Annotated in this window: 42 protein-coding genes and 2 pseudogenes; 36 read left to right on the plus strand and 8 right to left on the minus strand. The window is 65.7% G+C overall.

All coding sequences use genetic code 11. The features are described from left to right. The 10 genes and pseudogenes from Q8W71_RS24710 to Q8W71_RS24755 form a co-directional block, all read left to right on the plus strand. Nucleotides 1-689 (plus strand): annotated as a pseudogene (locus tag Q8W71_RS24710) (polysaccharide biosynthesis/export family protein); the annotation flags it as partial. 172 nt (nucleotides 690-861) lie between these two features. After that, entirely contained in the window at nucleotides 862-1,215 is a 354-nt protein-coding gene (locus Q8W71_RS24715) for a hypothetical protein (RefSeq protein WP_305528071.1), read from the plus strand. A 168-nt stretch (nucleotides 1,216-1,383) separates the two neighbouring features. Further along, nucleotides 1,384-4,902 (plus strand): glycosyltransferase family 2 protein, encoded by a 3,519-nt coding sequence (locus Q8W71_RS24720; RefSeq protein ID WP_305528072.1) that lies wholly within the window; start codon nucleotides 1,384-1,386, stop codon nucleotides 4,900-4,902. A 148-nt stretch (nucleotides 4,903-5,050) separates the two neighbouring features. After that, nucleotides 5,051-8,989 carry a glycosyltransferase gene (locus tag Q8W71_RS24725; protein WP_305528073.1) on the plus strand — a complete coding sequence of 1,313 codons (3,939 nt, stop codon included), beginning with the start codon at nucleotides 5,051-5,053 and terminating at the stop codon, nucleotides 8,987-8,989. Further along, a complete protein-coding gene (locus Q8W71_RS24730) occupies nucleotides 8,986-9,753 on the plus strand; it encodes a glycosyltransferase family 2 protein (protein ID WP_305528074.1) in 768 nt (255 codons plus the stop codon). The genes Q8W71_RS24725 and Q8W71_RS24730 overlap by 4 nt, the downstream gene beginning before the upstream one ends. Further along, nucleotides 9,750-10,358 (plus strand): PI-PLC domain-containing protein, encoded by a 609-nt coding sequence (locus Q8W71_RS24735; RefSeq protein WP_305528075.1) that lies wholly within the window; start codon nucleotides 9,750-9,752, stop codon nucleotides 10,356-10,358. Before Q8W71_RS24730 ends, Q8W71_RS24735 begins: the two co-directional genes overlap by 4 nt. Beyond that, nucleotides 10,355-10,978 (plus strand): HAD family hydrolase, encoded by a 624-nt coding sequence (locus Q8W71_RS24740; RefSeq protein ID WP_305528076.1) that lies wholly within the window; start codon nucleotides 10,355-10,357, stop codon nucleotides 10,976-10,978. The genes Q8W71_RS24735 and Q8W71_RS24740 overlap by 4 nt, the downstream gene beginning before the upstream one ends. Further along, entirely contained in the window at nucleotides 10,975-11,706 is a 732-nt protein-coding gene (locus Q8W71_RS24745; RefSeq protein ID WP_305528077.1) for a glycosyltransferase family protein, read from the plus strand. The genes Q8W71_RS24740 and Q8W71_RS24745 overlap by 4 nt, the downstream gene beginning before the upstream one ends. Further along, a complete protein-coding gene (locus Q8W71_RS24750) occupies nucleotides 11,703-12,038 on the plus strand; it encodes a cupin domain-containing protein (RefSeq protein WP_305528078.1) in 336 nt (111 codons plus the stop codon). Before Q8W71_RS24745 ends, Q8W71_RS24750 begins: the two co-directional genes overlap by 4 nt. 128 nt (nucleotides 12,039-12,166) lie before the next feature. Further along, on the plus strand, nucleotides 12,167-14,173 hold the full coding sequence (locus Q8W71_RS24755) for a hypothetical protein (protein ID WP_305528079.1): 2,007 nt from the start codon (nucleotides 12,167-12,169) through the stop codon (nucleotides 14,171-14,173). On the opposite strand, the gene Q8W71_RS24760 is transcribed toward Q8W71_RS24755, so the two are convergent. Together Q8W71_RS24760 and Q8W71_RS24765 are read right to left on the minus strand one after the other, a co-directional pair. Beyond that, the gene (locus Q8W71_RS24760; protein WP_305528080.1) at nucleotides 14,139-14,768 is read right to left on the minus strand and encodes an NUDIX domain-containing protein; all 630 of its coding nucleotides are present in this window, start codon (nucleotides 14,766-14,768) and stop codon (nucleotides 14,139-14,141) included. The two genes, Q8W71_RS24755 and Q8W71_RS24760, sit on opposite strands and share 35 nt — an antisense overlap. Nucleotides 14,769-14,912: 144 nt before the next feature. Next, entirely contained in the window at nucleotides 14,913-15,086 is a 174-nt protein-coding gene (locus Q8W71_RS24765) for a hypothetical protein (protein ID WP_305528081.1), read from the minus strand. 383 nt (nucleotides 15,087-15,469) lie between these two features. Here Q8W71_RS24765 and Q8W71_RS24770 point away from each other — a divergent pair, with 383 nt between their 5' ends. After that, a complete protein-coding gene (locus Q8W71_RS24770) occupies nucleotides 15,470-16,195 on the plus strand; it encodes a CatB-related O-acetyltransferase (protein WP_305528082.1) in 726 nt (241 codons plus the stop codon). A 136-nt stretch (nucleotides 16,196-16,331) separates the two neighbouring features. On the opposite strand, the gene Q8W71_RS24775 is transcribed toward Q8W71_RS24770, so the two are convergent. The 3 genes from Q8W71_RS24775 to Q8W71_RS24785 form a co-directional block, all read right to left on the minus strand. After that, nucleotides 16,332-17,141 (minus strand): hypothetical protein, encoded by an 810-nt coding sequence (locus Q8W71_RS24775; RefSeq protein ID WP_305528083.1) that lies wholly within the window; start codon nucleotides 17,139-17,141, stop codon nucleotides 16,332-16,334. A gap of 247 nt (nucleotides 17,142-17,388) precedes the next feature. Next, entirely contained in the window at nucleotides 17,389-17,730 is a 342-nt protein-coding gene (locus Q8W71_RS24780) for a hypothetical protein (protein WP_305528084.1), read from the minus strand. 103 nt (nucleotides 17,731-17,833) lie between these two features. Next, nucleotides 17,834-19,285 (minus strand): discoidin domain-containing protein, encoded by a 1,452-nt coding sequence (locus Q8W71_RS24785; protein ID WP_305528085.1) that lies wholly within the window; start codon nucleotides 19,283-19,285, stop codon nucleotides 17,834-17,836. A 490-nt stretch (nucleotides 19,286-19,775) separates the two neighbouring features. On the opposite strand from Q8W71_RS24785, the gene Q8W71_RS24790 reads away from it, so the two are divergent. Then, nucleotides 19,776-20,882, plus strand: coding sequence for a coagulation factor 5 8 type domain-containing protein (locus Q8W71_RS24790; protein ID WP_370875525.1), 1,107 nt, complete (start codon nucleotides 19,776-19,778; stop codon nucleotides 20,880-20,882). A gap of 43 nt (nucleotides 20,883-20,925) precedes the next feature. Here the strand turns inward: Q8W71_RS24790 and fcl are convergent, their stop codons facing one another. Together fcl and Q8W71_RS24800 are read right to left on the minus strand one after the other, a co-directional pair. Next, a complete protein-coding gene (gene fcl / locus Q8W71_RS24795; RefSeq protein WP_305528087.1) occupies nucleotides 20,926-21,945 on the minus strand; it encodes a GDP-L-fucose synthase in 1,020 nt (339 codons plus the stop codon). Between the two features lie 178 nt (nucleotides 21,946-22,123). Further along, the gene (locus Q8W71_RS24800; protein ID WP_305528088.1) at nucleotides 22,124-23,458 is read right to left on the minus strand and encodes a class I SAM-dependent methyltransferase; all 1,335 of its coding nucleotides are present in this window, start codon (nucleotides 23,456-23,458) and stop codon (nucleotides 22,124-22,126) included. Between the two features lie 223 nt (nucleotides 23,459-23,681). Here Q8W71_RS24800 and Q8W71_RS24805 point away from each other — a divergent pair, with 223 nt between their 5' ends. From Q8W71_RS24805 to Q8W71_RS24830, 6 genes are all read left to right on the plus strand, one after another. Next, nucleotides 23,682-24,977: a galactose-binding domain-containing protein gene (locus Q8W71_RS24805; RefSeq protein ID WP_305528089.1), complete on the plus strand. Its 1,296-nt coding sequence runs from the start codon at nucleotides 23,682-23,684 to the stop codon at nucleotides 24,975-24,977. A gap of 350 nt (nucleotides 24,978-25,327) precedes the next feature. Beyond that, nucleotides 25,328-26,095 carry a glucose-1-phosphate cytidylyltransferase gene (gene rfbF, locus Q8W71_RS24810; protein ID WP_305528090.1) on the plus strand — a complete coding sequence of 256 codons (768 nt, stop codon included), beginning with the start codon at nucleotides 25,328-25,330 and terminating at the stop codon, nucleotides 26,093-26,095. A gap of 50 nt (nucleotides 26,096-26,145) precedes the next feature. Next, complete coding sequence (gene rfbG, locus Q8W71_RS24815; RefSeq protein ID WP_305528112.1) at nucleotides 26,146-27,315, plus strand: CDP-glucose 4,6-dehydratase; 1,170 nt, start codon at nucleotides 26,146-26,148, stop codon at nucleotides 27,313-27,315. Continuing rightward, entirely contained in the window at nucleotides 27,312-28,565 is a 1,254-nt protein-coding gene (locus tag Q8W71_RS24820; RefSeq protein ID WP_305528091.1) for a class I SAM-dependent methyltransferase, read from the plus strand. Before rfbG ends, Q8W71_RS24820 begins: the two co-directional genes overlap by 4 nt. A gap of 33 nt (nucleotides 28,566-28,598) precedes the next feature. Beyond that, nucleotides 28,599-29,141: a dTDP-4-dehydrorhamnose 3,5-epimerase family protein gene (locus tag Q8W71_RS24825; RefSeq protein ID WP_305528092.1), complete on the plus strand. Its 543-nt coding sequence runs from the start codon at nucleotides 28,599-28,601 to the stop codon at nucleotides 29,139-29,141. Nucleotides 29,142-29,157: 16 nt separating this feature from the next. Continuing rightward, entirely contained in the window at nucleotides 29,158-30,048 is an 891-nt protein-coding gene (locus Q8W71_RS24830) for an NAD-dependent epimerase/dehydratase family protein (protein WP_305528093.1), read from the plus strand. Between the two features lie 230 nt (nucleotides 30,049-30,278). Here the strand turns inward: Q8W71_RS24830 and Q8W71_RS24835 are convergent, their stop codons facing one another. Next, complete coding sequence (locus Q8W71_RS24835; RefSeq protein ID WP_305528094.1) at nucleotides 30,279-30,425, minus strand: hypothetical protein; 147 nt, start codon at nucleotides 30,423-30,425, stop codon at nucleotides 30,279-30,281. 1,532 nt (nucleotides 30,426-31,957) lie between these two features. On the opposite strand from Q8W71_RS24835, the gene Q8W71_RS24840 reads away from it, so the two are divergent. From Q8W71_RS24840 to Q8W71_RS24925, 18 genes and pseudogenes are all read left to right on the plus strand, one after another. Next, nucleotides 31,958-32,542, plus strand: a complete 585-nt coding sequence (locus Q8W71_RS24840; protein ID WP_305528095.1) for an SIS domain-containing protein — start codon at nucleotides 31,958-31,960, stop codon at nucleotides 32,540-32,542. Then, nucleotides 32,542-33,111 carry a D-glycero-alpha-D-manno-heptose-1,7-bisphosphate 7-phosphatase gene (locus tag Q8W71_RS24845; RefSeq protein ID WP_305528096.1) on the plus strand — a complete coding sequence of 190 codons (570 nt, stop codon included), beginning with the start codon at nucleotides 32,542-32,544 and terminating at the stop codon, nucleotides 33,109-33,111. Before Q8W71_RS24840 ends, Q8W71_RS24845 begins: the two co-directional genes overlap by 1 nt. A 3-nt stretch (nucleotides 33,112-33,114) precedes the next feature. Then, nucleotides 33,115-33,831: a transaldolase gene (locus Q8W71_RS24850; protein ID WP_305528097.1), complete on the plus strand. Its 717-nt coding sequence runs from the start codon at nucleotides 33,115-33,117 to the stop codon at nucleotides 33,829-33,831. 98 nt (nucleotides 33,832-33,929) lie between these two features. Next, on the plus strand, nucleotides 33,930-34,943 hold the full coding sequence (locus Q8W71_RS24855; protein WP_305528098.1) for an NAD-dependent epimerase/dehydratase family protein: 1,014 nt from the start codon (nucleotides 33,930-33,932) through the stop codon (nucleotides 34,941-34,943). Beyond that, entirely contained in the window at nucleotides 34,940-35,953 is a 1,014-nt protein-coding gene (locus tag Q8W71_RS24860) for an NAD-dependent epimerase/dehydratase family protein (protein WP_305528099.1), read from the plus strand. Before Q8W71_RS24855 ends, Q8W71_RS24860 begins: the two co-directional genes overlap by 4 nt. Then, nucleotides 35,950-37,509: a PfkB family carbohydrate kinase gene (locus Q8W71_RS24865; RefSeq protein WP_305528100.1), complete on the plus strand. Its 1,560-nt coding sequence runs from the start codon at nucleotides 35,950-35,952 to the stop codon at nucleotides 37,507-37,509. Before Q8W71_RS24860 ends, Q8W71_RS24865 begins: the two co-directional genes overlap by 4 nt. 28 nt (nucleotides 37,510-37,537) lie before the next feature. Next, entirely contained in the window at nucleotides 37,538-38,476 is a 939-nt protein-coding gene (locus Q8W71_RS24870) for a Gfo/Idh/MocA family protein (protein WP_305528101.1), read from the plus strand. Further along, nucleotides 38,473-39,768 carry a UDP binding domain-containing protein gene (locus Q8W71_RS24875; protein WP_305528102.1) on the plus strand — a complete coding sequence of 432 codons (1,296 nt, stop codon included), beginning with the start codon at nucleotides 38,473-38,475 and terminating at the stop codon, nucleotides 39,766-39,768. Before Q8W71_RS24870 ends, Q8W71_RS24875 begins: the two co-directional genes overlap by 4 nt. Further along, nucleotides 39,768-40,664, plus strand: a complete 897-nt coding sequence (locus Q8W71_RS24880; protein ID WP_305528103.1) for an NAD-dependent epimerase/dehydratase family protein — start codon at nucleotides 39,768-39,770, stop codon at nucleotides 40,662-40,664. The genes Q8W71_RS24875 and Q8W71_RS24880 overlap by 1 nt, the downstream gene beginning before the upstream one ends. A gap of 7 nt (nucleotides 40,665-40,671) precedes the next feature. Then, the gene (locus tag Q8W71_RS24885) at nucleotides 40,672-41,328 is read left to right on the plus strand and encodes a class I SAM-dependent methyltransferase (protein WP_305528104.1); all 657 of its coding nucleotides are present in this window, start codon (nucleotides 40,672-40,674) and stop codon (nucleotides 41,326-41,328) included. Then, nucleotides 41,325-41,837, plus strand: coding sequence for an NUDIX domain-containing protein (locus Q8W71_RS24890; RefSeq protein WP_305528105.1), 513 nt, complete (start codon nucleotides 41,325-41,327; stop codon nucleotides 41,835-41,837). The genes Q8W71_RS24885 and Q8W71_RS24890 overlap by 4 nt, the downstream gene beginning before the upstream one ends. Beyond that, on the plus strand, nucleotides 41,834-42,823 hold the full coding sequence (locus Q8W71_RS24895) for a GDP-mannose 4,6-dehydratase (protein ID WP_305528106.1): 990 nt from the start codon (nucleotides 41,834-41,836) through the stop codon (nucleotides 42,821-42,823). The genes Q8W71_RS24890 and Q8W71_RS24895 overlap by 4 nt, the downstream gene beginning before the upstream one ends. Nucleotides 42,824-42,825: 2 nt before the next feature. Further along, a complete protein-coding gene (locus tag Q8W71_RS24900) occupies nucleotides 42,826-43,644 on the plus strand; it encodes a transketolase (protein ID WP_305528107.1) in 819 nt (272 codons plus the stop codon). Further along, nucleotides 43,641-44,567 (plus strand): transketolase family protein, encoded by a 927-nt coding sequence (locus Q8W71_RS24905; RefSeq protein ID WP_305528108.1) that lies wholly within the window; start codon nucleotides 43,641-43,643, stop codon nucleotides 44,565-44,567. Before Q8W71_RS24900 ends, Q8W71_RS24905 begins: the two co-directional genes overlap by 4 nt. 3 nt (nucleotides 44,568-44,570) lie before the next feature. Then, the gene (locus tag Q8W71_RS24910) at nucleotides 44,571-45,743 is read left to right on the plus strand and encodes a class I SAM-dependent methyltransferase (protein WP_305528109.1); all 1,173 of its coding nucleotides are present in this window, start codon (nucleotides 44,571-44,573) and stop codon (nucleotides 45,741-45,743) included. Then, the gene (locus Q8W71_RS24915) at nucleotides 45,727-46,644 is read left to right on the plus strand and encodes a sugar nucleotide-binding protein (protein ID WP_305528110.1); all 918 of its coding nucleotides are present in this window, start codon (nucleotides 45,727-45,729) and stop codon (nucleotides 46,642-46,644) included. Before Q8W71_RS24910 ends, Q8W71_RS24915 begins: the two co-directional genes overlap by 17 nt. Further along, on the plus strand, nucleotides 46,641-48,011 hold the full coding sequence (locus Q8W71_RS24920; RefSeq protein WP_305528111.1) for a hypothetical protein: 1,371 nt from the start codon (nucleotides 46,641-46,643) through the stop codon (nucleotides 48,009-48,011). Before Q8W71_RS24915 ends, Q8W71_RS24920 begins: the two co-directional genes overlap by 4 nt. Before the next feature lie 179 nt (nucleotides 48,012-48,190). After that, a pseudogene (locus tag Q8W71_RS24925) lies at nucleotides 48,191-48,550 on the plus strand (IS66 family transposase); the annotation flags it as partial. Nucleotides 48,551-48,663 lie beyond the last annotated feature (113 nt).

The following is a 48,663-nucleotide window of genomic DNA, read 5'->3' on the forward strand; positions in this document are numbered from 1 at the left end:
CCATCCAGCCCCAGGTGCTCGTCTCCGTCACCCGCCCGATCAGCCAGGCGGTCACCGTCACCGGCGAGGGCGCGGCCGGCGCCCGCCTGCCGCTGTCGGGCCACGGCGACCGCATCCTCGACGTGGTGGCCGCCGCCGGCGGCGTGCGCTCGCCGGTGTCGGAGACCTTCGTGCGGCTGTCGCGCGGCAAGGTCACGGCGACCGTGCCGATGACCACCGTGGTGTCCAACCCCAAAGAGAACATCTACCTGCGGCCCAACGACGTGCTGACCCTGGTGCGCGATCCGCAGACGTTCATCGCGGTCGGCGCGCTGGGCAACACCACCGAGCTGCCGTTCTCCGCCGACGGCATCACGCTGGCGCAGGCGCTGGCCAAGGCGCGCGGGCTGTCGGACTTCCAGGCCGACCCGGCGGGCACGTTCATCTTCCGGTTCGAGCCGGCCGCCGTGGTTCGGCGTCTGGCGCCGGACTCGAAGCTGCTGGGCACGCCTTTGGTGCCGGTGGTGTACCGGATCAACATGCGCGACCCCAACAGCCTGTTCACCAGCCAGGCGTTCCGGATGCGCAACCGGGATCTGGTCTACGTGTCGAACGCGCCGTTCACCGAGGTGCAGAAGGTCATCGGCGTCTTCTCCAGCGTCACGGGGCCCGTCGCGTCCGCCGCCACCGCCTACGCCTACGCGCGATAGGCGTCTCGAACGCCCGACTCGTCGCCGGCCCGATCCGGGCCTCGGGGCACATCGGGACGGAGGCCTTCGGGTCGGCCGAGGCGGTAGGCGTCCGATGCCCGCGAACCGCTCGGTCGGGCCTGGAGTCGCGGGCCCGCTTCGGCCATGGTCCGGCCGAACCGGATCGGACGGCATGACGCGCGACACCTACACCCCCGAGGACTACGCCTTCGCCCAGGCCGAGTTCTACACCTACCGCCGCACCCTGGCCGACTACGTCGCCCGGCTGTCGGAGGCGGCGACGCTGCTGCGCGCCCACACCGACCGGGTGACGGTCGCCGGCGTCGGCCTCGACGGGCGGGGCGGCGCGCCGGTGATCGACGGGCACGGGCTGCCCGCGGCCGCCGACATCCAGCGCACGCTGGTGCGCTACCGCGGAGCCTACGACCGGCTGCGCACGACCTGGGACGGCCTGCCCCCCGGCGAGCGCGACGGCCTGCGCGCCCCGCCTCCGGACCTGCCGACGCTGACCCCCGCGGCGGGCTGAGGATTCGCGCCACGGACGCTCGGCCCGCGACGCGGGGCGCACGGTGCGAGCCGGATCGGATCCTGGCCGGCCCCGGTAAAAACTCGCCGATCCGGCCGCGACCCGGGGGCGTTGCGGCGTGCGGGAGCCGCCGGTATCAGTTGCGCCCGTTCGAAGACCCGGGATGACATGGACGCCTCGCAGCAACCCGACACCCTCGCCCCGGTTCGCGCCGAGGCCGCGTCCGGGGATTCGGGGGGCGATACGGTGGCGCGAGCGATCCGCGACTCCGGCCTGTTCGACGCCGCGTGGTACGCCGCTCGCCATCCGGACGCGGCCGACGACCCGGTCGCCCACTTCGCCGCCCACCAGAACACGGCGGAGGTCGACCCCAACCCGCTGTTCGACACGGAATGGTACCTGCGCCGGACGCCCGAGGCCGCGGCGCCCGGAGAGAGCGCGTTCCTGCACTACCTCGCGCACGGGGTGCGGCCTGGGGTCGATCCGGGGCCGCTGTTCGACAGCGCGTGGTACGCCGCCCGCCATCCCGAGGTCGTGAACGAGGGCGAGACGCTGCTGCGGCACTTCCTGCGGGCGGGTGCGCGGCAGGGCTACGACCCGAACCGGCTGTTCGACACCGCATGGTACCGCGCGCAGGCGCCGGAGGCGGGCGAGAACGCGATCCTCCACTACATCGCGCGCGGGGCCGTCCGGGAGCTCGATCCGCACCCGGCCTTCGACACGTCGTGGTACTTCGTCTGCAACGACGACGTGGCCCAGGGCGGCAAGAACCCGCTCCACCACTTCCTGCGCGACGGCGGCTACGAGGGCCGCAAGGCGCACCCGCTGTTCGACACCGACTGGTACCACCGTCAGCGCCCCGACGTGACGGAGGCGCGCCTCAACCCGCTGCTGCACTTCCTCGCCGACGGCGGCCGCGAGGGGGTCGATCCGCACCCGTTCTTCGACAGCGCGTGGTACCTCGCCCGCCACCCGGAGGTGGCGGCCACCGGCGAGAACCCGCTGGTCCACTTCATCCGCCTCGGCGCCCGGCTCGGCTACGACCCACACCCGCTGTTCGACACGGCGTGGTACCGCGAGCGGTTCCCGGATGCCGGTGAGAACGCGCTGCTCGACTATCTCGGCCGCGAGCCCGAGGACGGCGCCGAGCCGCACCCGCTGTTCGATTCGCCCTGGTACCTCGAGCAGGTGCCGGACGTGGCCGAGTCCGGGATGAACCCGGCGCTCCACTACCTGACCGACGGGGCGCGGGCGGGCTTGAGCCCGCACCCGATGTTCGATCCCACACACTACCTGCGGCAGGTCCCCGACGCGCCCGACGCCCGGGTCGATCCCCTGCGGCACTACCTGAAGGATCGCGGCACGGCCGACCCGCACCCGCTGTTCGACGCCGCCTTCTACCTGTCCCGCAACCCGGGCGCGCGCGGGATGAACCCGCTGCTGCACTACCGGACGAAGGGGGCGGCGCTCGATCCCCACCCGCTGTTCGACGCCGCCTTCTACCTGTCCCGTAACCCGGATCTCGTCGAGACCGGCCGCAGCCCGCTCGCCCATTTCATCGAGGGCGGCGCGGCGGAGGGGCGCGACCCGTGCCGCCTGTTCGACACCTCGTGGTACCTGGAGCGCAACCCGGACGTGGCCGGCTCCGGCCAGAACCCGCTGGTCCACTTCCTCGGCGACGGCGGCCGCGAGGGGCGCAATCCCCACCCGCTGTTCGACATCGGCTGGTACCGCTCCCGCGTCCCGGGCCTCGGCGACACCAACCCGCTGGTGCACTACCTCGCCCACGGCGTCCGGGCCGCCGCCGATCCGAACCCACTGTTCGACGCCGCGTGGTACCGGGCGCGCCACCCCGAACTCGGACCCGACGAGGACCCGCTCGTCGACTACATCGAGCGCGGCGTCCATATCGGCTCGGAGCCGCACCCGCTGTTCGACGGCGGCTGGTACCTGCGGACCTATCCGGAGCTGATCGACGCGTTCGAGACGCCGCTCCACCATTACCTGCGCTTCGGCGTCGCCGAGGGCCGCGACCCGGGCCCCGACTTCTCGACCCGCTGGTACTTGGAACGCCACCCGGACGTGGCCCGGGCCGGCCTCAACCCGCTCGCCCACTTCGCCGTCGCCGGCCGGGCCGAGGGCCGGGCGCCGCTGCCGCTGGAGACGCTGCACGCCCGGCGCGTCGCCGCCGAGCGGATCGCGCTGGCCTCCGAGGTCCAGGACATCCACCGCCATATCGGCCTGATGGTCATCCGCCCGCTCTTCGTGGTGCTGGTCTCCGGCGCGGACGCCGAGGCGGCCTCGCGCACGCGGCTGTCGCTGGAGCGGCAGATCTACGCCGACGCGGTCGTCCACGGGACCGCGGCCGCGGCGGCCGAGGCCCTGCGCGGGCGGGAGGACGCCTACCTGCTGTGGCTCGCTGCCGGCGACGAGCTGCCCCCGCGCGCCCTCTACGACCTCGCCTGCGACATCAACCGCGCCCCCGACGCCGCCTTGATCTACGGCGACGAGGAGGTGCAGGGGCCCCACGGGATCCTGCCGTTCCACAAGCCAGCCTGGAGCCCGGACTATCTCGAGTGCTTCGACTATGTCGGCCGGGCGGCCTGTTACCGCGGCACGGCGGTGGTGGACTGGCTCGCGGAGGCGGCGAGCCCGTTCGAACTCACCCTGCGGCTCGGCGAGGCGGGCGTGCGGATCCGGCACCTGCGGCGGATCCTGCTGCGCTGCGCCGACCGCCGGACCGGCCAGGACGAGACCGAGCTTGCGGTGATCGGCGCGCATCTGGCGCGCACCGGCCGGCCGGAAGCTCGCGTCGAGGCCGCCCCCGGCGCGCGCCGCTACGCGGTGAACCCGGGACCGCGGGGGGAGACCGTCTCGGTGGTGGCGCTCCTGTCCCTCGGCCCGGTCGGCGAGGAGGCGCGCTCGGTCGCGGCGTTCCTGGAGCGGATCGCGGCGATCCGGGCGGGGTCGAGCCACGCCGCGCTCGAGATCGTGCCCGTGCTCGACCGGGACGCGGCGCCGGGCGATCTGGACCGGCTGCGGGCTGCGGGCTGCCGGCCGGTGATCGCCGCCGACGGGGCCGGGAGCGTTCCGGGCCGGCTCAACGACGGCGCCCGGGCGGCGACGGGTGCGGTCCTGCTGTTCCTCGACCCCGCCCTGGAGCCGGTCGAGCGCCCGTGGATCGAGCGCATGCTCGCCCAGTTCGACAAGCCGGCGGTCGGCGTGGTCGGGGCGCGCCTCGTCGGCGCGGACGGGCAGTTCCGCCACGCCGGCATCGTGGCCGGCGCCGGCGTGCCCGAGCCGGTGCGCGAGGGCAACGGCGGCCCGGACGGCTACTTCTTCAGCGCGGCCGCCGCGCGCGACGTCCTCGCCGTGAGCGGCGCGTGCCTGATGACGCGCGCGGCGGATTTCCGTGCGGCCGGCGGGTTCGACGCGGAGCTCGGCGCCGCCCTGTGGGACGCCGACTATAGCCTCGGGCGCCGCGCGGCCGGCCAGCGCGCGGTCTACGAGCCGGGCGCAATCCTCGCCGATACCGGGCCGTGGCAGCCGCCGCGGGCGCGGTCGGGCGAGAGTGCGCGCTTCACGCGTCGGTGGGGCGCACAAATCGCGCACGATCCCTACTACAACGAGGCCGTCCTGCGGGTCGGGCCGGCGAACTACGACGGGCGGCCCGTGCCGCGCGGGTAGGCCGGCGCGAGTTTACGGGACCGGCCGGTTCGATTAGTGCGCTCAACGCCATCACATCTGCGCGGCCGCCGCGCGCCCGCCAACGCCAAGCCGTCATGAGCCTGATCGAGCCGACCCTTTCGACTGCGCCCGAACCGGGGACGTCCTGATGGCCAAGGGCTTCACCAAGAGCTTGGCCGGGCTCGGTCGCGACGTCACCCGCAGCGGCGCCGCGCGCGCTCTGCGCGCGGGGTTGCGGCAGGGCGAGGGCGCGCTCGACGGGCTCGACGGGCTGTTCCACCGCTGGGCCGGGTCGCCGGGCACCCGCGCGAGCCGCAACCCGCTGGTCCGGCTGGCCGCCCGGGGCGGGCTGCCGCCCTGCACCGATCCGGCTTCCGAGGCCGAGCAGATCGCGGCCCTCACCCCGTACGTCGACACCGCCTTCTACGAGAGCTGGTACGGGATCGGCGGCGAGGCGGCGGTGCGCGACTACCTTCGGACCGGCTGGCGCCAGGGCCGCGACCCGCGCCCCGATTTCTCGACCGCCGACTACCTCGCCAAGCGCCCCTTCCTGAAGCGGGCCGGCATCAACCCGTTCCTGCACTACCTGCGCGCGCTGCTCGACCGCGGCGTCGCGACGGTGCCGCGGCCCGACGCGCGCCGCGCCGCCCGGCTCGCCCGGCGGCTCGTGGACGGCGCGTACTACCTCGACGGCAACCCGGATCTCCGCGCCGCCGGCGTCGATCCGGCCGGGCATTACATGAGTTCGGGCTGGCGTGAGGGCCGCGATCCCTCGCCCAGCTTCGACATCCCCTATTACTGCCTCACCCGCGGCATCGGCTACGCCACGCAGAACCCGCTGCTGCACTACGTGCTGCACGGCGGCAAGGCGCGCCCGCTCGGCGAGGACGAGGCGGTCGCCCACCGGATCGAGACGATCGCGCCCTACTTCGACGCCGCCTACTACCGCGGCCGGGCCGACGACCGGGCCGACGACAAGCTGCTGCGCGCCTACGCGGCCGGCGCGTGGCGGGACCTGCGCAGCCCGCGCCAGGAGTTCGACGCCGCCGGCTTCGTGCAGGCCCGCGCCGACAACCGCGCGGTGCGCGGCGACCCGTTCTACCGCTACGTGGCCGAGACGCTGCTTGCCGGCGAGACGCCGTTCGCGGGCGAGGGGCGGATCGCCTTCCCGGCGGTCGACGAGGAGTGGTACCGGGAGACCTACGCCGACGTGCGCGGCGGCGGGCTGCGGCCCTACGCGCACTTCGCGAGCGCCGGCTGGCGCGAGGGGCGGGATCCCGACCCGCGGCACGCCACGATCTACACGCTCCTGCGCGTCTGCGGCCTGCGCCCGGAGCGGCCCCCGGTGGAGGACACGGCGTGGGTCGCCGAGATCGGCCGCGAGCCGGTCGAGCCCGAGACCTACCTGCGCCTCCAGGCGGCGCTGGCCGCGCTGCACTTCGACCACGCCTTCTACCGGAGCCGCTACGGCGTACCGGACGACGTCGACGCCATCCGCGACTATTGCGAGCGCGGCTGGCGGACCGGCCGCAACCCCCGGGCCGACTTCAACGGCCTGGAGTACCTCGACCGGCACACCTACGTGCGGGAGACCGGGCTCGCCCCTTTCGTCCACCACCTCGCCACCGCGCTGATGCACGGCGTCGATGTCGGCGCCGGGTTCGATCCGCGCTACGGCGCGCCGCCCTCCGAGGAGGAGGACGCGCTGATGGACGAGGTGCTGCTGTTCGAGCCGCACTTCGACCCGGACTTCTACCGCAAGCGCTACCCGGACGTCGCCGACGCCCGCGGCGGCCCGCTGGCTCACTTCGTCGCCCACGGCCAGCACGAGGGGCGGCTGCCCAACAAGCACTTCTCCTACGAGTTCTACGGCAAGGCCTACGGGCACCTGCTCGCGGCGGGCGAATCGCCGTTCCTGCACTACGTCCGCACCGGCCACGCCGCCGGCCTGATGGCCTCGGCCGACGACCTCGGCCCCTGGCCGCCGATGCTGGCGCCGGAGCCGGAGGAATGGGACGCGCTCCCGCCCTGCTTGTCGATCACGGACGCCGACGTCGTCGTCATCGTGCCGGTCTACAAGGGCCGCGGCGAGACCCTGCGGGCGATCCACGCCTGCCTCGCGGCCCGGCAGCGGACCAAGATGACGCTGCTGGCGATCAACGACCGCTCCCCCGACCCGGAGCTGACCGGCGACCTCGCGGCCTTGGCCCGCCGCGGCCTGTTCCACCTCGTCGAGAACGAGCGGAACATGGGCTTCGTGCGCTCGGTCAATCGCGGCCTGTCGCTGCGCCAGGGCAAGGCGGTGGTGCTGCTGAATTCGGACGCGCAGGTGTTCGGCGACTGGCTCGACCGGCTGGTGACGCATGCCGAGGCCCGGCCCCGGGTCGGCAGCATCACGCCGTTGTCCAACAACGCCACGATCTGCAGTTACCCGAAGTTCAACGCCAACAACGGCATGCAACTCGAGATCGCACGCCCGGAACTCGACGCCGTGGTCGCCCGGATCAACCGCGGCCGCGCGGTCGAGGTGCCCACCGGCGTCGGGTTCTGCATGTACATGACGGCCGAGTCGCTCGCCGCCGTCGGCGGCCTCGACGAGGAGGCCTTCGGAAAGGGCTACGGCGAGGAGAACGACTGGTGCATGCGCGCCCGTAAGCTCGGCTTCTCGAACCTGCTCGCCGAGGACGTGTTCGTCTATCATGCCGGGCAGATCTCGTTCGGCCTCGACGAGGGCGGCGAGTATGACCAGGGCCAGGCGGCCCTGCTCGCCAAGCACCCGGACTACCCGGCGGTGGTGGGCCAGTTCGTCGCCGCCGATCCCGGACGCCGCACCCGGGCGCGGATCGACCTCTACCGGCTGGCACGCCACTTCCGCGAGCGCGCGGTGCTGTTCGTGACCCATTCCTGGGGTGGCGGCATCCAGCGCCACATCGAGGACGTGATCAACCGCCTGCTCGGGCAGGGCGCCCACGTCGTGCTGCTGTCGATCGACCGCAAGCGCAACATCCAGATCAACGTCTCGAACCGCAGCGGCGACTACCTCTACCTGCCGACCCTGGAGAGCCTGTACCTGCCCCGCGACGAGGCGGAGATCGCCGAGTTCCTGGGCTGGCTGGCGCCGCAACTGATCCACGTGCACTCGCTCGCCGGCCTGCGCTGGTCGGCGGCCAGGACGATGATGCGGCTGGTGTCCGAGTCGGGGCGTCCCTACGCCTGGACGCTGCACGACTTCTCGCCCGTCTGCCACCGCAACCACTTGGTCCAGCCCGACGGCACCTATTGCGGGCTCGCCCCCGTGCCGGTCTGCCGCGGCTGCCTGACCGCCGACGGCGCGGCGATCGAGGAGCCCGATCCCGAGGAGCGGCGCGCCGTGTTCGGGGCGTTCCTCGCCGGCGCCGCGCAGGTGTTCGCGCCCTCGGGCGATACCGCCGGGCGGCTCACCGGCGTGTTCCCGGACCTGTCGATCGCCGTGCGGCCGCATTTCGAGGCCGACCGCCGGATCCGGCCGGCGATCCGCAAGCGCGGGGGGCAGACCCGCCGGGTGGCGGTGCTCGGCGCGATCAACATGATGAAGGGCGCCCGCTTCCTCCAGGCGCTCGCCACGGACGCCCGCGATCGCGACCTGCCGATCTCCTACACGATCATCGGCTTCTCCGATCCCGCGCTGCAGCCGGCGCTGGAGGCCGTGGGCGTCACCGAGAGCGGCGAGTACATGAGCGACGACGAGGCGCTCGACCTCACCGCGAAGGCCTTCGCCGACATCGTGCTGCTGCCCGCCATCTGGCCGGAGACCTATTCCTACGCCCTGACGCTCGGCCTGCGCACGGGCCTGCCGGTGGTGGCCTTCGACCTCGGCGCCCAGGGAGAGCGGCTGCGCGCATATCCGCACGGGCACGTGCTGCCCTACGCGCTTCTGAACGATCCGTCCGCGTTTAACGACCGGTTGATGGCCGTCGACATCTCGCCGCGGGGCCGGATCCGCGGCGCGATCCAGGCGGCCGAGTACGGCGATATCCTGCGGGACTATTACGGGCTCGCCGCTCCCGCCGCGGCCCTGGAAGCCCCTCGGGCGGGCGAGGCGGCGTGAGGACCGATCCCGCCATGCTGACGATCGTGATCCCGATGGCCGGACAGGGCAGCCGCTTCGCGGTCGCCGGCTACAGCGACCCGAAGCCCCTGATCCCGATCCACGGGACGCCGATGATCCAGGTGGTCATCGACAACCTGCGCCCGAGGCGACCGCACCGCTTCGTGTTCATCTGCCGGCGCGAGCACGTCGCCGCCTACGGCCTCGAAGCCGCGCTCGCGCGCTGGGCACCGAGCTGCGCCGTCGTCCAGATCGACGCGGTCACCGAGGGCGCGGCCTGCACGGTGCTGTGCGCCCGCGACCACATCGGCGACGGCCCGCTGATGATCGCCAACAGCGACCAGTACATCGACACGCCGATCGACGATTACCTCTCGGCCGGCGACCGCGACGGCATCGACGGCCTGATCATGACCATGACCGCGCACGACCCGAAATGGTCGTTCGTCGCGCTTAACGACGAGGGGCTGGCCACGCGGGTGGTCGAGAAGCAGCCGATCTCCGACGAGGCGACGGTCGGCATCTACAACTTCGCCCGCGGCACGGATTTCGTGCGCGGGGCCGAGCGCATGATCGCGGCCGACAAGCGCGTGAACGGCGAGTTCTACGTGGCGCCCGTCTACGAGGAGCTGATCGCCGACGGCGCCCGCATCGCCATCGCCAATGTCGGGCGCGAGGCGGCGGGCATGTACGGCCTCGGCGTGCCGGCCGACCTCGACCTGTTCCTGTCGCTGCCGGTCTCGCGGCGGGCGGCCCAGCGATGAAGATCATCAGCCATCGGGGGTGGTGGCGCGCGGCCTCCGAGAAGAACACGTCGGTCGCGTTCGGCCGGACTGTCGCGGGCGGCTACGGCACCGAGACGGACGTGCGTGATCTCATGGGTCGCCTCGTCGTATCCCACGACCCGGCCGGGGCCGATGCCCTGCCGTGGGAGGACCTGCTGGCCCTGTTCGACGGCACCGGCCTGCCGCTCGCCGTCAACGTCAAGGCCGACGGCCTCTCGGGACTGCTCGCAGCGGCGTTCGCCGAGCGTGCGATCCCGTGGTTCGCCTTCGACATGTCGGGGCCGGAGACGGTGCGCTACGCCGCCGCCGGCCTGCCGTTCTACACCCGCCACAGCGACGTCGAGCCCGAGCCGATCCTCTATGATCAGGCAGCGGGCGTGTGGCTCGATGCGTTCCGCGGCGACTGGTTCGACCGGGACGTCATCGCCCGCCATGGGGAGGCCGGCAAGGCGGTCTGCGTCGTCTCCCCCGAGCTGCACGGCCGCGATCCGCGTCCCGTCTGGGAGCGCCTGTCGGACCTGTCCGGCGACGTGACCCTCTGCACCGACCGTCCCGACGACGCGAGCCGGGCGTTCCGGCCATGATCCGGGCGGTCGTCTTCGACATGGACGGCGTCCTGATCGACGCCAAGGACTGGCACTACGAGGCGTTGAACCGGGCGCTTCAGCATTTCGGCATGGAGATCAGCCGGGCCGACCATCTCACGACCTTCGACGGCCTGCCTACGCGCCGCAAGCTCGAGATGCTGACCGTGACCGAGAACCTGCCGGTCGAGCTGCACGGGTTCCTGAACAAGCTCAAGCAGATCTACACCCTCGAGATCGTCAGCACGCGCTGCCGCCCGACCTTCGCGCACGAGTTCGCCCTGTCGCGCCTCAAGGCGCGAGGATTGCGCCTCGCGGTCGCCTCGAACTCGGTGCGCGAGTCGGTGGCGATCATGATGGAGCGCGCCAACCTCGCCGCCCACCTCGACCTGACGCTCTCCAACGAGGATGTGTCGAAGGCCAAGCCCGACCCGGAGATCTACACCACTGCCCTCGCGCGCCTCGGCGTGCGGGCCGACGAGACCCTGATCGTCGAAGACAACGAGCACGGCATCCGCGCCGCCCGCGCCTCTGGCTGCCACCTGCTCGTCGTCCGCTCGGTCGCCGACGTGACCCTGTCGAATATCGACCGGCGCATCGCGGAGATCGAGGCGGCATGAACATCTTGATCCTGGCCGCCGGCGAGCCGATCCAGTCCGAGACCGACCCCTACCCGATCTGGCTCGCGGAGGTGGATGGGCAGCTCATGCTCGAACGCCAGATCAACGCGCTGGCTCTGCTCGAGCCCAGCCGGATCGTGGTCTGCGTGCGCAAGGCCGACAACGAGGCCCACCACGTCGAGGGCATTCTGCGGATGATCGCCCCGCAGGCGGTCGTGGTCGAGGTCAATCGCCCGACGGCGGGGGCGGCCTGCACCGCCCTGCTCGCCATCGGTCGGCTGGCGCTCGACGAGGAACTGGTGATCGTCAGCGCCACCGACCACCACGACATCGACGTGGTGGACGTGATCGATCAGCTCCGGGCGAGCGGCGCCGACGGCGGCGTGCTGACCTTCGAATCGCTCCATCCCCGCTACTCGTACATCCGACGCGACGAGGAGGGTCAGGTGGTTGAGGTCGCCGAGAAGCGCCCGATCAGCCGTGAGGCGAGTTCGGGCTTCTACTGGCTGCGCCACGCCGGTGATTTCTTCACGGCGCTGCAGGAGATGATCCTGAAGGGCGTGCAGGTGAACGGCCGCTTCTACGTAGCGCCAGCGCTCAACGAGCTGATCCTGCGCCACAAGGTGATTCGCCCGATCCGGCTGCCGAAGGACGCCTACCGGCCGGTGAAATCCTTGAAGCAGCTCAACGCCTTCGAGCATGTCGCCGAGGAGGGGAGCGGGCGATGAAACACCACCGTCTGGACGAGATGACGAAGGGCTGGTTTGTCGGCGACTTCGCGCCGGCCGCCCTGCGGAGCCCCGACGTCGAGGTTGGGGTGAAGCACTACACCGCGGGGGACCGGGAGGGCGAGCACCTCCACCGGGTCGCGACCGAGCTGACTCTGATCGTCTCCGGGTCGGTGGTGATGTGCGGGCGGTCGTGGGGGCCCGGCGACATCGTCACGGTCGAGCCCGGCGAGGCGACCGCGTTCGAGGCCATCACCGATTGCGTGACCGTGGTCGTGAAGCTTCCCTCGGTGATGGGGGACAAGTATCCGACGGCGGCCGCGGCGGAGTAGCTCGCCTGCCGATGCACGGGCCGGCCGTGCGGCGTGCTCGCGTGCGGCACCCTGCGGCCTCGCCCGAGCCACGATCCGTACTCCGGCGGCGTCGCGTCCGGCATCCCAGCGCAGGAGAAACCGCCCCGATGGAGCAGCGATCGTCCGCACGGGGCTCCGGCCCCTTCCGGGATCGCCTGGACGCCGCGCTCGCGCAGGGTGCCTACCGTCTCATCCGGCGGACGGTGGGGCTCACCCGGTACGCCTGGGTGATTCGGCTCGTGCGATTCCTGGCGGGCCTGTCCGCGGCCGATCTGTCCGAGCCGCTGCTGAGGCGGATCGCCGAGGCCTACGAGACCGAGCACGGGATCGCGCAGTCCGCGGCCGCCCAGCGGGACCTCCTGAAGGTCAGCCGCATTTTCCCCGGCAGCAAGACCCTGTTCGCTCGCCTGCTGCGGCTCGGCGTGAACGCCGACCTCGACCCCGAGATCGAGCCCTTCATCCGCCGCATCGCGATCGAGGCCGTCCTGCGCGACCCGGAGATCGCTCTGCTGCTGCTGTTCCAGCGGATCAAGCACGAGCACTTCGCGGGTGCGGCCGACGACCTCCGCGCCATCCCGTTCACGGCGATCGACCGGGATCCCCTCCTGATCGACGTCTGGCGGATCGCCTCGATCCACCTGATCGTGCGCAGCGAGACGGAGTATTTCGCGACGTTCCAACCGGCCGCGTTCGTCCGCATCATCGAGCTCGAGCGCAATCCCGTCATCCTGCGTGAACTCCTGATGAAGCTGCTTTACAAGCCGATCGCGCCGCATTTGATCGCGGAGACGATCGAGCGCTTAGCGACGCGGGTCTTCGACGGGGCGCCCGAGAATTTCGCGGTCGTCTCCTTCTTCCTGATGACCTGCGGCTACCTCAGTGAGGCTGCCCAACTGGAGAGCGTCAACACCGAATTTACGCAGGGCCGGCTCCACCCGCTCTACCTCCGGGCCAAGCTGTTCCCGTTGGCCCTCGGCGACGCGCCGCGCCCCGTGGCGCGGGCCGATCTGGAGCGCGCGAGCCAGGATCCGGACCCGTGGTACTGGCCGAACGCCGACCTCCTGAGGGCCGAGATCGGTGCACGGTTAGCGACGTCCTCCGCGCCGGAGCCGACCGCGCCGGGGGTGGGCGCGGGACGCACGCATCTCCTCGTCGCCTTCTTCGGCCAGATGCGCTTCCCCGCCCGGACTCTGCCCGGAATCAAAGCGTGGATCGACGCGAATGTCTCCGGGCCGGAGCGCGGCGTCGACGTCAGCTACGGGGTCGCGACCTGGCGCGAGACGGGGTCGAAGGTCATCACGCCCGAGGACAGCTTCGACTACCTGCTGCCCTACTTCCCGCCCGGCTGTGAGGGCGCCTTGCGACGGCTGGGCTTGGCGCGGGTCGCGGACGCGCCGCGGGTCTTCCCGCGCTTCGCCGAGCGCGTGCTGGAGAGCCTGGCGGGGACCTCCGACGTCGTGAGCGAGGCCGAGATCGAGGGACTGCTAAAAACGGACGTTCATTTCGCGATCGGCCGCGACGCGCAGTTCATGGCCGACACAGGATCCCTGATCGCGGATTTCGCGCCCGGCGACCGCCATATGCTGAACCAGGGCCGGATGCTCGACCGGATCGGTGCGGTCGGCGACCTCGTCGAGCACCTGGATCATGCGGGCCGCCCCGTGACTCACCTCCTGTTCATCCGCCCGGACCTGCACCAACTTGCCGGGTCGCTCGCGGCCTGCCTCGACCGGATGAAGCCGGAACGGAATTGGGCCGTGCTCGATCAGGACCATCTGGCCGAGCTGATGGAGGGCGTCGGGGACCGCTACATCCTCGCCGACCGGACGGCGGCGGCGCACGTCATCGGCATGCGCGACAAGGTGCGCCGGCTGTTCCGGGCGGTGCCGCGCGACCCGCTCGCCTGCTCACGGCTCACGCCGCACCAGATGCTGGCCTCGGTGCTGTTCGAGGCGGCCGTTGATGTCCGCACGGTGTCGCGGTCCGAGATCCGATGGGATTTCCTGCGGGCGACCGTCACGTGGCAGGATTTCCTGCCGGCGCTGCGCGCGGACGTGGAGGGGATGGAGGAGGGACCCGTCAAGCGGGACCTGCTGGCGGCGGTCTCGGCCTGAGGCGGCTCGGACCGTGCGGGTCGGCCTGTCCGGCGAACAGGTCCGGGCGCCGGATCTGCAGGGCGAGGACGAGCAGCAGGGTCTTGACGTCGGTGAGTTCGCCGCGCGCGGCGCTGGCGGCCAAGGCGGCAAGCGGGATCTCGTGCACGCTGAGCGCCTCCTGCTCGCCGGCCACGCCGCCGCCCCGGGCGATGCGGTCGGCCGCGCCGTAGGGCGCAAGGTAGTGCCAGGGCCGCTCCGTCGAGAGCGAGGGCATGCTCCAGCCGCGCACGACGAGGTCGAGCGGACCGAGCCGGACGCCCGCCTCCTCCAGTGCCTCGCGCCGGACCGCCGCCTCCGGCCTCTCGCCGTCGAGACAGCCCGCCGGCGCTTCGAGGAGCGGCTCCGCGACCCCGGCGACGAGAGGGCCGACCCGCGGCTGCGCCACGAGCAGGGCGACGCGCCGCTCCGGATCGTAAGGCAGAACGACCGCGCAGGCGCCGTGATCCTCGACCTCGCGCCGGATCAATCCCGGGCCGTCCACCCGGTACGCCGCGATCCCGAAGCGGGTCCAGCCCCGGTGAATCCAAGTCAGGTCTTCGAGGATCGTGCTCATCCGATGGCGTGCGCCCGATCGGCGATGCGGGCCGCGAGCGGAGGGTGGCGGGTCGCGAGATGCCCGCGATCGGGGTTCAGCCTCCGCCCGACGCGGGGGTCGATCCGCGCGTGCATCGGATCGATCGCACCGGCGCGCTCGGGCTCAGGCGCCGGACCGATGGCCGCGCAGCTCGACATCTTCGGCCAGGATCTCGTAGCGCGTCGCCCGCCGCATCAGGGCGTCGGCTTCCGCGCCGCGGACGGTCGCGGCCGCTGCTCGACACTCGGCCGCCGCCTCCTTCAACCAGGCGCTGAGATCGGCATTGGCTCCGGTCATCCCCGCACTCCGTCTCCGCACACGGCAGGCCGCCGGTATCTCAACGCGCGCGCCGCACCGTAGTGCCCTGCACCAGCCCGATTTTCGACCTCCCGGATCGGCGCGGTGGAGGGGGTGGCGGCGGTGTGGCTTTCGCCCCGGCAACCGCCCGCGTTCAATGGCTCCGGAGCCACGGCCGCCGATCCCGGCGCCGTCCGGCTCGCGGCACCCATCCGGGCGCGTGTCCACACCGCGCCGGCGTCCCCTAGGCCCGGCAGGACGAGCGTTGCGGCCTCCCGAGGCGGCGGCTATCAGGTGCAACCCCCGGGCAGCGCTCGACGAATTGGCCGTCTCCGATCGCCGGCAGCGCCGGCACGGCCCCGACAGACCCTTGAGGACGCCGGATGATCACCATCACCGAGGCCATGAAGCAGGAACTGCTCCGGCGCGGGGTCTCGATGCTGCAGCCGACGCCGTTCGCGCTGCCGCCGGACACCCTCTTCGAACCGCCCTGCAGCATCAAGTGGATGGGCATCGACTACTGCCTGACGATCGGTGCGTTCTCGTACGCGGTGAGCGGGTACTATTTCGGCGCCGACATCGCCCGGTACGTGTCGATCGGCGAGAGCGTGCAGGTCGGGCGCGGCAGCCATCCGATCTGGGCCGGCAGCACCTCGCCGCTGTTCTACACCAATCACGCGGCGGTGCTCGACCGGCAGGAGCCGCGCGCGGCGGATTATGAGATCTGCGGCCCGTATCTCTGGCCCAAGCGCGTGCGCATCGGCAACGACGTCTATATCGGCCACGGCGCCTTCCTGATGCCCGACATCACCATCGGCGACGGGGCGATCGTCGGGGCGATGTCGGTGGTGACGAAGGACGTGCCTCCCTACGCGGTTGTGGCCGGCAGCCCGGCCCGGGTCGTCAAGATGCGTTTCTCGGATGCGCTGATCGAGCGCTTCCTGAAGGTGCGCTGGTGGCGCTACGCGTTTTGGGACCTGCGGCAGTGCTCGATCACCGACCCGGAGCAGTTTCTCGACGCGATCGAGGCGCGGATCGCGGAGGGCATTGAGGAGTACAATCCTGGACCGATCGATCTGCGGACCTTCGCCGCCAGCTTCGAAGCGTGAGCGCCGAGCGGAGCGGATCTCCGCGTCCCGTCTCCGACGGCCTCAGGGCCTGGACAAGCGCGTCGAAGAGCCAGATCGCGACCTTCGATGGGAGAGATTGGGCTACGTCTCCGAATTGCCGCTCAGCGCTCCAGCCTCAGCGTAGCGTATCGACCTCGACCACGCTGGGTGGGACGCTGCCTCCCCAGGAGGCGGCCGCGACGGTCAGCCTCTCGTCCGGAGTGAGCGTCAGAAACTCCCGGGTGTAGTTGTCGTGGACGAGGAGGTTCTCCTGAGATCCCAGGCGGTAAGTCCCGCTCTGCGGCCAGTGATCCGGAGCGTAACCGCGCCCATCCGCTCCCACGATCAGGCATGTCAGACCCAAGCTCAAGACGCGTTGCGTAAGGCTGTCGACACCGCTCTCAATGAAGAACGTATCGAGCTTGGTGCCGATCGCGTAATTCGCAAAAACTTCTTCGGCGTGGCGACGGCGGAGCGCCATAGCGTTGGTGCGCAGATGAGGGTTGGGAAAATCGGGAAATCCCCGGTTGAGCGTACGTAAGCTCTCATAGGTGCCCGTCGCACCGACGATGCCGACGCCGGGTGATCGCAGATTGTCGATCAGCTTCCTGAGCCAGGACCGCGAGGCGATCTCGGAATAGGTGTTCAGGAAGCAGACGATGTCCTCGGATACGGAGGGCAGGGCATCGGCGTAGGCGCCGATGTCGTACCGAAGATCCTCGGTCTCGATCGCCGAGTACGCGAGACCGGAGAAGATCTGCTCCGCCTCCTCGCGCGCCGAACGCGTTGGATAGCCTTTGAAGATGACGTACAACTGATGCGCGATGCCGGCGGGGTGCGCCTCGTAGGACTCCCGGAACCGCTCGAAGCTCTCGCGATAGCCGGCTCCTTGGCCGCGCGCCAAGTAGACCACGGCGACCGACTGCCCCTCATCGCGATCCGTCATCGTGTCTCGCATAGGCCTCGCGCTCGATCTGCTGAACCGGAAAAATCTGCGTCCGCGCGACCCGCGGACCGGTGCGCCTCGGCGGGCGAAGCGTCAGGCGCGGCCGCGGTGAGGCGTTATACCCGAACCGATCGGACCGCCAACACGGAACGGCGCGCCGAACCGAGCGACCGACGGGATCGATACGACGGCACCGATTCATCTGCGGCCGTCATCACGTCGCCGTGGAACTGAACATCTCGGCATCTCAACGGGACCACCAACTCCGGCGTCCGCGGTCCTGCACCGGTGCATCGGTCTTGGACAGGCTGTCCGGTAACGCCTCCGGCAGGGGCGAAGGCTCTGGGATGACGACGTCGCCCAGGGCCGATTCTGGCAGCATCGAGCCGACGAGCAGGATGGTACTGCACAGCGTAGCGGTGCCGCGGCTGGCAAATTGGCTAATCACCTGGTCGATCGGGAAATAGCGGCCCTCGAACCGGAACAGCTCGCCCCGACTGAACGTCCCCCACGGACGCTCGGCGGGTGGCAGACGCAGCAGGGTGCGCTGGCTGGCCCGCTCGATCACGATCAATTCGAAGACTTGCACGTCCGACCTCATTTGCATGCGTGCGTTCGGGGATGCGCGGCTCCACGCAGCTTTCAACGGAGGGGCGGCTTCGTCCTCCGGTGATGCGGCGCGCCCACAGGGATCAGATCGTCCCCTCGATGCGCAACTTCGACTCAGGGTACTCGAGCATCATCCGGCGCTGATCAGTGGAATTGTCCCAGCCGCCGGGCTTGATGTAGTCACCCGCGTCCAGCACCTCGACGACGTTCTTGACGGTCGGGATCTCCCGGAACTTGTGATCGTAGCCGTTGGGAAACGAGACCAACGTCTCGACCGAATCGGAGAGGTAGCAGATCGCCGGGCCGAGCGATCCGAACCCGAACGCGAGGTGGCGCCCGTCCACGAGGGCGCTCGTGTCCTCGACGATCGTCCCGCTCTGGACCGAGAACGGGATCTGGCGGGCGGTGAGATGTGCTTCCAGCGCGTCGATCACCGGGTTCATCCGGTTCTCGTAGACGAGCTTGACCCGGGTGATCCGGCCCGCCGCCAGGAAGCGATCGATGACGAGGGTGTAGAAGGAGAGAGGCGGCTGGATGTAGGCCGCGTTGATCCAGCTGCTGAACACGTCGCCCGAGCGGATGTGAAAGATCAGCTCGTCCTCGGGTTTGCGCTCGAAGACCGGGGGCAGCAGGTTGAACAACGGGTGGATGATCGTGCGGACGATCTCGCGCTTGTCGTGCGGGGTCAGCAGATCCCGGGCGAAGCGCGACTGCTCGTGCAGCTCCCAGAAATAGCCCTCGAGGAACCAGCCGCCCTCGGGCAGCGAATGGGTGCTCGGCACGAAGATGATGCCGCCGAGTTCGACCGGCTCGGTGCGGGCGATCACGCCGCTGATGTCGCGCTTGGCGAGTTGAAAGTAGCGCAGGCCCAACCGACGCGCGAGGGCGATCGCCATGGCGTGCTGGATCAGGCCGTTGCCGAGCGCCGGGTTGAGCACGAGCGACAGGCCGATGAGGGGCGCGTCGCGGGTGCCCGGCGCGCCCACGAGGCGATAGCTCATCTGCTCGACCGCGCCCGGTGCCTCGCCGAGCAGGGGGAGATCGAGGCCGAGCTCGGTGCGCAGGCGGATGTATTCCAGCGCAGGGCGCTCGACGAACACCTCGACCTGGGTCAACACTAGGGGCTGGCGCTCGTCGAGAGATACTTTGACGAAGCGGGCCCAGATTAAGCCGCCGAGCGGCAGCTGCAGCGGGCTCGCTTGCCCGCGCGCGCGAAAATGCGTGAGCCCGGCATGGATGAGGGTCCAGGCCTCCCCATCCTCCGAGACCTCGACCCGGAGGGAGCGGGCCGCCTCCCGGGCCAATTCGCGCCGGTTGTGGATGATGATCGCCGACAGCGGCAGGCGCTGACCAAGATCGACCTGCCACCACGCTGGGTCGTCGACCTCCGTGTGCGCGTTGTACTCCCGGGTGAACTCGCCATCGACGAGCCCGTCCGGTCCCACGGGGCACCACCACGGCCACGAGCTCTGCGTCGCCGGCTTGCCGAGGGCGACGTTGACGTAGAGCTCGGGGTCGTCGAAGGGCATGGTCATCGCGGGTGTCTGAACAGGCGAGGGGGCTCCGGTCAACCGCGCCGCGACCCGGGACGCGATGGGTCGCTCGCCGCGTTCATGCCGCTTCGGCTTGCCTCGCCCCGCGACATCCGGCTAGGCGGACGGGTGCGGCTCGGAGTTCGTGGTCCGGTCGCGCGGGGGAGATGTCAGGGGCGGCATGAGCGCAGGGGCCGATCAGGGGAGGGAGCTCGTCGATCTCGCGATCACCCGGGATGTGTCCCGGACGACGGGCTCGAACCCGTTGCTCGCCGGGGACGCGGAATCCCGGCACGGCGACACTCGGGGCTCGATCACGCTCCGCGTAGATCTGGGCGCGCGATTTCCGATCCACGCCGTCTCGGTGAGCTTGGCTGAGCCCGGCGTTCCGGATCTGGGGGAGGGAGGTGGCCTGCGGTTGGCGTTCTCGTCCGACGGGCAGGATTGGGCGGAGCCCGAGACGGCAGCCCCGCTCAGCGCGGCGGATCGGGAGATGCGCGTGCCCGTCGCGACGGGGGCGGGGGCGTGGGCGCGCCATGTCCGTGTCTCGCTTCCGGCGGCCGCCGGGCAGGCGGCGAGGCTGCACGTGTGGTGCGAGGCCGCGATCGTCGACCTGATGGTGTTTCGCCGCCAGCTCGGCGTCGATTTCAACATCCTCCACGAGCGGCCCGGCGCGGTGCTCCACACCTCCTACAGCTTCGTGAGCGCGGAACGCCCCCGCAAGAAGGCGCTGGTCGGCATCGCGCTTCTCGAAAATGGCGCCTTCGGCAATTGCCTGGTGCAGTACTACGTCGCCATCTCGGTCGCGCGCGCCTTGGGGCTGACGCTCATCAAGATCCCGAAGATCGATCGGAGCCAGGCGATCTTCCTGACGGAGCGCCTGACCTGCGAGGGGATCACCTTCATCCCCGCGGGCGAGCCGCTGCCGGACGACGGCACCTTCCTGTCGGGCATGTTTTTCGACCTGCCGTTCCAGAAGATGGTCCAGGCGCGCCATCCGCTCTCAATGCGCGAGGTGGTCCACAGCTACATCCATCGCGTGTTCAACGGGCTGCCGCCGGTGTTCCCAGCAAAGCCCGAGGATCAGCTCATCATCCATATCCGCTCGGGCGATATCTTCAGCACCTGGATCGACCCGAACTACCCGCAGCCGCCCCTGTCCTTCTATCAGATGGTGATCGAGCGCCTGCTCGGAGAAGGAAAGATTCGCTCAGTCAAGATGGTGTTCGAGAACCGGGCCAACCCGGTGATCCCGGCGCTGGAAGACTACGTGACGCGCATCGGCCTGCCGCTGACGACGCAGAGCGGCAGTTTGGCCGAAGACGTCGCGGCGATCGCCAACGGCCGCTATCTCGTCTTCGGGTTCGGCTCGTTCGGGCCGGGGGTGTGCCACCTCTCCGAGCGTGTGGATCAGGTGTTCTATTTCTCGTGCAACTGGCCGCAGGGCTTCCAGGGCATCGAGACGGTGGGCCAAGCCATCGAGGTCCGCGAGGTCGGCGGCGGCTACATGAAGATCGGCGAGTGGACCAATTCCGAGGCCCAGCGCCGGCTGATGGTCGAGTATCCGGCCGAGAACCTCGTGTTTGAGGATCGGATGTGAGCCGCGGCCGGGCGGTCCGCGGCGCCGGTTTGGGCCGGCGCCCTCAGCAGTTCTCGAGGTACCACGCGTAGGTCGTGCGCAGCCCTTCCGCGAGGTCGATCCGCGGCCGCCAGCCTAGGTTTTGGAGCTTGGCCGCGCTCATCAGCTTGCGCGGGGTTCCGTCGGGCTTCGACGCATCGGTGACGATGGTGCCTTCGAAACCTACCACCTCCGCGACCAACTCCGCGAGTTCGAAGATCGTCACATCGCTGCCCGAACCGACGTTGACGTGGCCGAGATCGCTGTAGTGCTTCATCAGGAACACCAGCGCGTCGGCGCAATCGTCGACGTGCAGGAATTCCCGCCGCGGCGTCCCCGTGCCCCAGATCACCAACTCGCGCGCGCCGCTGCGCTTGGCCTCGTGCGCCTTGCGGATCAGCGCCGGCATGACGTGGCTGGTCTGGAGGTCGAAGTTGTCCTCCGGTCCGTAGAGGTTGGTCGGCATGCCGGAGATGAAGTCGCGGCCGTGCTGGCGGCGATAGGCCTCGCACAGTTTGATCCCCGCGATCTTGGCGATCGAGTAGGGCTCGTTGGTGGGCTCGAGCGGCGCCGTGAGCAGGCTCTCCTCGACGATCGGCTGGGGGGCGAATTTCGGGTAGATGCAGGACGAGCCGAGGAACAGCAGCTTCTCGACGCCGGCGCGGTGGGCCGCGTCGATGAGGTTCGCCTCGATCATCAGGTTGTTGTAGAGGTAATCCACCGGCCGCGTGGCGTTGGCATGGATGCCACCGACCTTGGCCGCGGCGAGGAACACCGCGTCCGGGCGGTTCGCCTCCATCCAGGCGCGGACCTCGCTCTGCTCCATCAGGTTGACGCCGGGCCAGCCGGCGGTGAGCACCTCGCAGCCCTCGCTCGCCAAGCGGCGGACGATGGCCGCGCCGACCATGCCGCGGTGCCCGGCGACGTAGACCCGCTTGCCCGCGAGGTCGTAGACCGGCTGTGCGGCGGGCTCGTGGGCGGCAGCCTTGCCCTGGGCGTCGGAGCCCGCTGACGCCGCGTTCTTCGGCTCGCCGATCGCTTCCATCGTCTATCCCCGTCGCTCACGGCGTGGTCGCTCGGAACCGCGTCACGCCCGGTATCGAGACGGCCGCACGCGCATCGTGCGCGGCGCGACCGTGTTGTGGCCGTCGATCAGCGACGGCAGGTCGGTCAACCGCTCGCCACTTCCTGTAGCGGATCGGCACTTCGTAGGATCGCCCGGTTCAGCGATCACCGGCGAGGTAGCGCGTGGCCTCGGTCCGCTCGGCCCGGGCCAGCGCGATCTCAGCGTCGATGTTCTCCGCCCCGACGATGGCGATCTCAGGGAGCGGGAAGATCATCTTCGTGCCCGCGAGGATCGTCTCGCGCTCCCGCTCCAGGAACTCGGCGCGGAAATGCCAGGGCAGGACGAGGTAGTAGTCCGGACGCATCGCCCGCGACTCCTCCTCGCTGACGATCCGGATGTCGGTGCCCAGCGTCATCGCCCCGACCTTGTCGGGGTTGCGGTCGGCGGCGTAGGGGATCTGATGGTGGTCGATCCCGTACCATTGCAGCAGGACGTTGCCCTTGGTGGAGGCGCCGTAGACGTGGATGGTTTTGCCCTCGGTGCGGATCCAGGCGATGAGGTCGGTCATCTCCGCCTTCAGCCGGTCGAGCCGCGCCTGGAACTCGGCGTAGGGCGTGTCGGTGTCGAGTTCCATCTCGAACTCGCGCACCTGCACGCGCCGGATGAGATCGCGCGCCTCGTCCGTGTCGTAGGCGAAGCAGGCGGCCTTGCAGCACCAGCAGCGGATGCTGCCGCCGTTGACGTCGTTGAACTCGATCTTGAAGATGCGCAGGCCCGCCCGTGCCATGATCGTCTGCAGGACCGAGAGGCTGTAATACTCAAGGTGCTCGTGGCAGACGGTGTCGAACGAGTTCTTGACCAGCATCAGGGGCATGTACGACATCTCAAGCGCCCAGATGCCGCCCTCGGAGAGAAGCCCCTCGATTTGCCGGGCGAACGCGACCGGGTGCTCGAGGTCGTAGAACATGGCGATCGAGGTGACGACGTCGAAGGCCTTGCCTTTGAGCCGGACCTCGGTCTCGGGCGAGGGGAAGACCGTGTTGATCACCTGGATCGGGTGGGTTAGGCCCGAGGCGATGTCGGAAGGATCGACACCCCACATCTCGACGCCGTCGGGATAGGAGCGCAGGAGCGTGCCGTCGTTGCAGCCGATGTCGAGGACGCGGGCGGGCCGGGTTCCGCGCAGGCTCTGAGCTGTGCGCGCGATGCCGGCCAGGTGGTCGCGCATCGTCTGCGTGGTGCCCGAGCGATACCAATAATTGGCGTAGAGGATCGCCGGGGGGATCGAGTGGGCCAATTGCAGCAGCCCGCAGGCCTCCTCGTTCGTCGCGATATCGCAGCGCACGAGTTCGGTCGGGATGCGCCGCTTCGGCGGGGCCTGCACGCCGGGCTTGACGAACGAACCCTGCAGGTACTGCATCCCGAGATCGATCACCGGCTTGAGGGCCGGGTTGCCACACACCCGGCAACGCGTCTTGTGTATGATGTGCATCGCTGACCGTTCGAACGCCGCGGCGAGCCCGGATCGCCGGGCTCGTCTGATAGCGGGCGCCTTCCCACGAGGCAACCCGAACGAAAATGCCCGTCGCCGCAGACTGTTCTTCCTCCCTTAGAATTGCAGTAGATCCTCAGATGCTGAGAGAAGATCACGCTGGAGTCTTACACCCAGCCCTGTCCTCGGTGGATGGTATGCAGCGTCTGAACCGGTGGATGCGATGATCGTCGACATTCGTTACGACGATGCGGTGCGCTCGGCGAGCCTCACCGCCAACAGCTACGAGGCACGGCGCGCTGCGGAGCGCGAAGCGATGTCGCTCGGGTTGCGACATCGGTTCCGGGCGGTCCGTCGCGTGTTGGTCACCTTCGCCTCGGGTCAGCGCTACGTGGACCGCCAGAGGATCTTCACGGCTTCAGCGGCGGCGACCGGCGAGTTCCAGACGATCGAGAGTTGGACCTTCGACCGGGTGCGAGCGACGCCATTCTTTTCCGAGAACCGAGACATCCTCCAGCGTGCGCGGGGTCAGGGCTATTGGCTTTGGAAACCCTATATCGTTTCCCGCGCGCTTGAGACGAGCGAGGACGGCGACCTCATCGTCTACAACGACAGCCTGCCCGAGGACGGGAATGTCCTCGGGCGCTCGATCTTGCCGATGCTGGCATGGCTGTCCGGAGGAGAGCGGCGCATCGCGATCGCGCGCAAGCCGGCGCAGAACCGGAGCTGGACGAAGCGCGACTGCTTCTACCACATGGGGTGCGATACCCCTGCCTACTGGGAGCGTGAGCAGGTCATCGCTACCTACATGGCCTTCATCGCCGGGCCGGAGACGCGCCGCCTCGTCGCGGAATGGCTCGGATACTGCCGCGATTCGAGGATCTTGACGGACGAGCCCAACACCTGCGGTCTCGATAATTTTCCTGACTTCCAAGACCATCGCCACGATCAGAGCGTGCTGAGCAACCTTCTGATCCGCGATCGGTTCGAGCTGCCCGACATCCTGTTCGGGCGTGATATCACCACCAAGCATCTTCAGGAGACGCTGGGGGTGTTCGAGGACACGCTCTTGGGCTCGCGCGCCCGTGAGGCCGGGTCACGGTCGCAAGAGATCTGCGTGTCCCTGGGTAAGCGGTGGACGCAGAGTTCGCCCTCGCCCTGGTCGCCCGTCGAGGGCATGATGACGCCGGATGGCGGCGACAAGGACTTTTTCTTCCATACCGAGACGGAAGAATGCCCTTGGTGGCTTCTCGACCTCGGAGAGCCGCACAGCGTGGAGCGGATCGAGATCGTCAACCGACCGACCGCCTTCGGCTGGCGCGCCAATCGCATGCAGGTTTACGTCGGCGCGAGTCCCGAGGATCTCAGACTCACCTTCGATGCTGTCGTCGCCAATTGGGATGCGGCGACGCCGCTCGACCTGCGGCTGTCGGGGGAGAGCGTTCGGTTCGTGAAGATCACGGTCGACAATGTCGTCCCCCTCCATCTCAAGGATGTTCGTGTCTTCGGTCGCGGGTAGTGCTCCGATGCGATAGCCTCGAATGAACCCTGTTCTCGCGCCGAACGGTTAGGGCGTGCGCCGTGAGAGGGGCCCGCTTCCGTGAGGCCCGCAATCGACTCGCCGCCGACGAGGTCGACGGACCGTGCGCCACATGGTAGCTGCGGCCACGTTGCATCGATGCCGAGATCTCAAAAATCTCCCGTATGCTTCGGGGACGGCTGAGGCCCGCAGCCGCGTTGGTTCGGCTGGTCGAGATCGAGATCCGCGGTCGCTTGGTCACAAGGCGACCCAGGATCGGAGTCGCGCCTGCTGAAAGGGCTCATCGGAGCGGTGCATGGATCGCGGTTGGGAGCCCAGCGGGGTTTAGGATGAAGGCGGTGATCCTCGCAGGAGGCTTGGGCACGCGCCTGTCGGAGGAGACCGGCACGCGACCCAAGCCGATGGTCGAGATCGGCGGCCAGCCGATCCTGTGGCACATCATGAAGATCTTCGCCGCCCACGGCGTGCGCGAGTTCGTGGTCTGCCTCGGCTACCGCGGCTACATGATCAAGGAATTCTTTCTTAATTATCGCCTTCATCTCTCCGACGTGACCGTCGCCACCGGCTCGGGTAACGTGCAGTTTCATCGGTCCGGCGCCGAGGATTGGAGCGTGTCGCTGATCGAGACGGGCGCCGAGACGATGACCGGCGGACGGCTCCGGCGCGTGCGTCCCTATCTTGGGACCGAGCCGTTCTTCATGACCTACGGCGACGGCGTCTCGAACGTGGATCTGACGGCGCTCAAAGCCTTTCACCGCGCACACGGACGGCTCGCGACGCTGACCGCGGTGGCTCCGCCCGGTCGGTTCGGCGCGCTCGAACTGGAGGGCGACGCGATCCGCAGCTTCCGCGAGAAGCCGGCGGGCGACGGGGCTGTGATCAACGGTGGCTTCTTCGTGCTCGATCCGGCCGTCCTGGACTACATACCCGGCGACAGCACCGTGTGGGAGAACGAGCCCTTGGAGAGGCTGGCGCGGGAGGGTGACCTGCACGCGTACCACCACACAGGGTTCTGGCAGGCGATGGATACGCTGCGCGACAAGAACCAGCTTGAGGCGCTGTGGGCAACCAAGTCTGCTCCGTGGAAAGTCTGGTGATCAGACGAGCCGCGTTGGGGGCAGGGCGCGCCGATGGAGACTGGCCGTTGATCGGACCTCTCAACCCGGATCCAGTCTTCTGGGCCAAGCGCTCGGTGCTGGTGACGGGGCATACCGGCTTCAAGGGTGCGTGGCTGTGCCTATGGTTGGCACGCCTGGGCGCACGAGTTACGGGCTTCGCCCTGCCGCCGGAGACTCTGCCGAGCTTGTTCACTCTCGCAGGCGTGGCCGACCGGATCGACCATCGCACGGGCGACGTGCGGGATCTCGATGCCCTGCGCGCCTGCGCCCGCGAGGCAGAGCCGGAGGTGGTGCTGCACTTGGCTGCCCAGGCGCTGGTGCGGCCCTCGTACGAGGATCCGGTCGGGACCTATGCCAGCAACGTCATGGGCACCGTCCACCTGCTCGAAGCCGTACGCGCCTGTCCATCGGTCCGCGCCGCCGTGATCGTGACCTCGGACAAGGCCTACGAGAACCGGGAGTGGCCCTGGGCCTATCGCGAGGACGAGGCGATGGGGGGGCGCGACCCGTACTCGAACTCGAAGGGCTGCGCCGAGTTGGTCACGGCCGCCTACCGCGCATCGTTCTTCAGCCCGCAAGGGCGAGCGGAAGGCACCTCGGCCAAACACCCTGCGCGGGTCGCCAGCGCGCGCGCCGGCAATGTGATCGGCGGCGGAGATTGGTCGCTCGATCGCCTCGTGCCCGACGCGGTGCGCGCGTTCTCGCACGCCGAGGTTCTGGAGATCCGAGCGCCCGGAGCGATCCGGCCCTGGCAGCACGTGCTCGAGCCGCTGTCGGGCTATCTCCGGCTGGCCGAGACCCTGTGCGGGGAGAGCGACGCCTCCTACGCCGAGGCGTGGAATTTCGGACCCGCGGAAGAGGATTGCTGGCCGGTGGCCGATGTTGTGGCCAAGCTCGCCGCGGGTTGGGGCGAGGGGGCGGCGTGGCGCGTGTCGGAAGGCCAGCATCCGCACGAGGCGACGTTCCTCAAGGTCGACGCGTCGAAGGCCCGCAGCCGGCTCGGTTGGGACCGGCGGTTGCGGCTGGGCCAAGCGCTGGACTGGACCGGAGCGTGGTATCGCGCGCAGCTTCGCGGCGCGGACGCGGCTGGCCTGTGCGACGCTGAGATCGCGCGCTACGAAGCGCTCGCCGCTGGTCGAGCCAGGGGTGCGGCGGCGGACGGTCCGCTGGCATCGGAAGTCGGAAGGGTTGTGGCATGAGCTCCGGGCAGAGCACTGTGGCGGCTCGGCCCTGCTGCCGCGCCTGCGGGACGGAGCTGTCGCGAACGGTGGCCGATCTCGGCCTATCGCCGCTGGCGAATGCCTACGTGCCGCCGGAGCGCGCGCGGCGGGGGGAGGCGTTCTATCCGTTGCACGCCTACGTCTGCGAAGCCTGTTGGCTGGTACAGCTCGAGGCGTTCGAGACCCCGGAGGCGATCTTCTCGGACTACGCCTACTTCTCCGGCTTTTCCTCCGGCTGGCTGCGCCACGCCGAGCGCTACGTCGCGGCGATGACGGAGCGCTTCCGGCTCGAGCGGGACAGCAAGGTGGTGGAAGTCGCCTCCAACGACGGCTACCTGCTGCAGTACTTCGTGGCCCGCGGCGTGCCGGTGCTGGGCGTTGAGCCCGCGGCCAACGTCGCCGCGGTGGCGTGCGAGAGAGGGGTCCCGAGCGAGGTGGCCTTCTTCGGTCGCGTGACGGCGGAACGGTTGAAGGCGGAAGGCCACGCCGCCGACCTGATGGCGGCCAACAACGTGCTCGCTCACGTGCCCGACATCCTCGACTTCGTGGCGGGGTTCGCCGTGCTGCTCAAGCCCGACGGCGCCGGCACGTTCGAATTCCCGCACCTCCTGCGGATGATCGAGCACAAACAGTTCGACACCATCTATCACGAGCATTTCTCGTATCTGTCGCTCGGCGTCGTGTCGGGCATCCTGGAGCGCTCGGGCCTGCGCGTGTTCGACGTCGAGGAGTTGCCCACGCACGGCGGCTCACTCCGCGTGTTCTTCTGCCACCAGGCCTCGGCCCACGCCCGGACACCGGCGGTGGAGCAGATCCTCGCCAGCGAGCAGGCAGGCGGCCTGTTTGCGGCCGAGGGCTACGCGCGCTTCGCCGCCGATGTCGTATCGATCAAATGCGCGGCGCTGGAGTTCTTGATCCAGGAGCGCCGGGCCGGTCGACGCGTGGTCGGTTACGGAGCGGCGGCGAAGGGCAACACGTTCCTGAATTATTGCGGGATCGGCCCGGAATTGGTGGAGGCTGTGGCCGACCGCTCACCGCACAAGCAGGGCACGCTCCTGCCCGGCAGCCGCATTCCGGTGATCGCGCCCGAGGCGTTGTTGGAGATGCGGCCCGACACGGTCCTGATTCTGCCGTGGAATCTGAAGGCGGAGATCATGGCCGAGATGTCCGCGATCCGCGGATGGGGCGGCCGCTTCGTCACGATGATCCCGGAATTGGCGGTCGATTGAGGTTCGCAGAGCCCGCATGATCTTGGAGCCCACATGATCTTCGAGGAAGTGCTGCCGGGCGCTTACCGTATCGGGATCAGTCCGCACTCGGATACGCGGGGCTTCTTCGCGCGAACTGCGTGCGAGGAGACGCTCGAGGCGCGCGGGCTCGTCGGGCATTTTCGTCAGTCCAGCGTCTCGTTCAATCACCGACGTGGGACCGTGCGTGGGATGCACTTCTCAATCGCACCCCACGCCGAGACAAAGCTTGTGCGCTGCACGATGGGCGCGATCCACGACGTGATCGTCGACCTGCGGGTTGGCTCGCCAACCTACCTGCGGGCGGTTTCGGTCGAGCTGACCGCCGGAAACCGGGCCGCGCTCTATATTCCAGCCGGCTTCGCGCACGGCTTCCAGACCCTGCTGGACGACACCGAGGTGCTGTACATGATCGATCGCACCTTCGTGGCTGATGCCGCGCGCGGCCTGCGCTGGAACGATCCGGCCCTCGACGTGACTTGGCCCGAGCCGGTGACGATCATCGCAGAGCGCGATCGGACCTACCCGGATTGGACCGGCGCGGAGACGGTTGCGTGAGCCCAGGAGCATTCCGATGAGTGCGAGGCGCGTCCTCGTCACGGGCGCTACGGGCTTCGTCGGCGCGCACGCGGTCCCGGCGCTCGAGCGGCGGGGCTTCGAGGTGCATGCGTTGGGACGCCGTCCGCCATCAGGGGGCTGCACGACGTTCCATCCGGTCGACCTCCTCGATGCACCAGCAGTGCGGCGGATCGTCGAGGCGATCGGCGCCAGCCATCTGCTGCATCTGGCGTGGTATGCGGAGCCAGGGCTGTACTGGCGCTCGGCGCTGAACCTCGACTGGGTGGGGGCGAGCCTGACATTGGTCCGAGCATTTCGCGAGTGCGGCGGCCAGCGAGCGGTCGCGGCGGGCACCTGCGCCGAGTACGCGTGGGGACCGGAACGCCTGCGCGAAGATGCGCTCTGCGCTCCCTCGACGCTGTACGGTGCGGCTAAGGACAGCACGCGGCGGGTGCTGGAAGCCTACGCGGCCGAGACCGGCCTGTCTTTCGCCTGGGGCCGATTGTTCTTCCTCTACGGACCGGGTGAGAAGGCTGGGCGCTTGGTGAGTGACGCGATGCGAGCTCTCCGTGCAGGCGAGAGGTTTGGCACGACCGCAGGATACCAGCGACGTGACTTCAGCTACGTCGTCGACGTTGCGTCTGCTTTCGCAATCCTAATGGACTCCGACGTTTCAGGGCCAATCAATGTCGGTTCTGGCAAAGCAGTACCAATCCGAGACCTTCTGGAAAAAATTTGGCGGATAACTGGGCAAAACGGGTTAATCAATTACGGAGCGCACCCTTGCACGAACTCCGAGCCGCTTGCGATAGAAGCGGACGTAACACGATTGCAAAAAGAAGTGGGGTTTATCCCACAACTTGATCTCGACAGCGGACTCGCAGAGACGTTCAAAAACGAAAAATGAAGATAAAAAAATTAATCTATTTATTTTAAAAATAACCCTCGTAACTTTATCATCAAGCCAAGTGTAAAGCAGACGCAACAATTGTGCGCGATCTCGCAATGCGCTCTATCATTTATCAGTTCTCATTTGAAATTATTGGATTTCACATTTATAATTAATGGTTTAAATAAATTAATCCTCCTGCATTGAAGGACGGAAGCCAAAGTGGAAAGATTCATTAAAATTCTTTGTCATGATAATCTAGCGATCGCCCGGTAACATTCGGATTTATCAGCATACGCTTGCCCATCGGGAAGAACCGCACCAGACGCGTCAGCAATGTACCAACCACTCTGCTTGGCACGGTTCGAGGCAACGACATAGATCGGCTTCAGCATGACGGCACTCCGGTCTCGCTTTGAGCATAACGACGGAGCAGCAGGATGGTTCCTAGGCTCTTGATCCACTATCACAAGTAGCGGCAGGAAACCTCGCATGCTTTTATCATTGCTAGCCCTGGAACGTAGCTGCTCCGTCACGCTGGAAATTACAAATCTTGGTAAATGCCTTCGAGAGAAATCATTCGACTTACAAAGCTCCAGCAGTCAGAAGCGCGTATTTGCCAAGATATTTAGATCGGGATCCACAACAGGCGCGGGCGCCCAACTGCTCACGAAGCTAAGCTAAAAATTGACTCTTTTGCCATCGATAATTGCCCTGGAGTTCCGAGCCGCCACTGGATGGAAAATTGAATGAAGTGAGTTAGTTTGAAACACACTTTTCAATCGCAGGGGCCGGAGAATTTGAAGTAAGCATTTAACGGGATACGGGATTTTGTGCGCGTTACCATTTTTGCAGTTTAATGTTTTTCTTAATGGCACAGCGACAATCTACTGCGTCTCGAACCAGCTATTGACCGGTACCGAGGGCGAACCCCTCAGCACGTTGACGCACTCGTTCGAACAAATATGGGCGTCACCGGTACTTACAGATGCTCGCGCGAAAATGATTCAGATAAAGTTCATGGAGTTTGCGCCGGCTGCTTTTCAGGTGACGCGCGCAATCACGTATTAATAGAATGACAGTATTCGAGATCGAGGACGAAGGTACCGTAGATCCATTCTTTGCGCAGTGTCCAGTCGTCGACGCGGCCGATGCGCGGCCGGTCTATATTCGGCAACGGCAAGCTCTGAATCACTCGCAGATGGCCCGTGGCGCTGATCGGCATAGCCTGTTACGCGGACTGGCGGGGCGAGCCGGCCACCGAGAACGAGACCTGTCAGAGCCTGCGCTTGGACGAGGCTCTAGGTACGCTAAGCCCGAGGGCCTGCAGCTTCCGGAAGCGCTCTGCGAAGGCGCAGCAGGGCCAAAGCTCGTCGCGTCAACCGAAGTGTAGAACGACGCGGTGCAGCCGTACGGCCTTGCCGCCGCTGATCGGGAGGGCGGCAGCTTGGCGATGGTAACGGTTCTGGGCCACGTGCTGAAGGGCTGGCTCTGTGGCAGCGGGCGTGATCTGCAAACCTTGGTGGCGACAGCCGGCTCTAGGGACAAGCCTGATCACGCCCCGCTCTGAGCCCAAGCGAAGAGCTACGCCACGAGCCAACCGGAAGGCCGCCCTCCCACGAAACACGCCGGAGAGCCAATCACAGAGCGGATTATCCTCAAATCGGCCGTAAACCGGAACGAAAAGGCAGCGCTCCGGGACAGTGGCTGGCAGTGGCTTGGAGGGAGGTCGCTCGCCGTGCCGGGACATGCTCCAGACAGAGCATGGCTCGCACGAACCTAAATCGGTCCCGGTCAATAGGGCTATTTGCCTTGACGGCAAGCCTGCGTTGCAACTAATGCGCGCCTCGAACGAGGGGCGGACGGGTTATGGTTTGAAGGCAATAAAAAACCGCCCTATTTTATAGATTCATAAGAGGTCAGTACTTTGAGCCACACGCAAGCGTATTTTGCAGCCGTAGCGCGTACTGTGAGCGAACTCGACCTTGCTTCGGTCGACCGTCTCGCATCCGAACTCGTCGCGCTGCGTGGCCGGAATGGCCGGCTCTTCCTCCTTGGCGTCGGTGGCAGCGCTGGCAATTGCAGCCATGCGGTCAACGACTTTCGTAAGTTGTGCGGGATTGAAGCCTATGCTCCGGTCGACAACGTTTCTGAGTTAACTGCTCGAACCAACGACGAAGGCTGGAGCACAGTTTTCTCGGCATGGCTTAAGGTGAGTCGCCTAAATGCTAAGGACGCCATCCTGATACTATCGGTTGGCGGTGGTAGCGAGGAACGTAATGTCAGCACGAACCTCGTCGAGGCGATCAAGCTCGCGAAGTCATGCGGAGCCAAAACCTTTGCAATCATCGGTCGGCCCGACGGCTACGCCGCACAGAAGGGAGATGCGGTTGTGGTAGTGCCGAAGACGGAGGAGCACTTGATTACACCGATCTCTGAAGCGTTCCAAGGCGTTGTTTGGCACTGTCTCGTGTCGCATCCTGACTTACAAATGAACGCGACGAAATGGTGATGAGTACCCAGAAGCGCGTGGCTCGTAAGGCAGTCTTCCTAGATCGTGACGGCGTGATCGTCGTTCCGGAGTTTCGGAATGGACGCAGCTACGCTGTTCGCAAACTCGCCGATTTTGCGGTTTACCCTGAAGCTGGTCCTGCCCTTGAGCGGCTGAAAGGGGCAGGCTTTGTCCTCGTTGTCGTCACAAACCAGCCCGACGTCGGCGCAGGGCTCGTGGATGCAGCTGTGCTGGAGGACATGCACGATCGGCTCAGCGGGATGGTAGCGATCGATCGTATCGAGGTTTGCACGCATACAGCGGCTCAGAGCTGCGATTGCCGCAAGCCAAAGCCCGGCCTGCTGCTCCGTGCAGCCGACGTATTGAGCATCGATCTCGCACGGAGCTTCATGGTAGGCGACCGGGCAAGCGATATCGACGCAGGACGCCGCGCCGGTTGCCGCACGGCCTTTCGTGATCTTGGGTACACCGCTGAGGCGCCGCCGGAGGTCGTAGACTTCCGCAGTCCGTCCCTGCCGGCGATCGTCGAATGGATCATCTCGGCCGACGCGGCCGCAACCGAGGGCTGAGGCATGCGACCCTTCAAGATCAAATTGTTCGCTGACGGCGCTGAGCTAGAGGCGATGCTGGCGCTCTATCGCAATTCGCTGATCGCGGGATTCACGACGAACCCGACTCTGATGCGCAAGGCCGGCATCACAGACTACGCAGGCTTCGCGCGGCAGGTGATCGCCGCCATTCCCGATCGTCCGGTCTCGTTCGAGGTGTTCGCCGACGACATCGACGATATGATCATGCAGGGGCGCGAGATCGCCCGCTGGGGAGCAAACGTCAACGTCAAGATCCCCGTCACGACGACGACGGGCGAGTACACTGGTCGCGTGATCGAGACGCTGTCCGATCGAGGGATCATGCTCAACGTCACGGCGATCATGACGCTCGCTCAGGTAGAGCAGGTCGCCCGCAGCCTGCGGGGCGAGGCGCCCCACATCGTCTCGGTCTTCGCCGGCCGCATCGCCGACACCGGCATCGACCCGGTGCCGCACATGGTCGCCTGCCGCGAGGCACTTCGCGCGATCGCGCCGCGGGCACAGCTGCTCTGGGCGAGCCCGCGGGAGTTGCTGAACGTCTACCATGCCGACGAGGCGGGCTGCGACATCATCACGGCGACGCCGGACATCCTGGCCAAGCTCCAGCTCGGCGGGAAGGACCTCGCGGAGTACTCCCTGGAGACCGTGCAGATGTTCTACCGCGATGCCACCGCGGCGGGATTCAAGATCGACGCCTGATGGCCGCTTCCGCGTCGGACCGCGGCCCTAGGGCACCCGGACTGGCGCCCGGCGGATCGGACGGACCATGACCGGTGGGATCTGAAGAGGAGAGGATGATGGCGAAGCTGTTCGACCGCGTGTTCGTGACGGGGGGCGCCGGCTATTGCGGCAGCCGGCTGGTGCCGCAACTGCTCGACCAGGGCTATGCGGTCACCGTCTACGACACGATGTACTTCGGAGACGACCACTTCCCGAAGGACAAGCCGAACCTGAAGCTGATCAAGGGCGACATCCGCGACACCGCGCACTTGAAGCGCTCGATGGAGGGCCACGACGCGGTCGTCAGCCTCGCCTGCATCTCGAACGACGCGAGCTTCGAACTCGACGAGAACCTCTCGACCTCGGTCAACCTCGACGCCTTCGAGCCGATGGTGATGGCCGCCAAGGCGGTCGGCGTGAAGCGGTTCATCTATGCCTCGTCGTCCTCCGTCTACGGCGTCTCCGACCAGCCGGACGTGACCGAGGACCACCCGCTCGTGCCGCTCACGCTCTACAACAAGTACAAGGGCATGTGCGAGCCGCTCCTGAACAGGCACGCGGACGACGACTTCACGGTCGTGACGTTCCGTCCAGCCACGGTGTGCGGCTACGCCCCCCGTCAGCGGCTCGATCTCTCTGTCAACATCCTGACCAACCACGCCGTCAACAAGGGCAAAATCACCGTGTTCGGCGGCTCGCAGCTTCGCCCGAACCTCCACATCCAGGACTATTGCGACGCAGTGTTCCTATTCCTGACGGCTCCTGCCGAGAAGATCCAGCGCGAGGTCTTCAACGTCGGATTCCAGAACATGTCGATCATGGACATCGCGCATCTCGTGCGCAAGGTGGTCGGGGAAGAGTTCCCCGACAAGGACGAGATCGACATCGTCACCACGCCGACCGACGACATCCGCTCGTACCACATCAACTCGGACAAGATCTTCCGCGTGCTGGGCTACAAGCCGCGGTACACGATCGAGGACGCCGTACGCGAGCTGTGTCAGGCGTTCGAGCGCGGCGAGCTGCCGGACAGCTTCGGGGACGACGCCTACTTCAATGTGAAGCGGCTGCAGCGGCTGAAGGCGGCATGAGCGGGTCACCGATCGCGGTCGTCACCGGTGGCGCCGGCTTCATCGGCAGCCACATGGTCGATCTCCTCCGCGCGCGCGGCTTCAGCGTGCGCGTGGTGGACGACTTCTCCGGCGGCCACGAGGCCAACCTAGCCCACCACGCCGACGATCCGGACGTGGTGGTCCACCGCACGGACATCCGCACGCTCACGCCGGGGCACGCGGCGTTCGAGGGCGCCCGCTACGTGTTCCACTTCGCCGGCATCGGCGACATCGTGCCCTCGATCGAGCGGCCAATCGACTACATGGACATCAACGTCCAAGGCACAGTGCGGGTGCTTGAGTGCGCCCGCGCCGCGGGCGTACAGAAGCTCGTCTATGCCTCATCGTCCTCCTGCTACGGGTTGGCGTCGACGCCAACGCGCGAGGATCACGAGATCGCGCCACAATACCCTTATGCCCTCTCGAAGTATCAGGGCGAGCAAGCGGTATTCCATTGGCATCGGGTTTACGGTCTGCCGGCCAACGCGGTGTGTATCTTCAACGCGTACGGTACGCGGGTGCGTACCACCGGCGCCTACGGCGCCGTGTTCGGCGTGTTCCTGCGCCAGAAGCTCGCGCAGCAGCCCTTCACCGTGGTGGGCGACGGGACGCAGCTGCGCGACTTCATCTATGTCACTGACGTGGCACGAGCTTTTCTCGCTGCGGCAGAGACACAGGAATCGGGCGAGCGGTATAATATCGGTGCGGGCAATCCGCAGTCGATCAATCGTCTGGTCGAGCTGATTGGCGGCCGAGTTCAGTACATCCCCAAGCGCCCCGGCGAGCCAGACTGCACGTTCGCTGACATCACCAAGACGACGAGCCGCTTGGGCTGGCGTCCCACCGTCCCCTTCGAGGAAGGGGTGGGGCTGATGATGGCTGAGATCGAACATTGGGCGAACGCGCCGCTTTGGGACGCCGGCTCCATCGCCGAGGCGACGAAGACGTGGTTCGCCTACTTGGCACCGAAGGAGGGGGGCTCTCGGTGAGCACGGAATCGCTGCACGCCCGCTACGCGCACAAGATCAAAACTCCCGCGGAGCTGCGCGAGATCCTCGGGCCGCTGCCGCGCAAGCGCCGGGCTATCATGTGCCACGGGGTGTTCGACGTGGTCCATCCGGGCCACGTACGGCACATGATCTACGCCAAGGGAAAGGCCGAGATCCTGATCGCCAGCATCACGGCGGACCGGCACATCTCAAAGGGCCATTACCGGCCGCACGTGCCGCAGAACCTGCGCGCCCTGAACCTCGCTGCGTTCGAGATGATCGACTACGTCGTCATCGACGCGAACGAGACGCCGATCGAGAACATCGGCTTCATCCAGCCGGACTACCTGGCCAAGGGCTATGAATACAACGCGTCAGGCATGCCGCCGCGCACCGCTGAGGAGGCGGCCGCGCTCCAGGCCTACGGCGGCGAGATCGTGTTCACACCGGGCGACATCGTCTACTCGTCCTCGACGATCATCAACGCCAAGCCACCCGACCTGAAACTCGACAAGCTTCAGGTTCTGATGGAGCAGCGTGGCTTGAGCTTCGACGACCTGTTCCGGACGCTCGACAACCTCGCCGGCCACCGCGTGCACGTGGTCGGCGACACCATCGTCGACAGCTACACGCAGTGCGCGATGATCGGCGGCCAGACCAAGACGCCGACCATGTCGGTGCTGTTCGAGCGGCGCACCGATTTCGTCGGTGGTGCGGCGATCGTGGCCAAGCACTGCCGGGCGGCTGGCGCCGAGGTAACGTTCTCGACTGTGCTGGGAGAGGACGAGCACAAGCGGTTCGTGCTCGATGACCTCGCGACCGCGGGCGTACAGGTCAATTCATTCTTCGCCAACCGTCCGACCGTGAACAAGAATGCGGTGGTTGTCGGCGGCTACCGACTGCTCAAGATCGATACGCTGGACAACAGCTCGATCTCCGACACCATCCTCAGGCAGATGACTGGCCGCATCCGCGATACTGCGACCGATGCAGTGATCTTCGCCGACTTCCGCCATGGGATCTTCAACCGCCGCACCATCCCGGCCTTCGTCGAGGCAATACCGGACGCGGCCTACAAGGTCGCCGACAGCCAAGTCGCGAGCCGGTGGGGGAACATAACAGAGTTCGCCGGCTTCGACCTGATCACCCCGAATGAGCGGGAAGCTCGTTTCGCGCTGGGAGACCAGGACTCCGGCATTCGGCCGCTCGCTTCGGCCCTTTATGATGCAGCGAAATGCAAGCTCCTAATCCTCAAGCTGGGCGAGCGCGGGGTGCTAGCCTGCATCGACGCCGACCACGAGTCGCTCGACAGCTTCTTCGTGATGGACAGCTTCGCGGAGGGCATCGTCGATCCGGTCGGCGCGGGCGACGCGCTCCTCGCCTACGCGACGATGGCGATGCTGGCCTCGCGCGACGACCTGCAAGCCACGATCATCGGCACGGTGGCCGCTGGCCTCGAATGCGAGTTCGACGGCAATCACCCGATCACACCCGACCACGTACGCACCCGCCTGACCAAGGTGCAGGAGCAGATGAACTATGCGCAGGCGTCGTGAGGCTTAGTGCGTCGATGGGCCTACCGTCATGAAGGTGATCGTCGTCGGACTGGGGGTCCAGGGACATAAGCGTCGCCGCTTCGCTGGCCCGGACTACGTCACCTGCGTCGATCCCGTGCATCCGGAGGCCGACTACCGGTCGGTCGTAGACGTGCCGCTCGACCGGTACGACGCGGCGCTGTGTTGCATCCCGGATGAACCGAAATACGAGATCCTGTGCCATCTGCTCCGGCACGGAAAGCACGTGCTCGTCGAGAAGCCGCTTTGGACCAACGGGCTCGATAGGCTGCGTGACCTGCAAGATCTCGCGCGTGAGACGGGGGCCGTCTGCTACACCGCCTATAACCACCGCTTCGAGCCGCATTTCGTGCGAATGCGCGACCTGATCGCGACGGGCGAACTCGGCCGCGTCTACTCGGTACGGCTATTCTACGGGAACGGCACCGCCCGCCTCGTGCGGGACTCGGCGTGGCGTGACGAAGGCGCGGGCGTGCTGCCCGACCTCGGCTCGCACCTCCTCGACACCTGCCGGTTCTGGCTCGGCGACGATCTCGGATCTTTCACGGTGGTCTCGGCCAACCGCTTTGAGAATCGCGCGCCGGACCATGTGGTGATCGCCAATCGCTCGGAGCGGCTACGCGTCGAGCTGGAGATGACCCTGCTTTCCTGGCGCAATCACTTCACCTGTGACGTGTTCGCCGAGAAGGGCAGCGCTCACATCGAGTCCCTGTGCAAATGGGGTCCTTCGACATTCACGCGGCGCACACGCATCTTGCCGAGCGGCTACCCGCCGGAGGAGCGGGTAACGCTTGTGCAGGAAGATCCGACCTGGGCGGCCGAGTACGCGCACTTCAAGGCGCTTTGCGCGGGGCGCGCGGAGGCGGATCTCGCGGGCGACGTCTGGCTTCAGGCCACCCTGTCGGACTTGGCCGACACCATCCCCGGCGCGGGGGGAGAGGCGCGATGACCTTGAGCCACGAGGCGGCCGGCCTCACGGTCGGCTTCGCCGGCATGACGCATCTCGGCCTCGTCTCGTCGAGCGTGGTGGCGTGGCGCGGATTCCAGACCATTTGCTACGACGCGGACGCGGCGCTCGCCGGCCGCCTGCGGGACGGTGCCCTGCCGGTGCGTGAGCCCGAACTCGATGCCATCGTGTCCGGTAACACCGGCCGGCAGATTTTCACGTCCGAGATCGGCGAACTCGACGCGTGCGATATCGTCTACATCGCCGCCGACGTCCCCACCGACGATCGCGGGAACAGTGACCTCTCCGCCATCGCTCTGCTGATCGACCACGTGGCGGCTGCGTTGCGCCCGGACGCGCTGCTGGTTGTGCTGTGCCAGGTGCCGCCGGGCTTCACCCGGGCGATCACCTCCGTCCCGCCGGAGCGGCTGTACTACCAGGTCGAGACACTCGTTTTCGGCATCGCGGTGCAGCGAGCCCGGGAACCCGAGCGTTACATCGTCGGCTGCGCCGATCCAGAAGCACGTCTCGACCCGCGCTTCGCGGCTTTCCTCGGCGCAGCCAACTGCCCGATCCTGCCGATGCGCTACGAGAGCGCGGAACTTGCTAAGATCGCGATCAACTGCTGCCTCGTGGCCTCGATCAGTGTCGCCAACACGCTAGCCGAAGTCTGCGAGGGCGTCGGCGCAGACTGGAGCGAGATCGTGCCTGCGCTCAAGCTCGACGCGCGGATCGGCCCGAAAGCCTACCTCGCTCCAGGCCTCGGCATCGCCGGCGGCAACCTGGAGCGCGATCTCGCCACTGTGATCGGGCTGGCCGACGCCCAAAATGCCGACGCCGGGGTCGTCCGCGCTTGGGTGAGTAACAGTCGCCATCGCCGTGGATGGGCGACCCGCGAAATCCGGAAGGCTCTTTTAGAGACCAGACCCGACGCAACCGTCGCCGTGTGGGGGCTCGCCTATAAAGAGAACACCCATTCCACCAAAAACTCGCCCTCGCTCGCCACGCTGGCGGAGCTGCCGGGCACGCGGTTTACGGTCCACGACCCGGCCATCCGGTCGGAGACCCATCGTCAGGTCGCCGAACCACTGGACGCCCTAGAGGGGGCTGCCGCTCTGATGATCCTCACGCCCTGGCCGCAATACCGAGGCTTTGGTCCCGCCGACATCGCCGGTCGGCTCGCCGGGCGGCTCGTCCTCGACCCTTATCGCGTACTCGACCGCCAAGCGGCGCTCGACGCAGGTCTCGATTACCGGACGCTGGGTGTAGGCGGCGATGGGCGGAAGGCTTCCTGATGCTCACTCATCTCAATACCTCTCCCCGAATGCCTACGCGCGCCGTGGTGATCGGCGGGGCCGGCTTCGTCGGTGGCGCTGTTGCGAGGCGTCTATCCGCGGAGAGCCTCGAGATCTTGTCGCTCGGCCGCACGGAGGTCGACCTCCTCGCGCCCGACGCAGGCGAGAGGCTGGCACGTTTGCTGCGTTCAGGCGACGCGGTCGTGTTCGCCGCCGCCCGCGCCCCCTGCCGGGATGTCGGCATGATGATCGACAACTTGGCCATTGTCGGAGCCGTCCTCGACGCCTTCGCCGCAGCCCCGCCTGCCCATGTGGTCAACATCAGTTCGGACGCAGTCTACGGCGACGAGGCCGTCCCGCTCACCGAGGCGATGGCGCCCGCGCCGACCAGCATGCACGGCGCGATGCACCTCGCTCGCGAGATCGCGCTGCGCGGTGCCGTCGGCGACCGGCTGGCCACCTTGCGCCCGACCCTGATCTACGGCGCCGGCGATCCGCACAACGGTTACGGCCCCAACCGCTTTCGGCGGCTCGCGGCCCGAGGCGAGGAGATCGCGCTGTTCGGCGACGGAGAGGAGAGACGCGATCACGTCTCGGTCGACGACGTAGCCGACCTCGCCGCCCGCATGGTCCTGCACCGCTCGATTGGGGTTCTCAATGCGGCCACAGGCACGGTCCACAGCTTCCGGGAGGCGGCCGAGCTCGCGGTGGCACAGGCGAAGCCGGCAACAGGCGGACGACGTTCGACCATCCGTGGCACGCCGCGCAGCGGACCGATGCCGCACAACGGCTTCCGCCCGTTCGACCCGGCCGCGACCTACGGCGCCTTCCCCGGCTTCCGCTACACCGGGCTCGAAGAGGGTATGGCCCGCGCCGCGGCGGACAGCCGAAGCTGAGGAGAGCATGGCCGAGATCAACTTACTGCGTGCGCTTCCGCAGACGAAGCGCAACGTCCAGCAGCGTGGCGCGGCCAAGTCGCCGGAGGTGATTGCCGCGTCGCGGGAGTATGGCCAGCTCTACTTCGACGGGCCGCGGGACTATGGCTACGGTGGCTACCGCTATGACGGCCGCTGGGTGCCGGTGGCGCGGGACATCGTGGAGCATTTCGGCCTCAAGCCGGGTATGCGGGTGCTCGACGTGGGGTGCGCCAAGGGCTTCCTCGTCAAGGATCTGATGATCGCGTGCCCGGGACTGGAGGCCTTCGGTCTCGACATCTCGCGCTATGCGCTTGACCACTGTGAGCCTGAGGTGGTCGGTCGGCTGCATCTCGGTTCGGGTGACGACTTGCCGTTCCCAGACGGCAGCTTCGACTGCGTCATCAGCCTCAACACGATCCACAATTTCGATCGGGCAGGCGCCGCGCGCGCTCTGCGCGAGATGCAACGCCTGTCAGGTGGGCGCGCTTTTGTCCAAGTCGATAGCTATCGTACGCCCGAGCAGAAAGAGCTCTTCGAGAGCTGGGTACTGACGGCCAAGTTTTACGACTATCCCGAGGGCTGGATCAGCCTTTTCAAGGAGGCGGGTTACACCGGCGATCATTACTGGACGATCGTCGAGTGAGAGCCGCGCCCGACATTCACAATCTCTTCCGCCCGCCCGCGCGCCTCGACTTTCACGACGCGGCAGTTGCCCTCATCACGCTCGATGACGGCCGCTACCTGATGCAGTTGCGCGATGACAAGCCAGGCATCTTCTACCCCGATCATTGGGGTCTGTTCGGCGGTGCGATCGATCCTGGCGAAGACGCCGAGAGCGCCGTACGCCGTGAGTTGCGGGAAGAGCTCGATCTGGATGCCGGCCCACTGCGCTACTTTACGCGATTCGACTTTGATTTCGACTGCATCGGCGCAGGGCGCCGCGGGCGGACCTACTTCGAACTCACGATCGCGTCGGCAGATCTGCCCCACTTGCGGCTCGGAGAGGGGCGACTTATGCAGCCATTGCAACCGGACATGCTGCTGATCGAGCGGCTGGTGCCCTACGACTCTTTCGCCATCTGGCTCCACCTTGCTTCCCGGCGACCGGCGCCGAGTTCCGAGCCGACGCAAACCGAACGAGGCATCCCATGAAAACTTACGCGATCCTCGGCGGCGGCGGCAGCTTCGGCATCCACGCAGCGATGTATCTTCTCGATCACGCCAACCCAAGGAAGGTCATCGGCATCGGTCGCAACCCATTGCGCAGCAAAGCTTTCTCGCTCGACATCGATAAGCGTGACGGTTACCAGTACTACGCCCGTCACATCACCTACGAACTCGATCTGCTCTTGGAGATCTTGGATAAGGAGAAGCCGGACGTCATCGTTAATTTCGCCGCGCAGGGCGAGGGGGCAGTCTCGTGGAAGCATTCCTGGCGCTTCTTCGAGACCAACTCGATGGCGCTTGCTCGTCTGACCGAGGAGCTTATGAAGCGCGACTGGCTGGAGCGTTTCATCCAGATCGGGACTTCCGAGATGTACGGCTCGGTCGATCATGCGACCAAAGAAGATGAGCCCATCAAGCCGTCCAGCCCGTACGCTGCATCGAAGGTCGCCTTCGACATGTACCTCATGTCGGTGCACAAATTCCTCAAGTTCCCGATGAACGTGCTGCGCCCCTCGAACGCGTACTGTTCCGGCCAGCTCCTGCATCGCGTGATACCGAAAGCCGTGTTGTGCGGCTTGACGGGCCAGCGGCTACCGCTCCATGGCGGCGGACGGGCGGAGAAATCCTACATTCATGCGCGCGATCTAGGCAGAGCGATCCACCTCACCGCCGAGAAGGCAGAGTTAGGCAAGATCTACAACGTTGGCCCCCAGGATCCGACCTCAATCCGGCGTGTCGTCGAACTTTGCGCCGAAGCGGTCGGCGTGCCGTTCGAGCAGCTCTGCGAGGTCACCGGTGATCGCCTCGGACAGGATTCCCGCTACTGGCTCGACTCCTCGGCAATCAAGACCGACCTCGGTTGGGAGCCGAAGATTGGCTGGGAGGAGGGCCTGGCAGACGTGGTGGCCTGGGCGAGAGACAATCTTGACGAGCTGAAGCGCGCGCCTCTCGATTACACGCTGCGGGGCTGAGCATGACCATCCCGAACGCGCCCGATTGGACGGCGGCAGCTGAGCGCTGCCGGAACTATCGGCGGCGCATCCTGGACATCTCTCAAAAAATCTCGGCGTTGCACATCGCTCCAGCTTTCTCGTGCCTCGAGATTGTCGACGCGATCTACAACGTGCTGATGCCACAAGACGGACCGCCGGATACCTTCGTGATGTCCAAAGGCCATGGAGTCATGGCCCAGTACGTCGTTTTGGAAGACCGCGGTGTGCTATCCCGCGAAGACCTTGACACCTACTGCACACCCAATGGCAGGCTCGGCGCCCATCCGGATTACGGCGTACCCGGCATCGAGGCGTCGACGGGCTCGCTCGGCCACGGGCTGTCAATCGCTGCGGGCATGGCCTACGCCGATCGCATTCGAAAGGTCCCGCGCACAACCTACGTCCTGCTTGGCGATGGCGAGATGCAGGAGGGCTCAGTTTGGGAGGCGCTGATGATGGCGCCCAACCTCAAGCTTTCAAATCTTGTGGCAATTCTCGACTTTAACAATTATCAGGGTCTCGGTAAGACCACCCAGACCCACCCGCACTTCTTACCGATGTCGGAGAAGGTCGCCAGCTTCGGTTGGGAGGCCATCGATGTGGACGGACACGACACCGAGGCATTGGTCAACGCGGTGGGCAACCGCCAGGGTGACCGTCCACTATTTCTCACCTGCACCACCGTCAAAGGACGTGGCATCTCTTACATGATCGACGCGCCCATTTGGCATTATCGATCACCGAATCGTGCTGAGTATGCCTTGGCGCTCAAGGAGCTAGGATTCGAATTGGGCCCATGAGAAACACATTCGCTTCAACGTTCTACGAGATGGCCACATCCGATGACCGGTTGGTTGTGGTGGTGGCGGATATTTCCCCTGCGGGATCTATCGCGCAATTTCGAAACGAATTTCCCGAACGATTCATAAATACTGGTGTCGCCGAACAGGTGATGATCGGGCTCTGCGCCGGCATGGCCCAGAAGGGCCTTCGGCCATTCGCCTACACCATCGCGACTTTCTCCGTATTCCGGCCCTACGAGATGATTCGCGACGACTTATGTTATCAAGATCTGCCCGTCTCAATCGTGGGAATTGGAGGCGGAGTGTCCTACTCGACGTTGGGTAGCACCCATCATGCCATGGAAGACGTCGCGCTGATGACGGGACTTCCAAACATGCAAGTACTTGCTCCTTGCGATCCCGTCGAGACCGCTGCAGCCACGCGGTGGCTCGCGACAAAAAGCCAGCACCCAGCGTACCTTCGACTTGGCAAAGCGGGCGAGCCAGATATCTCGTCCAACGCCGAAGAACCTTGGGAATTTGGTCGCATTCGTCGATTACGGCGTGGGCGGCATACAGCATTTTTAAGTTATGGCCCAATTTTAGCACGCCTAGTTACTATCGCCGACCGAATGGAAAGCTGTCACGGATTGTCGCCTACTGTAATAAACGTATCTACACTGAAACCTTTAGACCTGGATGGTATTGCAAAGGTTCTGAGAAGCCACGAAGAAGTGGTGGTCGTGGAGGAGCACGTACCTCGTGGAGGTCTGGCGTCATACGTCAAAGAGCTAGCTTGGGATATCCGTGCAAGTTGTGCGCTGAAATGTTTCACATTGAAGGATGAATTTCTGCACGTGTACGGAGCCCATGAAGACCTACTTTCTGCACACGGACTTGATAGTGACAATATTGCAAAAGCCCTCACTATACACGGATAGACCATGTCAAACCCTGATATTCGTCAAGATGAGAAGCATGTTTGTGTCGTTTGTGATCGGTTAAATCCGGTCGAATTGCATGCATACCGCTGCCTTCCTCGAGTGACGAGCGATTGCAAGCCCTGGCCATCGGGAGGGCGTTTATTTGTCTGTGATGGCTGCGGCGCGATCCAAAAGGTAGCAGATGCAGTTTGGCAACAAGAGATCGATCGCATATACAGCGACTATCAAATTTATGATCTATCGGACGGTGCCGAGCAGGTAATATTTTCTGCCACGGGTGGCTCAGCTCCACGTTCGAAAACACTCGTGGATTTTTTAGTCTCCCGCCTTCCTCCTCGTGAGACCGGTCATCTGCTCGATATCGGCTGCGGAAATGGCTCCGCCCTCACCAATTTCAGTAACGCCCTTCCGGGATGGCGCCTAGATGGCAGTGAATTGTCCAATAAAGCGCTAACAAACTTACGTAAGATACCCGGATTTGACACGCTTCATGTTGGCCCGATTGAACGTACCTATGACGTCGTGAGCCTGATTCATTCTCTTGAACACATGTTGAAACCGGGGGCCACGCTTACCGACGCCCTTAGCAAATTGAACCCGAAGGGTCACGTTTTTGTTGAAGTTCCTGACGCAGAAACATCGCCGTTCGATTTTATAGTAGCTGATCATCTCAGCCACTTTACCCGGGCAACATTAAATCAGCTCGGCCGAAAAGTGGGCATGACGGTTGAGTTTATAGGCAACAGCGTATTGGCTAAAGAGATTACGATGCTGGCGACAGCTGGGGCCGATAAAAAATCCGGAGGTTCCGCGAGTCCGGAGGCCGGACGAGAAATTGTGGCCCGCTCACTGCGCTGGTTGCAAGCAATTATCAACTCGGCATTTAACGCCGCCGATCAAGGGCCAATTGCAATTTTTGGAACTTCAATTTCGGCTATGTGGCTATATGGCGCCCTACGCGATCGAGTCGCCCTGTTCGTCGACGAGGACCAAAGCCGCATCGGGCGCCGCATCGATGGAAAGCCTATAGTTGCGCCTCGGGATGTCAAACCGTCACAAGTAATTTACGTGCCACTCGCTCCTCAGATCGCAACGCACGTAGCAAAAAGACTTCACGACGCGCCAGGACACTACATTCTTCCTCCTGTGATGTCAGATGTTGGCCCAATCTAAGTTGCCCGTACCGGCTTCGGCACTCGTTATCGGCGCTGATGGCGTCATTGGCCGGGCGCTAGCGGCACAACTCGCCTCGTACGGATGCTCTGTTACAAAGACAAGCCGGCGGCCGAATATTGGTTTTGATCCCAATGTTGTTTTCCTAGACCTGCGTTCACCCGATACGGGGGCACTACCAGATGTTGAAGTCGCTTATATCTGCGGCGGACTGACCAAGCTATCAGACTGCCGTGAAAACCAAGAGCTCGCGGAGGCGGTCAATTTCTACGGACCAGTCTCGGTGGCCCGGCAGCTCACTGAGCGCGGGACGACCGTGGTATATCTGTCCACGGCAGCCGTCCTTGACTGTCTCTCACCCTGTATGATGTCTATTCGACCGCGCGGCGGACAAAGTATCTATGGTAAAACTAAAGGGTTAGGTGAGATCGGAATCCTGAACCTGGGAGATCTGACGTCAGTGATCCGGCTGACGAAAGTTATTACTCCTGAGTGGCCGTTATTGAAGCAATGGCAAGTATTGTTGAGGTCAGGCCAACCAATACAAGCTTTTGACGATCATCGGATCGCTCCTATTTCGCTCTCTCACGCACTCGAAGGTATCTTGGCTGCAGCGGCGGAGCCAGGAATATGGCAGGTCTCGGGCGCACGTGATGTCAGCTATGTCGATCTCGCGCGTATAATTGCAGCAGAAGGGAGCTACCTAAATTCTAGAATTAACGGAATATCTGCATCTTCGTCAGGCATTCCTCCAGAGGAGACTTTTTCGTTTACGTCCCTGGACTGTAGACGCTTGCAGGAGAGCATAGCTTTTATTCCGCCGCATCCCGAAAATCTACTCCATTCCTTTGATCTTTTCGCGGATAACAAGCGCGCTGTAAACGAGATCGTTAAACAATGACAGATTCTGCTTACCCTGCCATCTACGACTTCTCGCTCCTGCCATACGCACTCGGCGACGTACTGACCTGGAACATCCAGACCGCTATCCGTGCTGAGGACGCCGGATGTTCAAGATGTGATATTTATCTATGTGTTGATGCCAGTCATCCAGCCAACGTTTACCAGCGCGATCTGGTGCGGCCAGAAAATTGTGAGCTTTTTTTTAATGAGTTATTCGGGGCCTTTGCCACTCATCCAATACTTGGCAACATTCATATTTTTCGGTCGCGTGAAGCCTTGTTAGATCACTTGCGGTTGATGCCTTTTACGAATGAAGCTTCATTTTATGCCGTCGAGGACTATAAGAGCACCGTCGCGCAGGCTGATGATGACGCCGCATTACAAAATTACTTTTTGAAATATGTCCAGTCGCATGTGCAAATTAATGATTTTGCCGCACGTAACGGCCGCATACCTCTTCTTCGCGGCAGCCGAGGTTGCGAGCCTGATATTGAGCGACTGAATGAAGTTCTTCTCGCGGGCCACCATACTGTTGTCATCCACCCTCGCTTGCGGAAATTAGACGCCGGATACGCGGGCGAGCATACACATCATAGAGACTCTGATTTCTTAGAATGGTACGAGTTTTTACGAAAATCTGCAACTCGTCGATCTGACGTGAAGTTTGTTGTGCTTGGACGCATCCACGAGAAGCCCCTTCGCCTCCTTCGACTACCAAATGTCATGAGTCTTCGCGCACTCGGGCTTGGCTTAGGTCATGAACTTACACTTATGCTTCGCGCAGATCTTTTCATTGGTACGTCCAGTGGGTTTGCTGCATTCGCCAATTTCTCGACCATACCGTATCTTGTCACTCGTATGAATGCAGCCTCCTGCACCGCGTACGCAATTCCTGAAGGTAGCAGTCGTCTTCCATTTGCAACTGCGCAACAGCATCTCGTATACGGCGAAGAAACATCTGCCGCACTCGCAGCGATGTTGGAACGAGAACTTCCGAGTCGCGCCGTTCCGGCCGCTGTTCGGCCTAGCAGCGATCCTGTAGATGTAACTGCTTTCTCCGCGGCCCTGAAACCAAAAAATAATTCTGCAGCATTGTCGTCACGGTTTAGGGTCGATCGGGAATATGCCGATGATGAGACGGGATATCTCCTTTGGCCGCGTATTCAAGATGCTCTGCTCGCATTCGAGCTTGGAGATATTGACAAAGGTTCGGGTTTACTTAGGCGTATTCTAGCAAACTTTCCAAGCTTGAAGAGTCGGTTTCCGCAGTTAATTCGGGATTATCCCATTAAATATTCAGAGATTTATCGGAATTTTGGTTTGGGGAAGCTGTTGAGGCCACTTACAAATAAAAAGCGAAATTAGCTTGCGATCCGGAGTAGAGTCGGGCGCTCCGTTTTGTTCTGCAACCTTGGAATTCTTCCCGATGCTGAGACTCAGGCTGTTACCGCCAGCCTGCCACGCTATCGTGTGGTCGCGATTGCCGCACGCGAATGGGCATAAGTTTACGGTTTGGTACGCCCGAGGCAGTGCGAGGTAATTACACCGGGCGGATCTGGACCTACGTGCGCGACGACCGCCCCTTCGGGGGCCCGGACCCGCCGGCGGCGCTGTTTTACGCCTCGCGCGACCGGGCCAGCGCGCATCCCGAGCGTCACCTGAGCGGGTTCGGCGGTCTCCTGCAGGCGGATGCCTACAGCGGCTACAACCGCCTCTACGATCCCGCGCGTCCGCACGGATCGGTCACCTCGGCGCTCTGCTGGGCGCATGCCCGGCGCGGGTTCTTCGCGCTGGCCGACGTCGCGGCGAACGCGCGGCGGGGCAGGACGGCGACGGTGATCTCGCCGATCGCGCTGGAGGCGGTGCAGCGCATCGACGTGTTGTTCGCGAGTAAGCGCTCGGTGACGGCTGCCTTGCGCGGATAGTGGCGCGCTCTGGATACAGGTGCTGGCGTCGGATGGCGCTGTATCGGCCCTGGGTCTGGATCTATGACTTTTCCCTCGCACGTCGTGGTCGC

It is taken from the genome of Methylobacterium amylolyticum (assembly GCF_030700245.1).
GTDB lineage: Bacteria > Pseudomonadota > Alphaproteobacteria > Rhizobiales > Beijerinckiaceae > Methylobacterium.

Excerpts from the sequence above, each read along its gene's own strand:
- fcl (WP_305528087.1), bottom strand. The coding sequence starts at position 21,945 with ATGGAAGCGATCGGCGAGCCGAAGAACGCGGCGTCAGCGGGCTCCGAC.
- Q8W71_RS24735 (WP_305528075.1), top strand. The coding sequence starts at position 9,750 with ATGAAGATCATCAGCCATCGGGGGTGGTGGCGCGCGGCCTCCGAGAAG.
- Q8W71_RS24825 (WP_305528092.1), top strand. The coding sequence starts at position 28,599 with ATGATCTTCGAGGAAGTGCTGCCGGGCGCTTACCGTATCGGGATCAGT.
- Q8W71_RS24775 (WP_305528083.1), bottom strand. The coding sequence starts at position 17,141 with ATGACGGATCGCGATGAGGGGCAGTCGGTCGCCGTGGTCTACTTGGCG.
- Q8W71_RS24790 (WP_370875525.1), top strand. The coding sequence starts at position 19,776 with ATGCGCGTGCCCGTCGCGACGGGGGCGGGGGCGTGGGCGCGCCATGTC.
- Q8W71_RS24760 (WP_305528080.1), bottom strand. The coding sequence starts at position 14,768 with ATGAGCACGATCCTCGAAGACCTGACTTGGATTCACCGGGGCTGGACC.
- Q8W71_RS24805 (WP_305528089.1), top strand. The coding sequence starts at position 23,682 with ATGATCGTCGACATTCGTTACGACGATGCGGTGCGCTCGGCGAGCCTC.
- Q8W71_RS24860 (WP_305528099.1), top strand. The coding sequence starts at position 34,940 with ATGAGCGGGTCACCGATCGCGGTCGTCACCGGTGGCGCCGGCTTCATC.
- Q8W71_RS24880 (WP_305528103.1), top strand. The coding sequence starts at position 39,768 with ATGCTCACTCATCTCAATACCTCTCCCCGAATGCCTACGCGCGCCGTG.
- Q8W71_RS24830 (WP_305528093.1), top strand. The coding sequence starts at position 29,158 with ATGAGTGCGAGGCGCGTCCTCGTCACGGGCGCTACGGGCTTCGTCGGC.
- Q8W71_RS24845 (WP_305528096.1), top strand. The coding sequence starts at position 32,542 with ATGAGTACCCAGAAGCGCGTGGCTCGTAAGGCAGTCTTCCTAGATCGT.
- Q8W71_RS24755 (WP_305528079.1), top strand. The coding sequence starts at position 12,167 with ATGGAGCAGCGATCGTCCGCACGGGGCTCCGGCCCCTTCCGGGATCGC.
- Q8W71_RS24900 (WP_305528107.1), top strand. The coding sequence starts at position 42,826 with ATGACCATCCCGAACGCGCCCGATTGGACGGCGGCAGCTGAGCGCTGC.
- Q8W71_RS24870 (WP_305528101.1), top strand. The coding sequence starts at position 37,538 with ATGAAGGTGATCGTCGTCGGACTGGGGGTCCAGGGACATAAGCGTCGC.
- Q8W71_RS24905 (WP_305528108.1), top strand. The coding sequence starts at position 43,641 with ATGAGAAACACATTCGCTTCAACGTTCTACGAGATGGCCACATCCGAT.
- Q8W71_RS24785 (WP_305528085.1), bottom strand. The coding sequence starts at position 19,285 with ATGACCATGCCCTTCGACGACCCCGAGCTCTACGTCAACGTCGCCCTC.
- Q8W71_RS24820 (WP_305528091.1), top strand. The coding sequence starts at position 27,312 with ATGAGCTCCGGGCAGAGCACTGTGGCGGCTCGGCCCTGCTGCCGCGCC.
- Q8W71_RS24850 (WP_305528097.1), top strand. The coding sequence starts at position 33,115 with ATGCGACCCTTCAAGATCAAATTGTTCGCTGACGGCGCTGAGCTAGAG.
- Q8W71_RS24885 (WP_305528104.1), top strand. The coding sequence starts at position 40,672 with ATGGCCGAGATCAACTTACTGCGTGCGCTTCCGCAGACGAAGCGCAAC.
- rfbF (WP_305528090.1), top strand. The coding sequence starts at position 25,328 with ATGAAGGCGGTGATCCTCGCAGGAGGCTTGGGCACGCGCCTGTCGGAG.
- Q8W71_RS24740 (WP_305528076.1), top strand. The coding sequence starts at position 10,355 with ATGATCCGGGCGGTCGTCTTCGACATGGACGGCGTCCTGATCGACGCC.
- Q8W71_RS24915 (WP_305528110.1), top strand. The coding sequence starts at position 45,727 with ATGTTGGCCCAATCTAAGTTGCCCGTACCGGCTTCGGCACTCGTTATC.
- Q8W71_RS24745 (WP_305528077.1), top strand. The coding sequence starts at position 10,975 with ATGAACATCTTGATCCTGGCCGCCGGCGAGCCGATCCAGTCCGAGACC.
- Q8W71_RS24750 (WP_305528078.1), top strand. The coding sequence starts at position 11,703 with ATGAAACACCACCGTCTGGACGAGATGACGAAGGGCTGGTTTGTCGGC.
- Q8W71_RS24910 (WP_305528109.1), top strand. The coding sequence starts at position 44,571 with ATGTCAAACCCTGATATTCGTCAAGATGAGAAGCATGTTTGTGTCGTT.
- Q8W71_RS24800 (WP_305528088.1), bottom strand. The coding sequence starts at position 23,458 with ATGCACATCATACACAAGACGCGTTGCCGGGTGTGTGGCAACCCGGCC.
- Q8W71_RS24725 (WP_305528073.1), top strand. The coding sequence starts at position 5,051 with ATGGCCAAGGGCTTCACCAAGAGCTTGGCCGGGCTCGGTCGCGACGTC.
- Q8W71_RS24855 (WP_305528098.1), top strand. The coding sequence starts at position 33,930 with ATGGCGAAGCTGTTCGACCGCGTGTTCGTGACGGGGGGCGCCGGCTAT.
- Q8W71_RS24920 (WP_305528111.1), top strand. The coding sequence starts at position 46,641 with ATGACAGATTCTGCTTACCCTGCCATCTACGACTTCTCGCTCCTGCCA.
- Q8W71_RS24835 (WP_305528094.1), bottom strand. The coding sequence starts at position 30,425 with ATGCTGAAGCCGATCTATGTCGTTGCCTCGAACCGTGCCAAGCAGAGT.
- Q8W71_RS24715 (WP_305528071.1), top strand. The coding sequence starts at position 862 with ATGACGCGCGACACCTACACCCCCGAGGACTACGCCTTCGCCCAGGCC.
- Q8W71_RS24720 (WP_305528072.1), top strand. The coding sequence starts at position 1,384 with ATGGACGCCTCGCAGCAACCCGACACCCTCGCCCCGGTTCGCGCCGAG.
- Q8W71_RS24765 (WP_305528081.1), bottom strand. The coding sequence starts at position 15,086 with ATGACCGGAGCCAATGCCGATCTCAGCGCCTGGTTGAAGGAGGCGGCG.
- Q8W71_RS24895 (WP_305528106.1), top strand. The coding sequence starts at position 41,834 with ATGAAAACTTACGCGATCCTCGGCGGCGGCGGCAGCTTCGGCATCCAC.
- Q8W71_RS24770 (WP_305528082.1), top strand. The coding sequence starts at position 15,470 with ATGATCACCATCACCGAGGCCATGAAGCAGGAACTGCTCCGGCGCGGG.
- Q8W71_RS24875 (WP_305528102.1), top strand. The coding sequence starts at position 38,473 with ATGACCTTGAGCCACGAGGCGGCCGGCCTCACGGTCGGCTTCGCCGGC.